Raw genomic sequence first — 57,671 nt, 5'->3', positions numbered from 1 at the left:
AATAAGACCAAAACGACGGTTTCGTGGGATTTATTTTTAACCAACGCATTTCCCGAATAGCGCGGAGAAACCCCCCATATGGTTACGAATGTGGCAACCAGATAGGCAGTCAACCCGGCCCATAACCAAGGCAATTCTGCAACAATGCCTGTACTCATCACACCACTCCCCTTTTTGTTGGTAGTGTAGCGGTTTTTACCGAACCGTTTTTTACCGAACCGTTAGCCTCGTCCGTATTTTCCGCATCTGTCACATCGGAACCCTCCGATGATTCAGCCTCCATCCAGGGTTGCAAATTGATTTTCTTCCAAAAGTATTGCCCCAAACCCAAAACACCCGCTATAGAAATAAAAAACATCCAGTGAATCGTAGGGTCATAAAAAATCCGATACCCCATCCACATACTCAAGCGCTCAAAACGTAACACCCCATCCCCGAGATCTACACTTTGGCCCAAACCCAGCTCAGTCCTTTGTCCCCTGTGTGTGACTACCAAGACGCCGGAGGAGTTCCTGTGACTGAGCACCCAGGATTTGCTAACATCCATTGCCGTGGTGAGCTGCAACCAAAATTTAATTTCCTTTTTGCTTTCCGGCGGTGTCCAGCGATTATCCTGCTTATAGTCAAACAAAGGGAAGGAAGGCATATTGATAGTTCCCAAACGGGGCGTACCGTTATCCGGCATCCAATGCAGCACAACCGTAAAACCCTTATTGTGTGTAGTGTAAAACCGGTACCCGTGCGACAACAAAGGACTGTCGTCACCAATCACTTGCTCCACCCACCGACCTGACGCTTCTCTAAGCTGTACATGACTATAAGTGCGCCCTCGCTGTATACCCGGGGAGTACTCCACCGAAAACTCACCTTGAGTAAATGCGACTTTATCAATATTTCCTTGGTGAAATATGCCAGTCCGGGTGTCCAACATCTCAGCAGCATCAAAACGGGTTCCGATAGGCAGTTCGACATGGCTATCCAAATAGGTTAACCGGCCTACTCCGGCTAGAATCACCAGGGCCAACAAACATACATGAAATACCAGTAATCCAGGCTGCTGGTTAATGCGCACATTGGTTATGATAGCTGCGGTTAAATTAAGGGCCAAAACCATTAAAGGCACGGTCAACACCCAGGCGGGAATTTGTGCCGGGTTACCGTAAATAGCCATAGCACCGGCGGCCAGCAGAGCCATGCCCAACAGTGTCACTTTCAATGAAGCCAGCCGACGTAAAAAATTCATCACCAACGCCTGTAATTAACGCTCACATTCGCCTAAAAAATCCGGCGGCTTCCGCCTCACTGCGGATTTGCTTACCATTCCTTATGCAGCACCGGTAAATCCGATTATACCCATTCGCTTCCCCTGACGCGAGCCATAGCCATGTTTTTAGTATGCGTATAAGGTATCCATGGCGCATTACCTGTGGATTTTGTGTAAGATTCCACTTTGGCTACGCTGCAAGTTATTTCGCATGGACACACACTATAACAAACGCTTCGTCTTCTTTATTCTGTTTGCCATATCCGGTTTTTCCGGCCTTATATATGAGTCCATCTGGTCGCACTATCTAAAACTTTTTCTAGGCCATGCAGCCTACGCCCAAACGCTGGTTTTGGCTATTTTTATGGGAGGTATGGCACTGGGCTCAATCATTTGCAGCCAATACTCCACGCGGTGGAAAAACCTGTTACTCGGCTACGCCATTGCCGAAGGCCTGATCGGCACCGCTGCCCTACTGTTTCATCCCTTGTTTGTTGGGATCACTGGCTGGTCTTACGACAGCATCATGCCGGCACTGGGTTCCCCTGGCATTGTCGGAATCTATAAATGGACCCTGGCTTCCCTATTAATTTTACCCCAATCCATATTACTGGGAATGACTTTCCCTTTGATGAGCACCGGATTATTGCGCCGCTTCCCCCAACAACCGGGCCGCTCCATCTCCATCTTGTATTTTTCCAATAGCATTGGTGCCGCTGTCGGCGTCTTGGCGAGCGGATTTGTACTGATCGAGTATGTGGGACTTCCGGGCACTTTATTAAGTGCAGGCCTGATCAACCTGATTCTGGCAGTACTGGTTTGGCGACTGGTCAAAGATCACCCCGCCGGCGATCCGGTAAGCCAAATAAAAACGCAGGAAACCCACACCAATAATAGTAGAGGCACTTGGTTTGTGGTGATGTTGTCCATCGCCTTTTTCACTGGTGCGGCATCCTTTATCTATGAAATCAGTTGGATTCGCATGCTTAGCTTGGTATTGGGCAGCTCCACTCACGCCTTTGAACTCATGCTCAGTGCTTTTATTTTTGGATTGGCATTCGGTGGATTATGGATTCGCAATCGCATCGGTACATTTACCAAGCCCATATTAGTTTTAGCAATTATCCAGTTAGCTATGGGGGCACTGGCACTGGGAACCATCCCCTTATATGACCAAAGTTTTGAGCTGATGCGTTGGCTGGTCGCCAACTTGGAAAAAACAGATCTGGGATATAGCCTGTTTAATCTTTCCAGTCACGGTATTGCGCTGATGATTATGCTACCCACTACTTTTTGTGCGGGCATGACCTTACCGTTAATTACTTTTCTACTTCTTGGCGGTGGCCACGGCGAAAAAAGTATCGGCGCGGTGTATGCTGCTAACACAATCGGCGCCATTGTCGGAGTAATGTTTGCCATACACTTAGGACTCCCTCTGCTGGGACTGAAGAATGCACTGTGGACTGGAGCCGCTATCGACATGGTATTGGGCTTGATACTGCTGTACTACGCCGGACTGGGAATAAGAACTTTGGCAGGCGCGAGTATCGGTACTGCCGCCGTGTTGCTGGGCGCGCTAGGTTTAACTCAGTTGGACTTATATAAAACCGGCTCCGGAGTTTACCGTACCGGCAAGCTGATTTCAGAATCCGACACCCAAATCCTGTACCACAAAGATGGCAAGGCAGCCACCGTTGACTTACATCGAGATGCCGATGGACACGTCAATATACGCACCAATGGAAAGGTGGACGCCAACATTAATATGTCCGGCACACCCCAAGTTTCTACAGACGAACCCACGATGGTGCTCGCCGCCGCTGTACCCTTAAGCTTAAACCCGACAGCTCAAACCGCCGCCGTGATCGGCTTAGGATCCGGACTCAGCACCCACACGCTGCTAACCTCAAGCGCCATAAGCACTGTGGATACTATCGAAATAGAACCCGCCATGGTAGAGGCTGCGGCCGGATTTCGGCCCCGAGTGGAATTGGCGTACAGTGACGCACGCAGCCATATTTTCATTGATGACGCCAAAACTTACTTTTCCACCCACAACAAAAAATACGACATTATCATTTCCGAACCCTCCAATCCCTGGGTTAGCGGAACAGCCGGCCTGTTTACCGAAGAATTTTATCGACTGATCCCCAATTATCTCCGTGAAAATGGCATATTGGTACAATGGATACAATTGTATGAACTGGACATGGAACTGGTTGCTACCATAGCAAAAGCGCTCACTCCCCATTTTTCCGATTACGTCATTTACACCGCCACAGACCGCGATATTTTACTGGTAGCCAGGGTGCAAGGTAGAGTCCCCCGAAGTAACCTTGCGGTATTTAACCAACCACAACTACAAGCCGAATTAAAGAAAATCCACGTCCGCACTCTCGACGATCTAAACTTACGGCGCCTGGGAAGTAAGCAAGTTTTTCAACCCCTGTTCGACAGTTATTCCTCAGCGGCCAATTCTGATTATTACCCGGTTTTGGATTTAGGAGCGGCCAAAACTCGTTTTCTCAATGCCCATGCGGGTGGCCTGGTTGCGCTGAGCTATAGCAATCCACCGGCATTAAAGTACTTGGGCGCATCGACACACGGAAACGACACAACAAACATAACCCAATTCCATACCCCCACCAAAACTCTGTTCACCCGGGTGGCCATGGCCATTCGAGACCGATATTTAAGCCATCATGACGCCATCGAGCAGGGCAGTAACACGGGTGCAGGCAAAACCCAAAGTATGCTTTTACCCTTAAAATTTCGCGACATTATCGCCCGAGTGAACCGAATTTTTTTCCAATGCGAAAGCGCCGACTCTCAAACCTGGATCACCAACCTATTGGAACTGGGCAACGCGACCATTCCATTTCTGAGCAGTCATGAACTATCCAAGTTGTGGGGATCTTTTGCAGCCAGTCCGTGTTATTCCCAGTTGCTACCGCAACAGCAGGACTGGATCAGCCTATTCCAGGCCATAAGTCAAAAACAACACCGGGAAATGGCTGAATTGAGCCAGTGGCTGTTACAACACAATATTGCCACCAGCCCCGACCACACCGAATTCCTTGCCGCAACTGCTCTATTGGGTGAAATACTCAGAAACAATCACGCCAAAGCTCGACAATTAATATTGGAGTTTGAACAAAAATATGCCTTGGACTTTCAAAACAAACTATTACTACGATTATTAGCTGCACACAGCGAGTAGCTGTAAGGATTACCCAAACCGCTCATGGATCCAAATAAGAACTCTAAATAGTAGAAAACAATAATAAATGCCGTCCGCGCGTTTTGGTACTGGCCTTGAACTTTAAACCGCCTGCTTTATCGATTTCCAACACGTCCACCGCACCTCGCTTGGAATAGCTTACATAGGCAAATTCACCCCCCGGTTCAATAACCATCGAAACCGGTGGTAAATTAGTTTTAAACTGAGAAATCTCTTTCAGTGTTCCTGTGACGTCAAACCACTTATAAACAGTAATAGTCTTACCGGCCACCACATAGAGCAAGGATTCGGTCGGATGAGACGCTATAACGTTTACCGGCAGGGGCATAGGTATTACGGAGTCGGGTAACAATTCCAAAGCTCCGGTCCGGTGCTGGACGGAATAAACGGCCAACTGCTGCGGCTGGGAATGAGAGATCAAAAGGAAGTTTCCACCACGAGACACGACCGCATCCTGTGCAGTACCCACTAAAGTATAAGGAGACCCCCATTTACGCCGCTCGTAACTTAATACTTCCGCAGGATCTCGAAATCCTTTCACTGCCACATCCCTGGGCTGACCATTCACTTCAAACAAATATCGTCCAGCCGGGTCCAGCGTTAACTTCACAGCCTCACTGCGCCTGTCCGACAACGCCTCAAGTAGTACCATTTGGGTAGAAGCCTCCACTTGGATGGAATGTAATGTTTTCCTGTCCCGATTTAACACATAAAGGTATTTTTCATTGTTATCGAGCAACAACTGCTTCTTCCCCTTCCCCAGCTGCAAAGTCTGCCTGGCCAGTCGAGTCCACTGTTTCCGCTGTAGTGATAATGTATAAGCATCTAAAGAACCCGTATCTTCATAAGCTACCACAACCCCATATTGTTTCGTTGAGACCAGATCAACGGGCCTACCCGCTAAAGTTGTATTGGCAATTTCTCTAAGTTTGCCATCATTTTGCACCTCATAAGCCGTGAGGTAACGACGAAACTTGTCTAAAGCAAACAGGAACTCACCTTTTCCCTGATCTTTCTTTACTTGCCTGGAGTTTTTCGCACTCTTCTGAATTTTTTTGTTACTGTCAATAAGCGTACTTTCCTTTAGGACCTTATTGGCGTCAGCCAAACCACCGGGGTGCAACTCCCAAGGACCGGGCCGGGTCTGTAAATGCTGTTTAATGTGCATAGCACCGGTTTTTGTGTTGACTCCAAACGCGGTAATGCTGTCTGTCTGCGTATTGACAACATAAGCGATCGCGCCTGATTCATTGAACACCAAAGTGGCCGGTGTTTTTCCGGCAGTACTAACCCGACGTTTCATAAGAGATAAGGCGCCATTCGCATCGACACGATAAGCGTAAATACGATGTTCTCCCCAACTGCTAATATAAACAAATTTGCCGTTGGGATGCGGGGTCACCGAAAAAGGATTCAATCCGGTCGGAAACGGATTTCCAGCCAGGCGTGACAAGCGTCCATCCGGATTAATTTTATAGACGGAAACCGAAGCCGTGGCCCAATGAGTGACATAAAGATAGCCCCCGGAGGGATGGATATTGACAAAATATGGGACACCACCGGCTTGGGACGGAAAATCCACCAAGGGCACAGCGGTTTTAAGCTCCATATCTTTAGCCTCAAGTACATAGGGGGACTCAGGTAAAGGAATTAAAGCTCCACTGTCTACGTCAACGCTGTAAGCTGAAATAGTATTGCTGTGCGCGTTTACCGCATAGAGATAATTTCCGCTGGGATGCAGCACAAGAGAACGCGTGCGTTGGCCGGATTTATAGGGTGACCCTTTAACAGGATTGAGACTACGGTCGGCTTCAATGCGATAAGCCAAAATGGCGCCCGCCCGGCTGGCTACATACAAAAACTGTCCGCTGTTATGAAACTGCATGGCAAATGGCGAAGGCAGACTTAAAGAGTAGGGGGAGAAATCCAACTCGTGCAAACCGTGTACTTCTTGCCTAAAAACACTTATCTGAGCCGTAGTTTTCGACAGCACATAAACCGTTTTCTTATCCGGATGCACCAACAACGCTTTGGGGTTTTTGGGAACCGATATAAAGCCGGCGTGACGCAGCACACCAGCATCACTCACATAAGAACTTAGGGTGCTATCCAGAGAATTGATGGAATAAAAATACTGAGCCCCGTGCGCAGCAACGCTGAAGCAGATACCAGCTGCAAACATCACCTGCAGCAGCAGTTGTTTCAATAAGCTTGGCATGCATCACCCTTTGCGCTACAGGAGAGTTCCTGACAGTTCCACTCTAAGCGCATTATTGTTATACACAGCGGCAAATCGCGCCGCCCGGGTTAGGGTACATTGTTACATGCTTCGCTTCCAAACGCCATCCAGTTCACTCCGGTCTGGCCGTTGCCCCCCGTGTTGGCTGACCCACAGCGCCCCGGATCCCATCCACCGCTTTGTGCAAAAGTGACGACTTTTAATACTGCTCGGTTGTAATAAGGTCCGTTGGTATACGCGGCAGTGGTATTGTTACGAACTTCTCCGCGATCTCCGTTGGTACTTTCCGGCCCCACATCATTCAGATTGACTAGAAAATTCTTGTTCTTCCAACCGTGAGGCACGGCTACATGACAGAAATTGCAACGGAAATTCTGTACTTGATTAGCATGGAAGATGTGCAAATTATTCATACCCCCCATTCCACCCATGCCACCACCACCGCACATATCAGAACACATTCCTGTCATACTAAAGCCACTGTCTTGAGGCGCGGCCGCAGGATTGGCATATTGGTCAAAATCGTGACACTTAAAACACAAGTGGTTTTGAGCACCGGGACTGCCTTGCAGTTCGCCCGTACCATTGAGTCGATCTCCGGACCAGGCCCCCTTAAGAATGAAGTCATTTTCCGATCCGTGCGGTCCCCAGGGACGACTATTTTCTGACCCATCCCCCGGCACCACCGTATCCACATTCGTATTACTACCATGACAGTCAGAACAATACATGGTTAAACTGCCAATGGCTGAATTAAATGGTGCCAACCAATTGTTGGCGTTCGCATTTCTTTTTGCCGCCGTGCGTCCGGTCGCACGCATGGTCGGGTGCCATGATCGATGGTTATTGGTGTTCCAATCCGGAGCATTGGCGCTAACAGGTGCCACCCCGGCACCTCCATCCAAGCCCAAACTGACCGGTTCATCCGCATGGCTCAATGGCGCATGAAATTCTGTCGCCTGATTAGTGTAAGCCATCATGCCGTTGGTATTGGGGGGCGTCGACACACCCAGGCTGGGAGGTGTATCGTAGCTATAGTTGGAATGACACTTCAAACATACTTGATATTCCCGCGTCACATACTCACTGGTCACCAAAGTGGAGGCATTGATGGGTGGATTACCCCGTTTTACACTGTTAACATCAAATATAGGATCGATATGAAAGCTATTACTGATATAGGTGGGTTCCACTCCCCATGTCCCTTTGAGCACTCCTGAGGCAATGTTACTGTGGGGCGCACTGTGATTATGTGTCCCAGCGGCTCTATCATCCTCGGCGCTCCCCGTAAAAGGGTCGGTATAAAACAAGCGAGTCTTGGTAACTCGATGAGGATTGTGGCAATCCGTGCATTCAGCATGGCGATTGTTTAGCGTTCCACCGGCAGATATTTTTCCCAATTTCGCTGCTGATTCCAGAAAATCTTTTCCAGCCTGCGGCAACACACTGGATCCAATATCGTGAACTTCCGTTCTGAAATTACCCTGTTCCTCGCTCGTTATTGGCATATGGCGAGGCAGAGAAAAATCGCTCTTAACATCCGGGACTTCGGTATTCAAACCTTGCGTAACCAAGGTATCCCCATCATTAGAATGACATGCATAGCAGGTCTGCTCCAAAGCCGGGGCCCCGCCCTGTTTCGGCCGCGACAGACTATCGGTTCCTTCCCGCAACAAACGCCTGGAACCTTGCACGGTATGTGTGTCATGGCAGGCCAAGCATGAGGATTGCCAGACTTGAGTTCCTAAACCGGTTGTAGGAAACTCACGCAATGCAGCTGCATTGCTGGTATAGACCTCATCGGCCACATCACTATTGGCATGCGCCGACCCGGCCCAACCTTCTTTTTGGTGACAGGACAAACATATAATATCATTGTCTTTATTGAAAACGGTGTCGGTACTGGGATGGACATTTTTCTGTAAGCGATTCAATCGCAGAAATTTGATACCGGGATCTTCATCATCCCGAATATGTGGATCATGGCAACTATTACACTGCACTAAACCGCCGGTGGTATTGGTCGCCACCGGTTGTAAATGGATGGCTTTTCTCGGCTGGTCTGCGGGCAAGGGATCTCGGGTGCGAACCACAATATCTGCTTGCTCCGATGGCACCCGCATTTCCCCATCCATCACCACCAAATTGTGATCGTACATCAGGGAAATCGGATGATCGTTAGTCAAATCCGTGCCCAAATTTCGGGTAAAACCACTATCGACACCAAACGTCCCGGGGGCCATTTCTCCACTGCCCCCCACACCCGCCATTTCAACCGTACTGGAAGCAGTGCCGTTTAGAACATCGACTGCACCGATAGCAAGCGTACCGTCATGACAGGACAAACATAATTTGGATATTCCATTGGGTTGTGAAACTGTTGCGTCCAATGAGCTGGTACCGCTGCCGTTAATCTGTGACCCGTAAACCTGGTAGGTAGCCCCGGACAGGCCGCGATTCCACAAGGGCACTTTGGCCTGCGGATTAGCAGCATGAGGCGTATGGCAAAACACACAAATCTGCGTTTCACTGACTGCCTCCACCGACCGTATAACCGGATTTCCATTTTCATCAAACAGCAAAGTGGGACTGTTAGTGGAAAAATTGTGCTTGGTGTTCTTAACGTCTGAGATTCGAGCAGCCCATCCGGGGGTAATTAACCCCACAACTGAGCCCACAAAAATTAATACTATAAAAAACTGTTTGTACAATTGATAATCCCCAAAAGCGCAATTTCCTATTGCGCAGCCTATTCGTCTTCATATCGGATAAATGGTGATTTACTTTATGGGCGAATGGCTGACAAAAACCGTCAGGTAAGAACAAATACAGACGACTGGAATGTTTTCCATAACCTGATTCCTTAAGTCGAACGGGTACAACAGAAGCAACACTTTACCTAAGTATGAGCCGGGACACTGTCGGCAATCACAGTAGCTGACCCCCTCCAATACTCTTATCTTTTTGTGGGATTGTTCAAGATGTCTATCAGTAAATTCCGCATATATGAGAACTGGTCCAACCTCACCCAGCCGAGGCAAAAGCTTCCCCTGAAAATGGAAACCCGTATAATCGGACCATGCATATTTCACCCCACATCTATTTTCTGTGCGCTCTGGCTACCACCTTAAGTATGACTTGGCTTTTTGCCAATACCTCCTGGGAACAGGCGTATTTTCTCATCCCGCTATTACTGCTCGCATTATTGAACAGCGTGGCCCTGCTATGGCAACAAAAGCTCGGCAAGAGCGTGTTCCGTTACAACCGCCAGTTTCGTTGGCGGACTGTATTGCGCCAGGCACTGGCCCGCTACCTGGTCTGGCTATCCATAATCGCATCGGCCAAATTGCTTTACACCCAACTTCCCTTTTACGGCACCTCAAGCTTCAGGGCGAACGAGATTTTCTTTGAGTATTTACTTATGGCCAGCCTGTATGGGGGCTTTCCTTACTTTGTCCTTACATTGATTTTTAAATCCTCCCGAGTAGAAGATTTCTATGATCCGGCGGTACGAATCATCCATATCGTAAAACAAATGGGATTGGCCTTGTTTGCCGATAAACCCTCTACCAGTGGCGCGCAACATACACCGGAGAATCCATTTAGAGTACTGAAAAACCCCACCAATAAAAAAGTCCTATTAAACATTCTCATGCGGGGCTATTTTATACCCATTATGATTGCTCAAGTCTTGGCCAATCTAGTCAGCTCCATCAATATCTACCAGTCTTTGCAGGCACAATGGCAGTTTCTAAGTTTTCTGGTGATGGTCAGCGCTGTACTTTGGACTACCGACATTGTCAATGCGGCGCTTAACTACGGACTGGAATCGCGCTGGCTGGAGAATCGCAGCCGCTCAGTAGATTTAACTGCCGGCGGCTGGTTAGTGTGTTTCGCCTGTTATGCGCCACTCAACGAAATCACCGGATCGTTTTTCCCCTTTGGCCCCCATGCAGCGACAGGGCTGGAGCAAGACCTGGTGTTTTCCGGAGTTGTAACGTTAACCGCGTTAAAAGTATTGGAGGTTGTGCTTTTAGGCTTTCAAATTTACTCCAATGTATCTCTGGGGCCCTCTATAGTCAATGTCACCTTTAAGAAATTGCAAAATAAAGGGCTCTATAGCCTAATCCGCCACCCGGGCACAACATTCAAACTGTTGCTGTGGTTTTCCCAGGGCGCTTTCTACAAACAATTTTGGACTTTAAAATTTGTCTATGGCTACAGTATGTGGGCAACCCTGTATATATTAAGAGCCTTTACGGAAGAGCGTCATTTACAGAAATTTCCCGAGTACCGGCAGTATATGCAACAGGTGAAGAAACGTTTTATACCGGGGCTTTTTTGAACAGGAGACTTTGGTGACACAGGAAGGATTATTGAGTTGCCGCTATCCTTTGATGCAAAACAAAATCAGCAACAATTCCAGGCAAAGTCACGTCCTTAAGCTTAAGCAGTTTACCAGTGTCATTGATTGAAAAAACACTCATAACTGCAGAGTTTTCGTAAACCACATAAGCATACCGCCCCCCATCATCCAAGCGTATTTTGATGGGCGTTTTCCCAGTCTTAACTCGCTTACGCTCGGTTATTATTCCATTGGTTGGGTCCATATCAAACACCGATACGGTGGATTCTTTGCGGTTTACCACATATAAGAAACGGTTGCCGGGATGCATAGCCAAACTAATAGGTCCTTTGCCGGCAGAATATCCTGGAAGACGAATTTGAGTCAGTTTACCGTTATGTTGATGTACCCAGTACGGCGACAGAGAATCGTCACCGTAGTTGGCCACGTAAGCGAACTTACCGCCTACATCAAACACTATATCTTTAGGTTCGGCCCCGGTCTTAAAAATAAACTCTGAGCGAATTAAATTCCGAATCAAGGGAGTGGGAGCATCTCCTTCGCCAAACATAAATGCTGAAATAGTATTGTTTTTAGTATTTACCGAATACATAATTTTCTCATCCGACCCCATACGCAGTGCGGCGGGCCCCGGATCGGATACAAAGGGTGACTCAGGCCAGGATTGCAAACGGTTTTTATCCGCATCGTACTCAAATACAGACATATGACCTTGACTGGTATTGGCCACATACACAAATCGCCCTGTGACACCCGTTGTCACGGCCTCTGCTTCCCACTGCAGAGCCAACGTGGAATTACTCAATGGGCGTAAATCATGTTTTTGCACATCATAACGAAATACAAGTAACTGATTGGGGTTTTGAGTCAACACATAGACTAGGGCATGCTCACGATCATAACTGAGTGCCACGGGCTTACCTTTGACCACTTGCTCTGACCGAGTACCGGTCTGAGGTACGCCCTGTTGCAAACGATAGGCTTGAATTTTATTAAACCGTTTATCCAACACAAACAACGCATCCGACTGAATTCGGACTGGTGTATTTCCCGTGAGAAACGCCAGTTTTCTCGGGTTGTTGCGGGTAGTGTAAGCGTCCTTAAACCGAAGACGGCCATTGGACATGTCCCTTTCAAACACTGAAATATTGTGACTCACATAATTTGTCACGTATAAAAGACGCTGCGACGGATCTATCCACAAATCTACCGGCGCTTGACCTTTTGCGGTGACTTCGGCTCCGGCAACGCGCTGTAAAGCACCGTTGGCCTCCCTTTTGTACAGTATAATCTTATCCGATGCCCAGTGTGCACTATAGACATAGCGTCCACTTTTATCGACTATCACACTGTAGGGATGAGCCTCGGTAATAAAAGGACTGCCCGGCACCACTGTCAATTTGCCGGTATGCGTATCTACTAAAAACGCAGAAATACTTGCAGATACCCAATTGGCCACATAGAGCACTTTACCTTCTGCGTCCAGCGCTAAGTTATACGGAGCAGATTTGGTGTATTCCGGCTGTTCATAGAAATCCATTTTTATACTCATAGGCGCAACACCTACGGAGCTTTTCTGAACTAGAGTCAGTTCGCCGGATTTTTCGTCAATGGAAAATACCGATACGGTGTCGTCAAAAACACCCAACGTAAAAAGAAATCGTCCGGACGGGTGAATCAACAACTGGCGTGGCCGCCCCGGCGTTTTAAAGGGACTGCCGGATATGCTGGTTAATCTCCCGGTAACCGCATCGAAGCGATAGGCCGAAATGGTGTTGGATATTCGACCCGCCACGTATAAAAACTCCCCGGCAGGGGTAAAATCCGAATCAAAAATGGATAAACTTTTATCATCAACCGGCGCTCCGTGTTTTGCGATTTCTCCGGTTTTTGAATCAATGGAATAGACCTGAATTCGATTTCGTATTTGCGAAGTGGTAACTAGAAATTTTCCTCCCGGATGTATTGCCACCGAGGAGGGAAACTTACCGCCATGCATATGACTATTATAAACAGGAATGCCGTACTCATTAATTCGGTAGGCAGTAATACTGTTATCTACAGAGTTGACACTATAGGCAAAACGGGCCTGGGGTTCAGCCAGGACCGAAGTACAAATACAACAAAGAATAAAAACCAGGCCGGGAAAACGCCGGGCCTGGTTTGCCACCAATACTGCTTTCAAACCTGCAACCTTAAAATATACAAACAAGCTCGCTTATGGTGCGTTTGCGCAGGTAGCCGCCATCCAGCCTACACCAAAGGCACCGGAAGCTGAGCCACAATCGACAGGGTTCCAGCCACCACTCACTGCAAAATTCCGTATTTTCAACACGGCTCCATTATAATAGGGACCATTCACATAACGGGCTCTACCGGCCGGCCAGGCGATTTCACCCCGGTCACCATTACTGCTTTCCGCACCTACATCATTAAGATTGACCAGGAAGTTTTTGTTTTTCCAGCCGTGTGGGATAGCCACGTGACACAGATTGCAGCGGAAATTGGTCACCACATTATTGTGAAATACATGCAGGTTATTGAACGCCATGCCACCCATACCGCCGCCACCCATCATACACATCATACCGCCACCGGCTCCACCACCCATACCACCGCCCATGCACATACCGCCCATACCGCCACCTAGACGAAAGCCACTGTTGGCTACACCACCGGTACCACCATTTCCCGTACCGTACTGATCGTAATTATGGCACTTAAAACATAAGTGGTTGGGTGTGCCGGCTCCCGTACCCCCGGTGGTCGCTCCAGACCACGGGCCTTTGAGCAGGAAGTTATCGTTGGAACCGTGTGGACCCCAGGCAAAGCCGTTTTCACCGCCGTTTGGTACCGCGGTTCCACCTGCTGTGCTGGAACCATGACAGTCAGTGCAATACATGGTTTGAGTACCGATAAACTGGAACGGTTGCAACCACAACTGTGCCGGCGTCACACCGCGAACACCGCCATCCCGGCCCGTGGGTCGCATCACCGGATGCCAGGAACGGTGGTTTGCACCTGCACCGGTCGCACCACCACCGGCAGCAGCGCCTTCACCCATATGTGAAGCCGGGGAATTGTACTCCCTCGCAATATTTGTATAAGAACCAATATTGTTGACACTGGCCGGTGTTAAATTGGGGTTATAGCCCATTGGCGGGGGTGTCGTCCCGAAAGAATAATTGGAATGACACTTAAAGCAAATTTGATATTCCCGAGTAACATAATCCACAGCATCCGGGGAGTCTGTTGCCCGCACCACTGTATTAGCCGGATTGCCCCGCTTAACATTGAAACTGGATGGATCATCATAAAACGACTGTGACGTATACACCGGTTCCACACCCCATATACCGCGTAATACACCGGAGGCCAGATTGGTATGAGGCTGCGTATGACTATGGGTTCCCGCAGCCGCTGGACCGGTGGCAACTGGATCTTCGTAAAACAATCGGTTTTTGGTGACTCGGTGCGGGTTGTGACAATCGGTACATTCCACATGACGATTACCATTGCCCATCAAGGCAGCAGATTCAATAAAATCCTTACCTAAACCATTGGGCCCGTCACCAACGCGAGCGGCATCGGCATTGGCTGAACCGATATCGTGCACCTCAAAACTGCGTTGTTGTGCCGCCGTAGTGATCGGCATGCGCCGCGCCATGGTGGTAAAATCTGTTTTTATGTCCGGCACCTCAAATGTGCTGGCGTTTAGTCCTCGATCTTGCCCTTGTAGCGTAAAACCGTCGCGCGAGTGGCAGGCATAACATGTCTCTTCAATGGCCGGTTGACCACCGCCTTGTTTAATCCGGTAATTTCCCGCTAAAGTTAACGTGTTACCGTCAACCCCTTCGCGCAACAAACGTCGTGAACCTTCCACAGTATGAGTATCGTGGCAGGCCAAGCAGGCGGATTGCCAAACTTGAGTACCGGCAGGGAATTCACGGGCCTGGGCAGCACCTGCGGTGTAAACCTCGTTGGCCACCCGTTCATCAGCATGAGCCGAACCGGCCCAGCCGGTTTTTTCGTGACAAGCGAGACAAATAATATCGTTTTGCGGAGAAAACACTTGGACCGTACTGGGACCTTGCCCTACTTGTAAACGATTCAACCGCAGGAATTTAATATTTTCCTGAGGATCGGTACTGCGAATATGAGGATCGTGACAACTGTTACATTGGACCAATCCGCCATTGACCACGCTGGGGCTACCTTCCAGATGCACTTGCTCTGTCACGGGTCGCCCGGGATCAACCGTGCGTACGAAAATATGGTTTTGGTTGGGATTGCGCATTTCCGCATCCACAGTGACCAAGGTCTGGTCGTAAGTGACGGAGATGGGATGATCGTTGGTCAGATTTGTACCAAGATAACGCGTAAAACCGGTGGTGGTACCATCACCCGGAGCCATGTTTCCACCAGGCCCCGTACCCACCATCTGGATAGGTCCGTTTCGATCGGACCCGTTTAAAACGTTAACGCCACCGATAGCCATGGTTCCATCATGACAGGACAAACACAGTTTGGAGACGCCACTGGGTTGGGTAATGTTTGCATCAAAGGAACTGGTAGAGGCACCGCCGATGGTGGAACCGTAAACTTGATAAGTCGCCGTGGTTAAATTTCGATTCCACAATGGAGCAACTTCGGTATTGGCCGCATGCGGTGTATGACAAAAGACACAGATTTGATTTTCCGCCTGCGCTTTAACCACACGTTGCTGACCGGTGGGTAAAGTATCGGGCCCACCGGTGGAAAAATTGTGTTTTGTATTGGAGATATCCGCGATGCGCCCCGCCCATGCATTGGATACACATAACATCGTGCCCAACACCAAAACCATGCACTGCCCTACCACACGCACGATATTCATAACGACCCCGTCTATTCTCATAATCCCGGCATAGATGCCCCTGATCCCGTTCCTATACTCATTATCATCCGTGGCATGAGTTTAACTGTACTGTCTACCTGCGCTCATCAGAGTGACAGTTTATTCTATCTTTACACGGTTAAGCGTTGCTTAATTCTTCATGCCGCTAAATTCCGAACTGTATTGCGAAGCTATATACTGCAAAACCACAATACGTCCATTGAACATATCAGCTATATAGATGCGATCTTTGGAATCGGTCCAGACTCCGGATGGCAGATAAAACTTCCCCGCCTCCGAACCAGTGCCCCCGATAGGTAAAAGAAAATCGCCCTTAGCATTATATACTAGCAAATAATCGGCATATGACTCAATGACATATATATTTCCTTGCGAATCAGTAGCCACACCTTTTGGGCGGATAAGATTACCGATATATAAGCCTCTTTGACCAATTTGATGACTCACATCGCCATTTCTGCTCAACACTTGAACACGAGTATTAAAAGTATCAGTGACATAGAGCTTGCCGCGAGAAAACGCCAAATGCGTTGGGGAATTGAATTCGCCTGGAGCGCTGCCTTTTTGACCAATGTTATCAACTAATTCGCCGTTGACATTAAAAACTTTGATATCGTGAGCATGAGTATCGGCAACGTAGAGCTGATGCAAAATGGTATCGTAAACAAGACCGGTAGGTCTTTGCAAAATTCCTTTGCCGAAATTGCGAATTGGATTACCCTCTTTATCCAATTCTACGATAAACCCCCAGTCCGCATCCGCCACATAAATTTTCCCTTGTGAGGATATAGCAATTCCCACTGGCGTTTTAAAATCTTCCTGGGCTCCTGCTTGCGTCCATTCGGCAAATTCACCTTTTTGGGTATCAAACATAAGCACAGAATGGCGCCCCACATCGGTAACGTACATACGGCCATCATCGTCCATCACTCCCGATTGTGGCCGACGCAACAACATTGGACTGTTTCCCCCGGTATCCAAACCAACCAACCATTGGAAGAAACTACCTAAGCGCTCTAAAAATGTCTTGGATGACTCTATGGGTTTAAAGTTTGTTTCCCCTGAAAGCTCACCGATATATTTAAATCGCTCCTGCTCAGGCGGTGAAGGCCAGACCAAAGGGGCTTGCTGGGTTATTTTTTCGTTGCCTTCAGCGTCTGTTTTAACTTCTTGCAGCTGTTTTGCTTCATGATATTGGAACCGGTATTGGATTTCCGCACAACCGCTCAGCATCACTAAAACCAAAACACCGACTAGTCCTCTGCGCCCAGCTATTGTAAAAACGTGATCTAAAGCCATTTACAACCCCAATGGAATGAAATTACCGGAATATTCCGGATTGATTTGCATCACCTGCACTCGTTTATTCATGCTGTCGGCCACATATAGAAACCGGTCCTTTAACCACATTCCCGTTATTAAGCGAAATCGGCCGGGTGCTGCACCCCCCCCCCCGACCTCAGCGATAAGCTCCTTGTTGTCATAAACGCGTATGGTATTATCCGACTTATCACTGACGTACACTCGTTTCCACTGATCCACGGCTATCGCCGTTGGGTATATTTGTTTCTTCTCTCCGAAGGAAAATAAAAAATTACCCTCAAAGCCAAACACCTGAATGGGTAACTCCAGTCTATCCACAACATAGAGTCCGTCGACTCCCGCTGTCATATCCGTAATGGCACGGAAGCGACCCGGCCCTGTTCCCCGTTGACCCACCAATTTATACGCTCGACCGAAACGATCAAACACAATAATATGGCTGTAAGAGCCATCGGCCACATAGACATCCCCATTGCGCTCATTCACCCACACATCCATTGGGCGAGATAAGTTGGCGGGATCGTTCAATGTGTTTAATAATTGGCCTTCTTTATCAAAATGTAAGACCTGTTTACCGGTAGAGTCTACTATGTAAAAGGAATAGTCCTTAAGCACATAGATGTTCCCCAGGTCACCGGCAAAACGAACCCCGACCTGGCCAATGGCGGAAATATTATGAGTATCTAAATTGTAACGGAATACTACTTTAGCACCCGCATCCACTATATAGAGAAAATTATCACGCCCACCGACGGCTACCGGTTTAACAAATTTTACTTCATCGGCAGGACCCACCAACAGACGCGCCACAGTCCCCACGGCACCTTTGAACTCGTGTTTCCCGCCCTTGATGATGGAATGAGGCACCAAAGCTCCGGCACTGGGCACAATCCCGGTGGAAGATGTAGGTAAAGGATTAACTTCTTCTTTTTCGCGAGCGAATCGCTCCAATTCCTCCATAGTGCATGCTGATAGCAGCAGCACCCATGCAGCAAAGAGAGCGAAACTTATCTTAAACCGACACTTTTCCGCGCAACGCTGTGACATCGATTACACTCCAGTGGCGGAAAAGCAACTTTCCCATGACAAACTCCACAATATTCTCCCTCTATAATGGCAGCCATGGTTACAAAATTCCCCCCGCGTTGGGGTAGAAATATACCTGGGTGGCAATTCTTACAGGTTAGCCACTTTGTGTGCGGGAGATGTGGAAAACGCACGTAGGGCATGGATGCGGTATTTTTGAAAATGACATCGAAATCCACAGAATGCATTTTTTCTTTTCCGGTCAACCCGGTTCTAGGGTTGATAAAACCTTGATTCAGGGTTTCCACCCAATTGATGACACCGCGTGCATCACGGGGAAAATCCTTCATTGCCTCATAGGGAGGCTGCAGCGTGTTCACTGCGTCATTTTCCGGATCATGAATACCATCCTTATGAATTGGCACCACGTCTCCGTGCAGCTGGAAATGCCCGCTGCCCTCCTCGGCCGTGAGTGACGGCACAAAGATCATACAGAATAATCCCATAAGTCCAAGTCGTTTCACTCTTGTGATTCCTTTTAAATACTGTTTAAGCAACAACTTCTTAGTCTCCCTGATACTTATTGCATTACGCCAACCATGCGTAATGCCCGCCGAACTTCCTTAGTGGCATCCAGCAGCATGGCGATGGCTACCGGGAAATCACCGGATGCCGCCTTTTTCACTGCAGCCTCTCTCATATCACGGCCTTTTTTCAAATACATTTGCATGAGTTTTTTCGCTCCCTCCGCCGGTTTTTTTGCTTCGATGGCAACCGGTATCAGCTCTTCGTAACCTCCAAAGCGTTTCAACTCATATTCATATTCTTCTTGTGGTGTTTCAAAATTCAAGTCATAAACAATTGTTGTGGAATGTAACATGCCTTGCAGTGCTTTAGTGATGAGGTTTTGAGCCTCATGCAGACTGTGATTGGCGGATTCGTAGTCATTTTGTTTCGCCGCGTCTTCGGCTTTTTTCTTTAAAGCGGCAACTTTGTCCTTGTCGTAATTAACAGGTTTGGATTTACCGGCTTTCTTGACTCGTTTCACATTGTCCGCATGGGATTTTTCATAATCTGCAATGGATGCTGTAAGCTCCTTATATTCGGCTTTTACCTGCGGGTTATCTTTAGCAACCGCGCTGGCAGACTTTTTATTTTTCAAAATAACCAAAGCCTTTTCTGCTGCTGCAAACGCCTGTTGGTGATTCCCGGCTTTTGAGTCCTGCTTTGCACCGGCGACCAGTTCCTCTGCAGTTTGGCGCTGGACAGCCGTCAGGGACTTAAACGACTGGGATTTCATTAACATTTGCGCAAACATTAACTTTTGATTCACCATGCCTGCGGTAACCTTAACCTCTGTTTCAGCGGCGCCAGAGGAACTCTTGCCTTTTTTTATGGCAACGGTTTCCCCCGGATTAACCACATGAATTCTTCCACCCATATAGGGGTGATTTCGACAGGAATAGTACAAGGCTTTGGGAGCCTTGTCGTCCAGTTTGACATTGATGATACCGTTGTAAATAAACGCGCCTTCCACACCATCGGCCCAAGGACTGGAACCCCAACCGATTTCTTTGGTGGAAAAATACACATCGTGCTTGGGGTCTGTGGCTACTTCAAAGCGATAAGCTTTGGATCGCTGCACTACCAGCTCTTTGCCCGGCTCACCATTAACGGAAAAGCCCAATTTATGCCCCTTACCAAAATGGGGATGCGATGAATTTTTTTCTGCAACCGTGATAACAAAATGATCCGGTCCGGTGGATTTTGGCGCGGTTACTTGTGCTTTAGATTGCGCCTCTATCATGGGTGTCTTTGCGGGCTCTTTTGCCGCTACGGGTGCTTCTTTTGCAGGCTCTTGGTTTTTCGCTGAAGGCTCTTGTTTCACCGCTGAAGGCTCTTGTTTCACCGCTGAAGGCTCTTGCTTCACCGCTGCAGGCTTTTCTACTTTTGCTGTTTCCACCGGTTTGGGAGCAGCTTTAGGTATTGGATCAACGGACACCTTGGGTTGAGCTACTTCAGCAGGTGGAACCAGTATTTCCACGGCTTGCTTTTCCGGTGGTGCCGGCACCGCTGCCGCAGCTTGAGTTTCCTCCTGCGATTTGGCCTCCTTGGCTACAGCTGGTTCTTCAACTCGTTTACTTTTCACGGAACATCCGGCAATGGCTAAACCTGCCACCATACCGCCCACGGCTACTCGCATCAGGACCAAATTTCTCATAAGTTAATACTCACTCTGTAACCTGGAACAATAAAATTCCTATTATCCTATAATTTCTACAATCCTATAGAAAGGGAATTGTGCTAAAGATTAAAATGAGACAGACAAAATAACAAGCGGCGAGTGCACTGATTGTTCACTCGCCGCTCAACTTCACAACATTAGTACATTATAATTATTCTCTTTACCCACTAGCGCCAAGGGTTTTTCAAGCTGGCTTCACTCTTGGGCGGTTTCCAATCTTTGGGTTTGTCTTTAGAGTGACATTTCCTGCAAGATTTTGTCGTAATCGGAAAAGACACTTTCCCGTGACAAACACCGCATTTTTGTCCCAGCAAAATCGCCGACATATTGATCACGTTGGCATTGCGTTGCGGAATAAAAATTTTCGGATGACAGTTGGAGCAATGCAACCAGAGCGTATGCTGTCGGTGCGGAAACACCACATCCGGCATAGATGCTTTTACTTCTCGTACAATGTCCAAATCCATAACCAAAGGCTCAACCGTTGGATCCGCCCGATCATAACGCGGATTCAATTTGCCATCATCCAGCGATTTAACCCAATCCACATAGTTACCAAAATCTGATGGAGGTAACCCATCATAGGCAATTAGGGGGGGTTGCAATACATGTGTACCATCGTTAGCAGGATCGTGGATCCCATCCTTCGGTGGTGGCGCATTGCGCATTTTTTCTTTCTTCAATAAACGGTTAAAAATGTTAGCGTCGCTAACTTTACTCTTAGATTTACTTGCCGCCAATACTGCCGTACTGGAGAAAACCAAAGAAAACAGCACCAGCGCGCCAAGCAAGATTTTTATCGTTTTCATAATACTATCCCTTATTCTGTTGGCTTACTGTGCGCGATCTTTATCACCCAAGGATTTGTACGTAGGTGCTACCAAACGTTGCACGGTACTTCCATGGATAGATGTCGGTGTACCAGGCACACCTGAATGACACATACCGCAGTTTTCAACAGACCAGGAAATTTCCCCATTGTGGCAAGCACCACAAAATTGGCCATCTATAATTTTTGCCATTGTTATTTTATTACCGCCGGCTTTGAATTTAAATCCAAGGTCTGCATGGCAAACTTTACATCGGAAACGAATACGGTGATACCAATGCGGAAATACAGCAGGTCGCATACCTGCAGCATCAGCATAGTTGTTAATCACCACATCAGCGTATTCAGCCTTGGCGGCATTGGGAAGTAAAAGCACAGCCATCATGCTTAACACCCCGATTATTGCGGACTTATACATAGAGCCCTCCTCCCTATTATCTAACAAATAACTAATTCTCCGCGACCCCATATAATACCTGTTGTATCACCTTGGGACAACGGATCTCTGGTATTTATGCTTATATTTATAAACCCATTCAACGATCTGTATTAATTTAGTATTTACTAATATTAGCGCCTCATGGACTTAGAAATTTCGAGTGGCGCGAAAACTCAAGGATCCACGCACATTATCACTACCTTGCTGCACAAAATCGATGGTTAAACTGGTGTCCAACAAGCCTATTGCGTAGGTAAAAAAGTTTTCCCAACGCAAAGTATCCCTTTGATCGCGCAAAGCATTAAAATTCCGCGAATAGGCGAAGGACGAGGTGTAATTGAGCGCATATACACCGAAAGCACGACTATGATGGTAATTAGCATTCATATTGGCGGAACGCGTGTAGGACTTTGCCGTGAGTTCAAACCCCGGGTTTGACGCATCTTCCTCCAGTTTTTTCTGGCGCCCCCATTGATAAGCGGCATTACCACTCAATGAGCTTAAGCGATTTATTCCTTGATTTCGAGCCAATTGGAATGACAAGAATTGTGACTCGGAATCCACCGTACCTTCACACTCAGTGCAAGAACGAGTATCGGTAAAACTGCCTCCCATAAAAGTGGAGCCGGTACGATCATTGGAGCTGACATTCAAACCCACACCGTGGCCAATAGTACCGCTACCCACAGCTGCATTGGTATAACCCAAACCGCCGCTTTGAGACAGGCTTAAACTCAATGAGGATGTACGCCCCAAAGCCCAGTTGCGCGATGCCGTATGACCGAGTGAAAAAGACAAAGAACTGGTGGTCTCATCCTCGGTTGCGTTCTGCTCCACTTGACTGGTAGAACTGCTGCTGGCCACGCCACCGGCCGCCCGCCAGTTGTAACGGAATCCCAAATAATCGTATTGATCGGAATTGTAGCCTGTGGACGCGCTGAAAGTGGCATTTGACGTGGTTATGCTGTCAGTCTCCGCAGCTGACATAGAACCGCTGGCACTGACATTTACTTTTCGGGTTAAGCGGTAGTTTGTACCCAAGCTCAAACTCATGGAATTGGATTCACTGTCACCCCGACCTTCCGCCCTGGCCGTTGATACTCGAGCACCACCCGAGAATGAATAGGGCTTGTGCTCAGGGCGCCATGAATACACACTGGATGCCTGCGCCACACTACTGCGGCTATTGGAAAACCGGGAACTCACCCGACTCTCGTTAAAGCTTACCGATGAGGTTACCCCCAATTGATTTCCCGGCACATAGTTGTGATGCATCCGTATAGTAAAGTTCTGGGGTTTTACATCGGAATCGGAATTTGAGTTTTCATTGTAAGACGCTCCACCTACCCATGATTGCTTGGATTTTCGATATCGAGCGTCATAATTAACCGCATTGCTGCTAGAGGTACTGGTGTCGGACTGAAAATTGGAATACGCCCAGGAAAAGTTAGTTAAAAAATTGTCGTATCCCTTATAAGTCTGCAACATCAGCACGCGGGTGGTGGTGTAATTGGCATTACCCAAAGTATTCAATGCTGAACGATTTTCCACTTCACTGTTGGAAAGACTCAATAACAAACTGAAAGGAAACCGGCTGCTGGGGAAAACATTCACGCCCAAATTACCGGCTACCGCGGTGGAACTGGCATTACTACTGGCGGATGTTTGCGCTCGCGCCACCCCAAAAGACAAGCCGCCCGTGGTAGTGATAAACCAGGGTTTCCAGATAAATCCGGTAAGATTCAGGTTGAGCGTAACAGAGGTGCTTTCTGCTTCACTACCCACTTCGGCACGCACATACCCATAGCCATAAGATAAGGCACCTGAAAATGACATGGGCACAAATCCCACGCTATGCGCCGTCCCCGGAGACACAATCACTAGCAGCATAACCGGCCACAGCAAGCGTCTGAGTATTTTACCAACTTTATTTTTCATGCACTTGTTATATCAAAACCACCACAACCGGTCTCGCCCCCAGAACCCCCACACTCCTGATGGCGCATAGTAACACCCAAAAGCGGATGTTCAAAACGGATCACGCCAAATACCATATTTTATGTATGCCTACTTTCCTTTTGACTGCCCCTGATCCAGTACGCTGTTTAATTCCAACCGTATCGCGTCACTGTATTCCACGGTTGCCGACTTGCGCAGGGAAGCGATCAGATTTTGCCAAGCCGCATCCCCCTTTTCTCTCTCAAGCAGATCCTTGGCACTTTGTTTGATTTTCTTAAATTCATTCAAACGCGCTTTTCTTACACCGTTTAAGCGAAAAATAGCCACGCCCTTCAACAACACCACCGGCTCTGACACTTGCCCCACTTCCATAATATTCAACACTTTTTGTGCAGGTTCCGACAACATGCCAATGTGTAAATACCCCATATTACCGCCGTTGGCAGCGGATTCGTCACCTGAATGAATCCTGGCCATTTCGTCAAAATTGGCGCCCTCACGGATTTTTTCCACCAGGGCCTGCCCTTCTTCAATAGCACTTTGCCAAATTTCCGAAGAAGAAGAAGGATCTACGGACAACAAAATCAAAGACACATCCCATTGCTCAGGCGCCGTAAATTTATCCTTATTACTGGAGTAATAAGCCTTTAATTCGTTTTCTGAAATGGCACTGACCTTCTTCACCTCTTCATACAACAATGCCGTCAAGGCATCCGCCTCCATACGCTGACGAATTACTGTCAATGTTTTCCCTCGATCCTTACCCCAGGCCTCACGTTCTTTTTCATCTTTGGACTTTTTGAATTTTTGATCAATCTCATCCAATCGGTGGCTGATATCTTTTTCGTCCGCCTTGAGACCGCGACGCTTCGCTTCCTTCACCAACAATATCTTGGTGACCAGTTTGTCGGCAACCTCGTTTTTAAAGTTCTCCACTTTATCCCGCGACACCTTGCCGTGATAAAACTTCTCCCGAACGCCCCGGCGAAAGGTATATAAAAATTCATCGATGGGTATTTTTTCCCCATCGATAACAGCGAAATAATCATTCTGCTTTTCCTGCTGGTCGCTTTGTGTTTTCCCGGCCTCAGCTGAACCTTCCTCTGCGGTGGCTTGAACACTAAGGGCGGACAGCAAACAAAAAACCAAGCCCGGAAATCCTAAAATTACTCTCGCCCTATGCAAAACTCGCTTACTCATTCATTCCATTCCTTACAACTTATATCGTTATCCTATGACAGAAAAATTCTGCAAGCAAAAAAAAGCTGGCAGCAAGATGAACCATCTCACTGCCAGCTTGTTTTACTGGAACTGCTCTGACTAAGCCTTTATTTGGCGTGACAAGTCAGACACAGACCACTGGCAGGGTCATTAACCGAGCCGGGGAACATAGCCGCTAAAGCCGTATTGGTGCTTGGGATACCGTTAGAGGTTCTCAAGAATGTGGGGTTATCCACATTATGCGGATCGTGACAAGAACCGCACTCGACAAAAGGCTGGAATTGTCCACCATGGTTTCTGGTGTACATAATAACGTCTTCGCGGTCACGGTCGTTGGGATTTAAGGAATCTGAACGCTCGATCCAAAACACGGTATTAATAGTGGGTGAAGGATTTGCTTTGGCATTCATCACCATGCTAACCGCAGAACCACTCTGATCATTAATGCTTCGTGCCGTACCAACCTGAGTAAAATCCGGGTCAATGGTAGTACCGGTTGCAACACCACCGGCCCCGGTAATACCGCCACCGCCGTATTGCATACTGACCGGATGGTCATTACTTAAGTCTGTACCCAGATTTTGTACGATACCGCTGGCCAGAGCTCCCGTCGCCGGATTGATGTCCGCACCGGTCATACTGGTGCTGCCACCGGCCCATGCCAAATATGCAGCACTCCCGAAAGGTGCTGTGCTCCAGTCCGTATAGTTACCGGACCCCGGCGCATTGATCAAGGCATCAATAGCTTGAGCACCATCGTGGCAAGACAAACAAGCGATGGTAGTGGAACCCACCTCGCCTTCCTCTGCATCGAATGTGGTACTGTTGTTGGCGCTATAACGAATATAGTTTGCAGGATCATTTAACTTTCTATTCCAAATCGGTACGGCGGCAGAGTTATCGCCACCGTGAGGCGTATGACAAAATACGCATATCTCACCGGTTTGGGTAGAATGGTTTGCTGGTGTACCCCCATTTGGAGTAGCGCCTTTAATATTGCCGGAGCCCAGATTATGCCATGAATCGGCAATACTGTTCATGGGCCCGGTCCCAGCCGGGGCAGCGAATGCGTTTGATGCAAATACTGCAGCACCAGCCAACGCCGCACTGACAACCGTTTTTCTGAATTTATGAGTCATTGGTGTAACCCCCTGTGCCTCTCTCGCTCTGTGAGTTTAATGTCATTCTGTGTGTGGGTACCACATCATCCCTGAACAACAAACGCTATACTTAAACAATCTTCATTCAATATCCTATAAATATCACACAAATTAAAGATTTGTCAAACCATCACCCCCCGGTTTCCAGTAAATTTAATGTAATTTAGCATTCTGGTTAGATTCTAAATTATCCTTAATTAACATAGTCTTATGTAATATAATGACTACAAAACGCTCGTATTTATTGCTTTTTTACCACTTCTTTCCAATTTTTCACTGAAGCGTCAATAATTTGAAGTCGAAATCGTCAAATAACCGTCTACTACTTAAGATAATCTTAATACTACGTAAGCTAATGCTTAACCATATTTCAGATCTTTGATTAGAAATCAAAATCTGACGACTCCGCCTCCGTACTGACGGTCGCCTCGGTGGCCTGTATTTGCGGCAGCGGTGGAATTTGCCAGACCTTATTCACTAGCACAGCGCGTTCCACTTCCGCCTCATCCAGCTTACGAAAAATATCCACTTTGGCTAAAATTTGATCCACCACGTAAACATGATTAGTCTCATCCACCGCAATACCGGCCGGGAGGGAAAAATGCCCTGGTTTATCCGCAAACTGCTCCCCGCCAATGGACATGAGCAACTGCCCTTCCGAATTGAACACCTGGAAATTGCGATAGGCCGCATCGGAGACATAAACATTGCCTTCAGCATCAATGGCAATTCCTCTGGGGCGCGCCATATTGCCAAAATTTCGCCCCACTTGACCAAAGGCGTACACATACTCGCCTTCGGCATTGAAGACTTGTACTCGGAAATTTCCTGCATCCAGCACATGTAACTGACCAGCGGGTGAAACCGCGGCTTGAATGGGCAAATTAAACTGCCCAAAACCGGAACCGCGCTCACCGATCACCCCCAGAGACTCGCCTTTATCATCGTAAATGAGAATACGATGGCGGTTTGAGCTGATGCCGCCCGCGTCCACCACATAAATGCGATTTCCCTCCTGATTTACCGCCACATCCACCGGCCGTTCAAAATCCTCTGGCGCGCCGATGCCGCGCACAAACAATCCCAGTGCATCGTAAACTTTTACTGAATTGTCGCCACTGTCCGCCACATAAACCCAACCTTTGGCATCCATCCCGACACCCAAAGGTTTTTTAACCAACCCCGGCCCCCGCTGACCGAAATGGTACATTTTACGCCGCGGGATATCCCACATCATGATGCTTTTCGCAATGGTATCTGTCACCACCAATCGGCCGCTGCGGGCAGCAAGATCATAAGGCTTGGCAAACGCCGGCGTATTACCCGGCCCCAATCCCGTCAGGGCATCTCTTACCCGGGAAATCGTGGCATAGGAGTCCAGATCCTGACCGGTGCGTAAGGTGCCCTCGAACACATAACGGGGCCGATCCGGCGGCCGGGGCCAGTACAATGCCTCATAACCCACTTGCCGCGAAGCACAGGCGTTTAAGGTTAAAATAAAAGGAAGGAAAAAAACGAAACTATTACAGCGACTCAAACTGAGGTATGACACAGACCAATCCCTATGGCTGAAAAACGAATACGCAAAGATTACGTGATCGGAGGATGCGGGTAAATATGCGGGCGGAATTTTTGTTGGCGTTATTGCACCCGGATTTCCATTAGATCATTAACGATTGTATAAAAAACGGGGCCCAAAGGCCCCGTCAGGATTAAAACCGTTATTATTATTAGACCACAGATATTATTATATCTGTTTCGTAATACAGCAGTTTACACAAAAACTTAGAAGTCTTTGCGCAGACCGATAGATACTACGCTTTCACGAGTTTCAGTATCGGCATCCGTGTTACGGTAGCCGCCGAAAACGCGTGTGGTTTTGGAGAAGGTGTGAATCGCACCAACCGCCATGTAGGAAGTACCACTGTTTGTGGCTGCATCATTGTCGTGAGCACCAATTTGAGCTACGAACAGATTTTTACCGAACTTACCTTGATAACCCACGAACAAAGTGGTGGGATCAGTGGTAGCACCACCGGTTTCAATAGAACCCATTTCGTATTGTGCGGAGATTTTGTGAGCACCACCGGCCATACGGAACTGTCCACCGATTTTAGTGGCAGAATAGGAATTACCAGCACCAGCAGAATCGCCGGAATCAGCAAGGGCTACCAAAGCTTCAAACGCAGGCGCGTTGAACACGGCAGCAGCAGTCATGGAACCGTCACCTTCTTCAGCACCGTAGGTTAAAGCTACTGCTACAGGACCGAACTTACCGCGGTAACCGATAGCGCTGGAATGGAAGGAGGCTTGACCACCCGCACTGAAGTTAGTTGCCTTGTGAACCATACCACCGTTGTTACGTGCTTCCAAAGAGCTGGCAACAAAGGGATCGTATTTCACGCCACCGGCGTATTTGTACGCTTGTTTCAGGTTACCCAATTCCACTTGACCGAAACTGCCTTTCAAGCCGACCATGGTTTCACGATCGCTCAAACTGACTGCCGCACCATCAGCAGTGTTGGTTTTGAATTCCAGCACAGCCATACCGGTGAGGCCGTCACCCAGATCTTCAGAGGCTTTGAAACCTAAACGACCGTGACCCACGTCCTGCAATTGCACTCCGTCAGTACCGGTAGCGGCGTTTTGGTAGCTAATGCTGCTCACTTCCACTTGAGCACGACCGTAAACGGTCACGTCACCGGCCATAGCAGCAGGTGCAATAACAGCTGAGCTAACAGCCAATGCGATTAAACTTCTTTTCATATTATTACTCTCCCCATTGTGTTAAATGTCAATTGACTTGGCATTTATAACAGGAATTTGTAAAAGTGCAACAGTTTTTGCGTAAGCCTGCCTAATATTTGTTGCATTTGTGGTAAAAATGAGACACAAATCACCTTATAGATTATTTTTTGACCACTAATTACGACACCACCGCATCCCTGATCGACGGCCAAGGTCGGATAGTTAAGAAGTAAGGCGAAAAACTGTGAAATGAAGAAAAGCGAGGGGAGAAACAGGTTTTATATCCCGTCAATCCCCAGCTCTCGCGCCAGGGTGCGGATATCTTTGTCCAGCATACTGCGGACACTGACTTCCCGTTCCAAGGTCATGACGCAGCTGTCAGCGCCTTTGAGCATACACTGGGTTTCTACAATGGTGATTTTTTCTTGAAAATGCTCCCCCAAACCTCGCACCACTCCCTTGGCTACGTAGCACAATTTACGTCGTGATTGGTACTGGAGCACTAACTTATCCAGTGATAGGCGTTGGGTGAGAATTCGAGGTGGTTTGCGATTGGGATTGTGGCGCTCCACAGCGCGAATACAGCCACCGGCGTTTTCCAGCAGTTCCAGACTGCGCCAGGATTTACCATCAATGTACATCTTGTAGAAATCCAGCAGGCGCGGCGCCATGTACGCACCGAAATCCTCGAGCAACTGCGATGTGGGCAAGCGGAAGGTTTTGGCAGCAGTGACCGCCAACTCCACCAATTCACGGTCCGGATAGTCCACACTGGGGAAGTAAATTTGATTGTCTCTGCCGGTTGCCTTGAGCAAGGTTCGCCACGCCGGTTTGCCTCCATGGCGCTCCTGCACATAGCCACGCATAAACTCAAAAATCATTCCGTACATAAGACCACCCCGGAACAGCGCCCTAATTGAAACCCAAAATCACGAATGGAGTATACCATATCTTTTTTTATTATAATCCCGAAATGGTTATAATTTAACCATTTTGTTTGCTTCATACAAAGTCAGAGGATTATAAGCAAAACCCCGGTGTGGCTTTAAGGGAAATATTCACCAAAATGGCTGGGGGACTAGGATTCGAACCTAGGTTGGCGGAGTCAGAGTCCGCAGTCCTGCCGCTAGACGATCCCCCAGGGGAAAACCGAGGCTTGAAAAGAAAGGCAAGAAAAGGAATTCGCCGCGAAAGCGGTGAATTCCTTTCCAGTAAATCGCAGTTATCGTTTGGAGTATTGCGGACGCTTGCGAGCTTTGTGCAAACCCACTTTTTTACGTTCCACGCATCGAGCGTCACGAGTGACCAAACCGGCCCGACGCAGCGGTGAACGCAAGGTTTCGTCATACTCGATCAACGCTCGGGCAATACCATGACGAATAGCGCCGGCTTGGCCGTTGTTACCACCGCCTTTGACACTGACCTTGATATCAAATTTTTCCAGCAAATCCACCAATTCCAAAGGTTGGCGCACCACCATGCGTGAAGTTTCGCGGCCGAAATACTGGTCCAGGGGCCGTTTGTTCACGGTGATATTGCCGTTGCCGGCGCTGATAAAGACTCGAGCCGAAGAACTTTTACGACGGCCGGTTGCATAATATTGTGTTTGTGCCATGATCTGCCAAATTCCAGTGTTACGGTTAGATTTCCAAAGTTTTTAGATTTCCAGAGTTTTAGGTTGCTGTGCCGCATGATCGTGCTGTGCACCGGCGTAGACCTTTAACTTTCTGTACATAGCCCGCCCTAAAGGATTCTTGGGCAACATGCCTTTTACGGCAATTTGAATAATGCTCTCGGGTGAGCGTTGCAGCATCTTATCAAAACTCATGGATTTGATACCGCCCGGAAAACCGGTATGACGATAGTACATTTTGTCTGTGGTTTTACGCCCGGTTACGGTCACCTTGTCGGCGTTAACAACGACGATATAGTCTCCTGTATCGACGTGCGGGGTATATTCGGGCTTGTGCTTACCGCGCAAGCGAAGGGCAATTTCCGTAGCCAGGCGGCCCAGGGTTTTGCCGGAGGCATCCACGACATACCAGTCCCGTTTGACTTCAGCAGGCTTTGCGCTGAATGTTTTCATGGCGAATCAACTCCAAAAAGAATCTTGTTGAAAAGGCGCAGAATACTAGAACCGAACCGTTCGAAAGTCAAGATGTTTTCACTTACCAGAACCCGGACTCACGCCGGAGTTTCAACTAAACCCTTGACTTACAAAAAGATTCAAGACCACTGCTGCTTTACGGCTTCACGTACCTGATTCAGACGACCGTGAAAGAAGTGATCCGCATCCGCAAACCATTGGTAGTTAGGCCGCGGCCGCTGCTGCTGCACCCAGGCAGAGACTTTTTCCGGCGCAATCACATCATCCTTACCACCCTGGATCACCAACCAGGGAATTTCCACCGGATTTTCCGGAAAATCAAACAAGGTCACGGGCGGCGCGATGAGCAACAAACGCTCGGCCCCCACATCCCGGTACCCATTAAACGCCACAAAAGCACCAAAGGAAAACCCCGCCAACCATAACTGCGCCTGCGGATAACGGCTACGCAGCCAGTCGCACACGGCCTCCAGATCTTCCACCTCTCCCTGACCCCGATCGAAGCGTCCCTGGGAATGCCCCACGCCGCGAAAATTAAAACGCAGAGTGGGCACCCCCAGATCATTCAGGGCGTTGGAGACAATGTGCACCACTTTATTGGCCATACTGCCGCCATGCAGGGGATGCGGATGGCAAATCACAGCTACAGCCTCAACCTCCCCTGGATTGGCCGGCTGGGACATCAATGCTTCCAAAACGCCGGCAGGACCTTGAATCAGAAAGTTCTCACCGGTACAGGGGGCATCTTCCAAGCCGTCGTACAAATGTAGTTGGGCACCGCGGCTTTCATTAAAATCAGACATAATTATCGGTTTACTCGTTGTGTTCAGTTTTCTAAAGGGTCAGGCGCTGAACCACACGTCCATTACACAAATGTTCTTCAATAATCTCGTCGATGTCTTCCTTGTCTACATAGGTATACCAGACATCATCAGGATACACGGCAATCACCGGCCCTTCTGCGCAACGGTTCAAGCAACCGGCACTGTTAATACGTACCTTACCCTGTTGCCCGGCAATACCCAGTTCTTTGCTGCGTTGCTTGGCGTAGTCGCGCATCGCTTGAGCGTTGAAATTTTGACAACAATCGCTGCCGTCGTCTCGTTTATTGGTACAAAAAAACACGTGATGCCGGTAATAAGCCACGATGGCGCTCCTTCCTAATAACAGCCAGGGGCGCCATTATAGCCAAGAAGTGGTTTTTTTTCTTGAAAAATTGGAGTAATGTGGCCTCCATGAGCCGGCGGCATTACAACTTTTTGGATCAATTGATCCACAATGTGGACACAGGATTACGAACTCTATCCGGTAACCCTGCCGTTACGGGCCGCGCGAATCCGTCCCAACATCAAGAGGAAACGGAGCTCAGCGAGGAGCAAAAAACCCTGGCAGGACGATTGATGCGCATCAATCACGCCGGCGAAGTGGCCGCGCAAGGCCTGTATCAAGGCCAAGCACTCACCGCAAAACTGCCCCTGGTCCGCCGGCAAATGGAACAGGCTGCAGCTGAAGAAAACGATCATTTACAGTGGTGTCGCAGCCGCGCCAATGAACTGGGTACGCATACCAGTCTACTGGATCCGTTGTGGTATGCCGGCTCTGTGGCCATCGGTGCTGCTGCCGGTCTGGCCGGCGATAAATGGAGCTTGGGATTTGTAGCCGAAACGGAACGGCAAGTGGTACGGCACTTGGACGATCACTTGCAGCAGCTTCCCCGGGAAGATGTTAGAAGCCGCGCCATATTGCAACAAATGCGCGAAGATGAGCTGCATCACGCCACGACAGCAGTTAAAGCAGGAGGCGCCGAGCTCCCTACACCGATAAAACGCTTAATGGGACTGACTTCTAAAATTATGACCAAAAGCGCGTTTTGGCTGTAACCGTGAAACTAACGCCTCATTCCGCAGACTTCACATTGCGACCGTAAAATATTTCCAACATTTCCCGGCCGACACGACCAGTGGCTTCCTCGCGCTCCGTATCACTTAAATCACCTGGATCAATACCGAACAAATAATTGTCTAAATTAAAATCATTCAGCATCATTTTGGTATGAAATATATTCTCCTGATACACATTCACATCGATCATCTGATAACGTTCTTTAGTATCTTGAGCAATGAAGTTCTGGATAGAATTGATATCGTGATCAATGTAGTGCTTATTACCGAAAATATCACGAGTAAATCCACGCACCCGATAGTCCATGGTCACCACATCAGAATCGAAACAATGGATCAGGTAATTTAACGCTTTTAATGGCGACACCCGGCCACAGGTCGATACATCAATATCCGCTCTAAAAGTACTAATACCGTTATGGGGATGACTTTCAGGGTAAGTGTGAACCGTCAAATGACTTTTGTCCAAATGCGCCACAATGGCATCACCCAGCGGCCCTGGCGCTTCCGTGTTGGAGACATTAGCACTATCGATGGCTTCTTCACTTATGAGCATGGTGACACTGGCCCCCTGAGGATCATAGTCCTGACGGGCAATATTCAAAATATTCGCACCAATGATTTGAGTGACGTCTTTGAGTATATTGGTCAAGCGTTCGGCATTGTAGGCCTCGTCAATATATTCGATATAGCTTTGTCTCTGTTCTTCGGTCCGAGTGTAGCAAATATCGTATATATTAAAACTCAACACCTTGGTCAGGTTATTGAAATCTTTGAGTTTCAGCTTGTCAGATGTATTCAACCGCGTAATCTCTTTGTCTATGTGGAATCAGCTACCCACCAAGGGTGGATGGTAAATCATTTGCACCGTTACCCCATCCGGGTCCTGGCAGTAAAAACTTCTGGCACCATCACGGTGGGTCCGGGGAGCTGCTTTAATCACGACATCATGGTGTTTTAGAAAATCGTGCCACTGATCCACCTGCTCCGCATGGTTCAGTATAAATCCAATATGGTCTAATGATTGACCACCTTCGATGGACGCCGATGCGCGATGCAGCGCCAGGTTATCATTACCCGAAGTCAAATACACATTATCCGGATCCGGCCGCCACTCTACTGTCATACCCAGCAACTCGACATAAAATTTTTCGCTCGCTTCCAGATTGACCACATTTAAGGCCACGTGCCGCAATCCGGCTGTCGCATTGGGTCGTTGCACTTACTACTCCAAAACTTCAACTATTTTAAAATCATGGCTTATTTGAGCCACCTTGCCCAGCATAATGGATGCAGAACAATACTTTTCTGCCGATAAACTGATGGCTCGGCTGACATGCTTTTCGCTTAACCCCTTTCCGGCTACGATGAAGTGCACATGAATACGGGTAAAAATTTTCGGATCGGTTTCCGCTCGCTGCGCTTCGATCTCAACCACGCAATCGTCCACCGGTTGGCGGGCTTTTTTCAATATCAGAACCACATCAAAAGCAGTGCAACCGCCCAGGCCCAGCAGCAACATTTCCATGGGGCGCACCCCTTTGTTTTGCCCGCCAAAATCCGCCGGACCATCCATAGTGATGTGGTGACCGCTCCCGGATTCCCCATCAAATTCAGCGTCTTGGACCCATTTAACCCGTGCTTTCATCACCACTGACTCTTACCCCTGTAGCGGCATTTTTAAAAGCGCCTAAGACTATCATAAAAACACAGGCAAAGATGAGTTTTATGTTAATTTTTTCAGCCCAAAATCAGTAAACCTGCTTTTTTTCAGGTTTCGGGCATTAAATTTGCTTAGCCTAAAGCAGGATTTGGGTAATTTTCCCATTCCACAAAAGGTTTGGGGTTCCAAGCCGATAGATATGGACACACAACGACATTTAAGAAGGTAAAGCCCGTGACTCAAGTTGCTCGCAACAATCGACTCGGTTCGATCAAGCCGCCAGAGGAAAACAAAACGATTACGCATTTCCTGGAACACTGCCATCGGCGGCGTTACCCGGGCAAGAGCCTGATCATCTATGCCGGCGATACCCCGGACGTTTTGTACTACATCGTTGACGGTTCCGTTACCGTGTTGATCGAAGATGAATCCGGCCATGAAATTGTTCTCGCCTACCTCAATGCCGGTGACTTTTTTGGAGAGATGGGTTTATTTGGCAAAGAATCCAACCGCAGCGCATTTGTTCGAGCTCGCACTCAATGTGAATTGGCCGAAATCAGCTATGCCCGCTTCCGTCAACTGGCCGAAAGCGATCCCAAAATTCTATTTGAACTGGCGGCACAAATGGCCTTACGACTGCGCCGTACCAGCCAAAAAGTGGGCGATCTGGCCTTTATGGATGTCACCGGGCGAGTGGCACGCACCTTGATCGAATTGTGTAAAGAGCCGGACGCAATGACCCATCCTGACGGTATGCAAATTCGCATCACCCGCCAAGAACTGGGGCGAATTGTAGGTTGTTCTCGGGAAATGGTTGGCAGAGTATTAAAAAGCCTTGAAGAACAATCCCTTATATCTGCCAGCGGTAAAACCATAGTGGTTTTCAATACCCGCTAATCATTTTGTATACTCAAACGGGGAAAATCAGGCGAACAATTGCGCCAGTTTTTCCCCCGGTTGTTCCGCCCGCATAAAGGCCTCCCCCACCAAAAAGGCATTCACTCCATGCCGGCGCATTAAAGCCACATCCTCGCGAGTGTGTATGGCACTCTCCGTGACCACAATTTTGCTGTCAGGTATGCGCTCCAGCAAATCCAGCGTGGTGTTGAGGCTCACGTCAAAAGTACGCAAATTACGGTTATTTATCCCCACCAGACGAGCATCCAGAGCCAGGGCCCGCTCCAACTCCTCGGCGTCATGAACTTCCACCAAAACATCCATACCCAATTCCGTAGCCAAGTTAAACAACTCCATGAGCTTGGTATCATCCAGTGCTGCGACAATCAATAAAATACAGTCTGCCCCCAACACGCGGGACTCGAGGATTTGGTAGGGTTCCACCATGAAGTCTTTACGTAACAGCGGCAACTGACATACTTGTCGCACCTGTTGCAAATAGGAATCCGCGCCCTGGAAAAATTCCTCGTCGGTTAGGATAGACAAACAGCTCGCCCCACCCTCGGCGTAAGAACGAGCAATTTGTTGCGGCTGAAAGTCGGCTCGAATCACGCCTTTGCTGGGTGAGGCTTTTTTGATTTCCGCAATCACAGCCGCTTCACCACGCCGCTGGACGGCCTCTATGGATGCGACAAACCCCCGGCAGGGCTCACAAGATTCCACTTGTTGTTGCAACTGTCCCATGGGGACCTGCGCTGACTTTGAGGCCACCCATTGGATTTTGCTTGCCAAAATTTTTTTTAGGATATCCGGAGTTTGTGCCATGGTTGCTCTATTTTCCAGCCGCCACTAGCCGGTAAAACTCCGGCTCATGTCAACAAAAGCATCGAATTTATCACGCGCAGCACCGCTGGCGATGGTTTCCTGTGCCAGCTTAACTCCAGCCTCAAGCGTGGTACTCAAGCCGCTCACGTAGAGCGCCGCGCCGGCGTTGATGGCAACTATATCCGAAGCCGGACCGGGTGTATTATCAAAGACTTGACGAATCATCACCAAGGATTGCGCCGCGTCCTCCACAGACAAATCCGACACGTTGGTACGAGAGATTCCGAACTGTTCCGGGGTCACCATGTAGGTGTTTACTTTCCCTTCTTTCATCTCGGCGACAAATGTGGGAGCTCCGATACTGATTTCATCCATACCATCTTCGGAATGCACCACCAAAACATGCCGACTGCCCAGGCGCGCCAGTACTTTGGCCAACGGCTCCACCCATTTATTACTGTAGACGCCAATCACCTGATTTGGCGCATCCGCCGGATTGGTAAGCGGCCCCAAAACATTGAAAATGGTCCGCACGCCCATGTCACGCCGGGGGCCGATGGCGTGCTTCATGGCACTGTGGTGCTTGGGAGCAAACATGAACCCCACTCCCAGTTTTTCGACACAAGCCGCCACCTGCTCAGGACTTAGATCCAGATTGACACCGGCGGCCTCCAGCACATCGGCACTGCCGGATTTACTGGAAATAGAACGATTACCGTGTTTAGCTACTTTACCCCCGGCTGCCGCGACCACAAAAGCACTGGCAGTGGAAATATTAAAGGTCCGCGCACCATCGCCCCCGGTACCACAGGTGTCCACCACATGCGATCCGGTGACACTGACTTTTGCTGCCAAATCGCGCATAACGGCTGCCGCTGCCGCCACTTCGTCTATAGTCTCACCTTTCATGCGCAAACCCACCAGGAATCCCCCGATTTGGGCCGGTGTTGCCTCACCCGTCATTATCTTCTGCATCACTGACTGCATCTCAGCCGAAGTGAGGTCACGATGGTCAATCACCGAAGAAATAGCGGCTTGCATTTCCATAATTTATTTCCTCATTACCTAAATCACGAGACCGCGCCAACGGCCACTGCGTAACTTTCAGCCAGTATTAAATCCCAATGGCCTTAATATTGTATTAGCGAGCCAGGAAGTTGCGCAACAAATCATGGCCACATTGGGTCAAAATGGATTCGGGATGAAACTGCACCCCCTCTACATCCAACTCTTTATGGCGAACCCCCATAATTTCGTCCAAATCACCGGTGTCTGTCTGAGTCCAAGCCGTCACCTCCAGGCAATCCGGCAATGAATCTTTTTCTATCACCAGGGAATGATAGCGAGTGGCTTCAAAAGGGTTGGGCAATCCACTGAACACACCGATCTCTTTGTGAAAAATCTGCGACGTTTTACCATGCATGATTTGACCGGCATGGACAATTTTACCACCAAAACACTGGCCAATGCTTTGATGCCCCAAGCAAACCCCCAAAATAGGTACTTTACCGCTGAACTGTCGAATGACCTCGACGGAAATACCCGCTTCGTTGGGCGTGCAAGGCCCCGGAGAAATCACAATCCGCTCCGGATGTAGTTGCGCAATTTGCTCCGGAGTAATTTGATCGTTGCGAAACACTTCCACCCGGGCGTTTAGCTCACCAAAATACTGCACTAGATTATAGGTAAAAGAATCATAATTATCGATCATCAACAACATAATCACGACTCCTTGCCCTGCATCTGAAAATCATCCAATCCGGCTTCCACCAGTTCCACGGCCTTGAACACAGCCCTTCCCTTATTCATGGTTTCTTCCCACTCTTTTTCGGGAATGGAATCATAGACGATACCGGCACCGGCCTGTATGCTCAAAACGCCATCCTTGATAACGGCGGTCCTAATGGCAATAGCGGTATCCATATTACCATTCCAGCCGATATACCCCACGGCACCGGAGTACACCCCACGCTTTACCGGCTCCAGTTCGTCAATAATTTCCATCGCCCGAATCTTGGGGGCACCGCTGAGTGTGCCAGCAGGAAATGTGGCCCGCAACACATCCATTGCGCTGACGTCATTCTTTACACGACCGATCACATTAGAGACGATATGCATGACATGAGAATAACGTTCGACAATCATTTTTTCCGTTAGACGGACCGTACCGGTCTGAGAAATACGCCCCACGTCATTGCGCCCCAAATCAATCAACATGAGATGTTCTGCACACTCTTTAGGATCCGCCAACAGATCCCGCTCTAATTCCATATCCTCTGCTTCGGTAGCTCCTCGCGGCCGTGTACCGGCAATAGGCCTGACAGTAACCTCTCCGTCTTCCAAACGGGTCAATATTTCCGGAGAAGAACCCACTACGTGAAAATCACCCACATTTAAATAATACATATAAGGTGATGGATTTGTGAATCGCAATGCCCGATATAAATGTAAAGGATGCGCGGAAAAAGGAATAGACAACCGTTGCGACAAGACAACCTGCATTACATCACCATCGATTATGTACTGCTTGGCCTTGCCTACAGCATCCTCATACCCTTGCCGGGTGAAACCGGAAACAAAATCCGTTTCGTTAACGGTTTGAGCACGCCCCGAGGGCGGCAAGCAGGTGGCCTGACTTAACCGCATGGTCAATTGATCCAAACGTTCTCCCGCCATCTCAAATGCATCAACCTGACTGGGATCACAATAGACCACCATACGAATTTTACCGCTCAAATTGTCGAACACCACAACTTCTTCCGACAACATAAGCAAAATATCCGGAGTACCCAAAGTATCTTCATTGGGACAATGTGCCAAGCGTGGTTCTATATACCGAACCGTATCATAACCAAAATACCCCACCAACCCGCCACTAAACAGCGGTAAATCGGGCATATCCGGGGCACGATAACGCTGTTGAAACTGCTCCACCCACTGCAAAGGGTCCTCTACCCGAACTTCTTCGAGCAAACGCCCCTGGTGAGTCACACTAATCTCGTGACCACGAACACTCACAATGGTGGAGCAAGGTAAGCCAATGATGGAATAGCGCCCCCACTTTTCACCACCCTGGACGGATTCAAACAAATAGGAATAGGGGCCATCAGCCAGTTTTAGATACGTACTTAGCGGTGTATCCAGATCCGCCAATACTTCCCGGGTCCGGGGAATACGGTTATAGCCCCGCTCGGCATACTCGATGAATTGTCGTTTATCCATATTTAGTCACTCGAAAATTGAAATAGAGAAATCACTGCAGCGGCTCAGGCTAAACACGCCATCGACCAATCCAGCACATTATTCGTATTTCAATGTTATCTGTGTGACTCATGCGTAAACGCTAACGTAATTAGATGCTCTTCTCTGATGAAAGAGGCGTCATTAAACTTTATTAATTATCGATTCCACATTCGCGCAGCATCCAGCACACCCATGCGGCATTGCCTTAAAACTAGCACAATATTTTTCACAAGGATAGAGTCGCGATTCACCCTGCGCTACGGACAATATCCTTTAGCTGCTCCATGGAGTCTATAACCGCGTCGGGATGATAATCCCGAATATCCTCACCGTGATTATAACCATAACTCATACATATAATAGCAAAACCGGCCGCTCGAGCGGCTTTCACATCGCTTTGGGAGTCGCCGATCATAAGCGATTGTTGCGGGGACACATTAAAGTGTTGCGCTGCATGCAACAAAGGCATGGGATCGGGTTTTTTCTTCTCCAACGTATCCCCACAGATAATAACACCGAAGTCATCATGCACACCAAGATCGCGCAACAAAGGCAGAGTGAACTGCTCCGCTTTGTTGGTGACACATCCAAGGGCCACGCCCAGCGACTTGAGATAGTCCAGCCCCTGTTTCACACCAGGATACAAAACACTGCGCTTACTGGTATTCTCTGCATACAACTCCAAAAACACGGGGTACGCTCGATGGAATACTGCATCATCAGGCTCACCATCTAACTGCCCGATCAGAGCTCTCCGAACCAACCGCTCCACGCCGTTCCCGACCCAATTACGCACGGCAGACTCCCCTCGAACCGGTAAGTCCAACTGCCGCATCATTTCATCAACACAAAATGCCAAGTCCGGCACGCTGTCCACCAACGTGCCGTCTACATCAATGAGTACCATTTCCGGACTAAACATCAGACACCCTACTCTTTTTATATTTGATCGAACGCGCGTCAGGATTATTTGGAAACCTGATCCAATTCAGCGCGCATTGCATCAATGGTGGCCTTGTAGTCTTCTGTATTGAAAATGGCAGAACCGGCAACAAAAGTGTCAGCGCCCGCTTCAGCGATCTCACGAATATTGTCCACTTTTACACCACCATCAATCTCCAGCCGAATATTGTAACCGCTTTCATCAATAATCTTGCGAGCCTCACGCAACTTGGCCAAGGTAGCCGGAATAAACGCCTGACCGCCAAAACCTGGGTTGACTGACATCAACAACACCATATCGACTTTATCGATGACATATTTCAAATGCTCCAGGGAAGTTGCCGGATTGAAAACCAAACCGGACTTGCAACCACAATCCCGAATCAATTGCAGACTTCGGTCGACGTGCTCTGAACCTTCAGGGTGAAAAGTAATATAGCTGGCTCCCGCTTTTGCAAAATCGGGAATAATGCGATCCACAGGCTTAACCATTAAATGGACATCGATAGGAGCCGTAACGCCGTGCTTGCGCAATGCTTCACACACCAGTGGACCGATGGTGAGATTCGGCACGTAATGATTATCCATTACATCGAAATGGACAATATCCGCGCCAGACTCAAGCACATGTGTGACCTCTTCCCCTAAACGAGCAAAATCCGCTGATAAAATAGAAGGCGCAATTAAATAATCCGACATGAAAAACCCCTTTATTCACATTCACTTCCTGTATGCCAGGAATCTTAACCGGTAAATAGAACAGCGCACTTTACAACATAATGGGGGATATTTCAGCCTTTATTGAATCAGGCCGACTCAGAGTGGTTTTTTGAACTATACTTTCTTTTAATTTCAATATCTTATACAGGCAATGAGAATACTCTTACCCTACTTTTTGGGCGTCAGCATGACAACTACAAGCCTGCAATGCCCTGGTGCAGACCACCTGGACGAAGCCGCTTTAAGTCGGACCCTGGAACAATCCGTCGCCACACAGGCTCTTCCAGGAAAAGCACTTTGGCTCAAAACAGCCGCATCGGAGTTTCTTAGCCTCTATATTCCCAGCTCAAAACACCCTCAACGCGGAGGCATCATACTTCTGCATGACAACCAGACGCACGCCGCATGGCCGCAAGTGATACAACCCTTGCGCACCCAACTGCCGCACCACGGCTGGAGCACCTTGTCACTACAATTACCTACAAATACCACTATTACTTCAGCAAATGTCGAACAATTGAAAAAAAACTGTGCAGAGCGCATTGACAGCGCAATCGAGTATTACAAAAGCCAAGAAATAAAAAATATCGTGTTACTGGGATACGGCACTGGAGCCACATTAGCTTTGGCCTATGAGACACAAAAACCCAGAGCAGTCATCAGCGTGAGCCTTGCCCCCTTAACGGACCAAACCCCAGTGGAAATACCGAAAAAAACTCCGGTATTGGATATCGTTGCAGCGTTGACGCCCAAAAACCAACTGATCCTGGCGCAAACCCGCAAATCCATTACCCAGAAAACCCGTCATCCGGCTTATTTCCAACGGATTATTCCCGGCTCCAAACGTTCTTACGACAACACCGAGGGAATTTTACTTAGCTATATTCGAAGCTGGCTGGCGCGCTATGCAGTAGAGTAATACTCAAAAGGAAGGAAAAATCAAAAATGGCGAACTTCACGAATGCGTTCATAGGCAGCCCGAATTTCACGGGTTTTGGCTTCTGACATCTTCAAAATCTCATCCGGCAGACCCTGGGCCACCAATTTGTCCGGGTGGTGCTTGCTGGTCATGCGACGATAAGCTGCTTTGATTTCCGCATCACTGGCACTGGGCGTGGTATTGAGAATGGCATAGGCACTTTCCAACCCTACCCCGCCGGACTCGGCATGCTTTTGTTTACGGACACGCTGATACTCTTTCTTAACCAACTGCTCAATGCGATCGTAATCCGTATGTGCGAAATCCAACTGATAGCAAATATTCAGTATGATCTGCTTGGCAAGCGGGGTCATTCGCGCCTGATAAAAAGCGGCATATAATTGTACCTCCACAAACATTTCCAACAAACTGGGTTCGTGGCGACAAGCAATATAAAACTGGCCAACAATATTTTGTAATGGAAAATCGTCTTGCTTGCCCTGATTAAACAAACGCAAGGCATCGCCTCGACGCGCTATACTCAAATTCATACGATCCATCAGATGCTTGACCATCTGAACTTCTTCGTCCTCGTCGCGAGTCATGCATCGGGAAATATAGCCCATAATGGAAAATACGGCAGTGATAAATTCCGGCTGGATTTGTTCCATTTCCTCTGTGGAAATGCGGATAAATTTTAACGGCTGCTTGCCCCGTAAGGTCTTATCCAGGATGTGCCCGATAATCAGGCCCAACACAGCCCCCAGCACAGCGCCGAACAAATAACCGCAAAACGCGCCGATTATTTTCCCCCAATAATTCACTCCGACCTCTTTATTCACTGAGACAGACAATACGGTCAGGCTTTAGCCTACCCACCTGTTTTTATTTGAGTTTCCCCGGACAATTCCGGCGCCGGCGTAATGTTAAAGCCGCTGTGGGGTGGGTCCCGATCCCTGGAGAATGTGAATGCTTTTCCTTATTTTTTCCGCCCTTTAGAACCGGAAGCAGGCCATGGCCCGCTTCCGACAACACCGATAAGTCTTAGAACTGAGCGTTCATGACCAGTAAAATAGCAATAACTACGATTACTGCGGCGTTTACCAGCAAAGTAACATTACGTTCCATAATTAATATCCCCCCAGATATTAGTTATTAGATTTGCGTTAATTTACATCTATTATGTCCCATGACAGCGTAAAGAAATGCTGACACAATACATCTTGCCAACACTAGCAGAAAATTTAATGAATTACCATGGAGCGAGCACCACTTTCGATGCGACACAGACCCGGGGAAAACTTTAAATATTTCCACCAAATCCCATATTTTTTTTACACAAACAATACGTTACGAGCTAAAATCAAGAGTACTTACTTTTCCAGTGATCCCAGATATGAGCCAAACCAGTGACCAGGAATTTATCACGCTGTTTCGAAATTCAGCACCTTACATTAATAAATTCCGAGGAAAAACCTTTGTTATTGTCTTCAACGGTGAAACCATAGCGGCAGACAATTTCCCGCATTTGATCCACGATTTCGCCCTGCTCAACAGTCTGGGCATCAAATTAGTACTGGTCCACGGCGCCCGACCCCAAATTGAACAAAAACTAAACAATATGGACGCCGAATTCCAATACGAAGGCGACGCACGAATCACCGACAGCACAGCCTTACTTTGCGTTAAAGAAGCAGTGGGCTGTATTCGCCTGGAAATAGAATCGCTGCTATCCATGGGATTGGCCAATTCCCCCATGGCCGGCGCCAAACTAAGAGTGGCTGGAGGCAATTTTATTACCGCTCAGCCCTATGGAATCCGTGATGGCATCGATTTCCAACATACCGGCGAAGTGCGAAAAATCGACATCGATGCCATACAACAACGCCTGGATGCTGGCGCCATCGTCCTTTTATCCCCGGTGGGCTACTCGCCCACCGGCGAGATATTCAACTTGCTTGCCGAAGACGTGGCCAAAGCGACCGCTGCAAGCTTAAAAGCGGACAAGCTTATTTATCTAACCGAATCGGGCTTGTATCGAGACGGACAAGCTGTAAAAGAATTGTCGGTCGCCGAAGCGCAGATGCTTCTGAACCAGCAACCCAAAGAGACCCAACACCTGTTACGGGATGCTATTTTTGTTTGTAACAACGGCGTAGCCAGAGCACATATCCTGGAGCGGCGTATTGATGGCGTCCTATTACAGGAGCTGTTCACCCGTGATGGCGTGGGCACCTTGATCAACTCCGACCTGTATCAAGGCAAACGTCAGGCAACCATAGATGATGTCAGTGGCATATTGGAGTTGATCGAACCACTGGAACAAGAAGGTATTCTGGTGAGACGATCCAGAGAGAAACTTGAAATGGAAATAAGCCGGTTTTATGTAACGGAAAAAGACGGCATGATTATCGCCTGCGGAGCAGCCTACCCATACCCGGAACAAAACACAGCGGAGCTGGCTTGTTTTGCAGTACACCCGAACTACCGCAAACAGGGTTTAGGGGATGAATTGCTGGAATACATTCAAAACCAATGCACACAACAAAACATAACCACTTTGTTTGTGCTATCCACCCATACCGCTCATTGGTTCCAGGAACGGGGATTTGTACCGATGGATCTTACGGATCTACCCGTGGAACGCAAACGCCTGTACAACTACCAAAGAAAATCCAAGATGTTTAGGAAAACTCTGGCGCCATCGCTCGTTTAACTCAGTTCCTGGTAATTTTAAATTGGTAAGAACCGTAACGGCCGGCCGCTGCCGGGCGATTGGGATTCGTACTAATTTGCACCCAATATGGCGCAGACAGCAGCGGTTGAAACGTGAGCACGGATGAGAGCATAGTCGCATCATTGTGGACCCGGCACGGACTGTCAAAGGGGTAACAATACACGGTACCGGGACGGTCATTGTTCTGCATCGGTTCCCCTGAAGCGCCAAGTACGAGGTTGCCATTTGCATCCAAAATACGGATAAAAGTATCGGCACCGTTGCTCAACCCTAATGTTTCAACGGTGTAACTGGATCCGGCTACCGCATCGAAACGAAAAAGATCCATATCTACCTCACCGTTGACTCCATACAAAGTCCGCACCGCTGTAGTACAAGGCTCCGGTTCGCACACCACCACCGTGTTTGCTGCTGGTAACGTGCTGTCATTTTCAAAGCTGTCATCTATATAGAACACTTGACGATCCTGAAAAATTCCCTGCACCAAGGCCATTTCATCACTACCGGGAAACCGGTGTTGCATCCAGCCATCCCAGAACGTCTCCAGGGTGGCCACCCGGTTATTTGCGGCCATATAGGTCACCACCGTATCCCACCAGGACCGGGAACCGAACTGAGCATCCAATTGGTTGAGAATTTTGGCAACCGAGACTTCACTGGTGGAATACACAAAACAGTCTTTTCCCATGGAACAAAACATGGTTGACGGGGCTGCCATATCCAGTGAGATCGCCGCATAGGAACCGGAGGTATCGATAAAATAAGATGTCGCCAGCGTTGGCGGAATCGATAGGCGATCGGAATCATTTTGACGCAACCAGGATTTTACAGCTCCCGGCATAAAACCTCCGAATCCCTCACTCCAGGCCAGGCGGATATCGCTGTCGTTTTCAGAAATATAGTGCCGACCGCCAGGTGAATGCAGTATGCCTAAGGCAGACTCTAAATAATGTCCAAACTCATGGTATAAAACATCATCGTCGTACTCATCCGTATCACCACCGCTTTGGTAGCCCCCCAACAAATACACACCGGCGCCCTGAGGACAGTTACTGCTTTGAACACTTGAAGAACAAAAATAAGTTCCGTATCGGTTGGATTGGGGTTGCCAAAAAGCCCGTAAAGGGGGCATGGGTTGAGTAGAAAGACCGGAAATATATCCCGTAGCATTGAGATACACATCCAGAATATTAAATGCCCCGGAGATAAGATGATCCGAAGTAATATCCATATCCAGATTGACCGGATCTCCCCCCGCACTGTCTACCGATTGACGCATGGCATATAGTTCGCCCGAGTGATTTCGAACCTCTATTGTGGAACCGGTCTGCGCTTCAGCAAAAGCCAAGACCCGAACATACATATATTCCGCTCCGCCTCGCAAGGAGTAAAAACCGTTCTCATCGGCTACCGCTCGATCCAGGACGCGGCCGTTTCCGGAAACCAGTTCCACCCGAGCGAAACGCACCGGTTTTAGAAAACGTTCTCCGGTAAAGCCGTTGGAACTGTATTCCTTATCCTCATAGCGCACCTGCCCTTCCACCGACAGCGGAGTATAAGTTTTCTCATCTTCACCACAAGCACTGAGTAGTAGAAAACCAAAAACAAACAGCAATCGCATGATCGTCATAAGCGTCAATCCAGGAAAAATTCTCGAATGACATCACCATCCGCTGCAGTTACCCTGTGGCCTCGCTGCATAAGACTGTTATCATCAGCTAGTTTTCGGATAGGTGTCGATGCCTGATATACAGCCACTGCAGTCATCTGTTGTAGGGTCACGGAATCAACAGCAGAAACCCGGACAAACACCTGCCCGTTAACCGGTAAGGCCATGGACAGGCGCAACTGTTTTTCCTGACCTTTCGACAGCCCGCCTTGCCATGTCAGCGGACCGCTGTGTGTCACAGTTCCAGGCGGAACCTGCACATCCATATTGACGGAAACGGCATCAACTTCCATTTGGGCACTAACGACCAATTGAATCGGTTCGCCCGGTGTTACGGGTTGCTCCGCCCATATGCTCACTTGCACCGGAGACATGGGCTTGGCCTGCAGTGGTGCCACCTGAGCAATTAGCCCGAAAACAAGGAATAAACCTACAAAAACATTCAATTTGATCATTTTATGAACAACCGCTCCCTGCACTGCTTCACTAAGGACACGCCCGGCGGACGTAATGAAATTTCACAGTAGGTATCGGGTCACAAAACTCACACTTGAGCCTGAGGCTAAATTTTTATGTTATGGATACAATTGGGACTCTCGATTAGCAACTCAACTTTTAGAAAAATGGTTTACAATGGTTCAAGGCCATAAATAACAGCGGGACTTTCTATCTATGCAAATACTGCCTATGCAAACAGTGCGTACCAACTTTTTTCGCTTTTCACTATTTTCTTTGATATTAGCGCTTTGTTGTAACACAGCCATCGCCGCGGTTTCCCAAGACCCCACAATTAGCTGGAAAACCATGCATACACCTCACTTTTACATCCACTACCATGATGGTGAAGAGGCTCTGGCCAAAGAAACCGCTGTCATAGCAGAAAGGGCGCACCAGCGCCTGAGCCAATTTTTAGACTGGACCCCAAGCAGCCCAACTGAGTTGATATTGACAGACCGAATGGACTTTACCAACGGTTGGGCGACCCCTTTACCTCGAAACACCATGAATATTATTGTGAGCCCTCCGGACGATGTGGGTGTACTGGACGATTACTCCAACTGGCTGGAATTGCTTATCACCCACGAATACACTCATATTTTGCACATGGATAAAGCCACCGGGGCTTCCGGAGTATTCCGTAAAATTTTCGGTCGCCTGTTTAGTCCATTTCTCGCTGCCTTTCCTAATGCCTATCAACCCAGCTGGGTATTGGAGGGTTTGGCCACCTATACTGAAACCGACACAGAGAAAGGAATTGGCCGCGGCCAAAGCAACTCATTCAAGGCGTTGATGCGCATGGAAGTGGAAACCGGGGTGAAACCCATCACTCAGGTAAACCAACCCATGGTGACATGGCCCGCCGGTACAGCACGCTATTTGTATGGCGTTTATTTTATGAACTTTATTCGCGATACCTACGGCGAGGAAAAGCTCAGGGAATGGATTCACAACTACAGCAACAATCTATTACCGTTTTTTATTAACCGAAATGCCGGACAGACCTTTGGTAAGTCTTTGGGTCGCTTATGGCCTGAATTTGAAACCTACGTGCAGAAACAATTCCGTCCCCAGCTGGAGCACATTAAATCCCAAGGCTTGGTCGCGGGCACCCAACTCAGTCAAACGGGTTACTACACGGGCGCACCCCGCAGCCTGCCCAACGGCGATATATTTTATGTTCAAGATGATTTTTTAAGCCATCAAAAATTGATGCGAATCAAACACAACTCCACCACGCCCCAGGTGGTAGCCGAAGTTGAAACCGACCGCTACGACGTGCATCCGACGGCCGGAATCATTATGGCCCGACTGGACTTGTTCAATAACGCCAGTTATTTTTCCGACCTGCATCACATCGACATTGAAACGGGGCGCCAGACCCGTCTGACTTCGGAAAAGCGTTATATTTACGCCACATGGAACCCACAGGGAGACCGCATCGTAGCAGTACATAACCATCTCAGTGAAAAAGCCCTCCATTTACTCGATGCCAATGGCAATTATCTGGACACCCTATGGAGTGGTAAAGACAAAGTCGTGGTATCCCAACCCGATTGGTCTCCTGACGGCAAAACCATCGTCGCTTCCGTTTGGCGACCCGACAGTCAATGGAATCTTGAAGCCTTCTCCTTAGCAGAAAAACGTTGGGTGAAATTAACTCAAACCGCAGACATTGAAGCTCAGCCACAATTCACGCATGACGGCAAATCAATTATATTTTGCGCCGATTATGATGGTGTTTACAATGTAAGAAAACTGGATCTGCTGAGCGGTAAAACGGAGCAGTTGAGTAATGTCCTGGGGGGCGCTTTTGCGGCCGTACAGCACGGTGAAGGCCGGGGCATTGTCTATATGGGGGTCAGCGGCAAAGGCTACGATATTTACAAAATTGATGATAGCAAGGCCATTACGCCTGTCGCTTATCAAGAACCTGCCAAAAAACACATAAAAAGTGCCTTGGCCAATACCGAACCGAATAGCGTCTACAATCCTGACACCGCCGCAGTTAGTGATTACAACGGTCTGACACGCTTAACCCCTACTTCGTGGTTTCCCATATTGTTTTATACTCCCGACAATGCGGGTGTAGGTATTACCACCTGGGGAACAGACCCATTGGAGCGCCACTATTACGAATTTAGCCATGCTTACGATTTTAAACAAAAATATTCCGAAGGCTATCTCGATTATATTTATGATCGCTGGAATCCAGCATTGAAATTATCCGTTCTGCGTACACCCAAGTATTTTCTCAACAGTAACGATGAAGCAATACGCACACGCATATCAGAAACCTTAAGCGCGGAATTGATTTACCCTATATTAAAACGCAACCAACAATTGTCCCTGCATCTCGGAGTATTGCAGGATAAGGAAAAAGATGTCTGGCGGGATCCCTTTGTTCCTCCACAAGGTGAAACTTTATCAAAACTGGCGGGTGCTGCCATTACGTATAATTCTTCTAAATTCTACCCCCGGGCCGTCAGCCCCAGCGAAGGTATGCGTTGGCGTTTGGTCGCTGAAGACTATGATACTTTTGACAGTGACCATACGGGCCAAGTCTATACCGCGGATATACGCGCCTATTTCGATTTAGGTCACCGCACCGCCATGGCCTTGCGCTTAGCCGGCGCCAGCAGCACCGATGCCCCCAAGCTCTTTTCCTTAGGCGGTGTAAATGATGGTTATACCATGGCGTCACCTGCTAACAGCGTATTTGCTTCCAGCCGCGAACTGTTTAATCGGCGCAGCTATGCCCTGCGAGGTTACAAAGAAGGTCTTACGGAGCTGTCCGGAACTCATATGAGCCTGTTTGAAATGGAGGTAAGATTTCCCATTTACACAATGGAACGGGGGAGCATGTACTCCATACTGATCTTTCCCACCGGCATACACAATATTTACGGTCGTGCTTTTTACAATGTCGGGGATGCCTGGAACGACAGCATCGAGGCGGCCGATTATAAACAAGGTACCGGTTTCGAAGTGAATACAGAAATTATATTAGGCTACATGTTCCTGCTGGACTTACGTATCGGTGTGGCGCACGGTTTGGACCCGGATTTAGGAGAAGATATGGCCTACGTTTCCGTGGGAACCACGTTCTAACCGGACCGAGCGGTGAATCCACGCACGAAACCGCTCGACACAAGGCAACAAAAGCAAGGACAGATACCGGGCCCTATCAACGGCCCGGTCTCACCAAGCCTCCCAATCCCGATGACTCCAGGATCCCGTTCAAGTGATTGCGAACCTGATAGGCATGCTCGAACTCTAACACTTCACTCAACAGGCGCCTTGCCCGACTGGTGGTAAAATTACGGATCACCCATTTGATTCTGGGTAAGTTGGCCACACTCATACTTAAGCTGTCATATCCCATACCCACGAGCAAAATCGCAGCGGCCGGGTCACCGGCCATCTCTCCGCATATGGATACGGGTTTGTGCTCTCTATGCGACCCTTTGACGATTTGCACCAAAGCCTGAAGCACGGCTGGGTGCAAGGAATCGTATAACTCCGCAACCCGGGAGTTGTTGCGGTCAACCGCCAGTAAATATTGGGTCAAGTCGTTGGTACCAACAGAAAGGAAGTCCACACGCCGAGCAATAGACTCGACTTGATATACCGCCGATGGCACCTCTATCATGACACCTACTTTGGGCATGTTAATACCGGCATTTGTCTCTCTGAGCTCCTCAAAAGCCCTTTTCAATAGCGCCAACGCATCGTCAACTTCACCGACGCTGTTCACCATCGGCAACAACAGTTGCATATTGTCCAGTGATTCATTAGCCCGTAGCATGGCACGCAGTTGCACCAGGAAAATTTCCGGATGATCCAACGAAATCCGAATCCCCCGCCAACCCAGAAAGGGATTATCTTCGGTAATTGGGAAATAGGGTAAAGCTTTATCCCCCCCCACATCCAGAGTGCGTATGGTTACCGGTCCCATCTCGAAGGACTTAAGCAGTTCGCGATAAATGAGATATTGTTCCTCCTCACCGGGAAAACGATCTCTCACCATGAATGGAAATTCTGTGCGATATAAACCGATTCCCTCAGCTCCCACAAATTCGGTGGGCACAATATCCGCCAGTAGACCGCTGTTGACATGCAAGGGCACGTGCACACCGTCCGGTGTGACCGAAGGCAATTCCTGCAACGCTGCCAGATCTGCCGACAGCTCTTTTTCTTCCTGGGCCAGGCGCTGAAATTCATCACAAATGGCTCGGGTAGGCTCTACATACACCTGCCCACTGTAACCATCTACCACCACACGTTTACCATCGATGCGACTGACCGGTAGATCCACCCCCATGACGGCCGGAATCCCCATGGCACGGGCCAGTATGGCGACATGGGAAGTGCGCGAACCCGCCACGGAAACGACACCGGTGATGTGGTCCACGGGAATTTCCGCCAACATGGAAGCGGTTATTTCCTCACCCACTAACACAGTCCGGTCCGGCAAATTTAAGGGACGGCGACTGCCGCCACTTTGCAGGCGTGTGAGGATGCGTCGTCCCAGATCGCGTATGTCGGTGCTACGCTCTCGCAGGTAGGGGTCTTCCATCTCATCGAACACCTGGATGTGCTCTTTGATAGTGTCCCTCAAGGCGCCCGAGGCCCAATTCCCCTCCCGGATCCTCTGTTCCACTCCATTGATCAAGGTATCGCTGTCCAGCATGAGCAAATAAGCGTCAAACAAAGCCCGGTCTTCAGCCGGTAGAATGCCGACCAAACTGCTGAGGAGCTCCCCTATGTCTTCGCGCACCCCCTGCAACGCGGTTTGAAATACTTGGATTTCATCCTCCACGTTGTCAATCTTACGATCAGGAACAGCACTCAACTCGGCCGAAGAATACAAGACGAAGGCATCCCCCACGCCCACCCCCTGCGCCCCAGGATGCCCCTGGTAGGGCTCTACACTACGCAGGGAGCCTTTCTGTAGTCCATCAATGCCGCCACTGGCTTCGGCATGGGCTATCGCTCCGGCAAGTTGTGCCGCAATTGTGATTAAAAAAGTGACAATGTCTTCATCAAATTTCTGTCGCTGATGGCGCTGCAACACCAGGACGCCCAGCAATTTTCTGTGATGAATGATGGGAACACCCAGGTAGGCATGGAAAACCTCCTCTCCGGATTGGGGGACGTATTTAAAATTGGGATGACCCGCTGCATCGGCAATATTCAGCACCTCTTCTTTTGCCGCAACCAGTCCTGTCAAGCCCTCCCCAAATTCCAGACGCACGTCGCCGACAGCGTCAGGGTTCAGTCCATTGGTTGCCATAAGCACATAGTGCTTGTGCACATGATCCGTAAGATAAACCGAGCATAAATCCACACCCATCGCTTTTTTTACACGATTAACAATGATATCCAGAGCCTGTTGTAAATCTCTGGCATTGTTCACGTCTTGCACGATTCGACGAAGTGTATCTAACATGGACTATAAAACCACGGTTCCCGGAAAATGTTTTTAAGGATATACGGTACTGGGCTGCTAACAGTGGTCCGCAATCAAAACTCCATATGCATTGTTGTGAGCACTCAGAATTGCTGAGGCATTTTGTTGGCATGGATTGGTGCGTTGGATTCCTGTAAGGGTTGTTTCAGCAAGGGAGCCAATTCCGATAAGGCTTTCTTATAAACGTCTCGCTTAAAGGACACCACTTCTTTTAATGGATGCCAATAATCAACCCAACGCCATCCATCAAATTCGGGGCTCTCAGCCGCATCCAGGCGCACGTGGTGCTCGCTGCCACACAAACGCAATAAATACCAAATTTGTTTTTGTCCAATGCACAAGGGCTGTTCGTCGTGGCGCATCAACCATTTGGGCAGGCGATACCGTAACCACCCCTTGGTAGACCCCAACAAATGGACATGCCGGCGCTGCAAACCCACCTCTTCCCAAAGCTCCCGATACAAAGCCTGCTGCGGCGATTCGTGGCGCTTGATACCCCCCTGGGGAAACTGCCAGGAATCCTGACCAATACGGCGTGCCCACAGCAACTTTCCTTCTTGGTTGCTGACAATTATCCCTACATTTGATCTGTATCCGTCGCAATCAATCACTGAATTATCAACCATTTGTTATATAATATGGATTTTTTCACAGCCATACGGTTTAATGCAAATCCGTATCTCTTTGATTCAAAAACATATAATTATTCTTTCAAGAAATATTAGCACTAAATCGAAAAAAATTCTGAGTTTTCACGAGGAGAAACCATAGTGAGTCTTGCCATTTTCGACCTGGACAACACTTTGATTGGGGGGGATAGCGACTATTTATGGGGCGAATTCCTAGTGGAACAAGGTTTGGTCGGCGACAGTTTTTACAGTGAAAACCAGCGTTTTTATGAGGCCTATAAAAACGGCACCTTGGATATTTATGAGTTTCTGGAATTTAGCTTAAAACCCCTGTCACAACACGACATGCCCACATTGACCAGTTTACACCGTCAATTCATGGTGAAAAAAATCCAACCTATCCTGTTGCCGGCAGCCCGGTCGTTGCTGCAAACACACCGCGAAAATGGTGATACCCTGCTGATTATCACTGCCACCAACCGTTTCGTTACAGCGCCAATAGCAGCGGCGCTGCAGGTACAACATCTGTTAGCCACCAATCCGCAAATCAAAGACGGTCGTTACACCGGCAAGGTAGAAGGAATCCCCTGTTTTAAAGAAGGAAAAGTACAACGCCTACAACAGTGGCTATTGGAAAACCAACTGTCGATGGATAACAGTTGGTTTTACAGCGACTCCCACAATGACATTCCTCTCTTGGATCATGTGACCCATGCCATTGCAGTTGACCCGGACCCTGAATTACAACGCTACGCTGAAGAAAAACACTGGAAAATCATGAGCCTGAGATAAACACCCAAGACGCAGGGATTCCATTAGATAATAACGTCCATGGTGTTTTTATACAGTGGCACAGAACTCAACTGCTGTGGCACATCGTCTAACCAGTCTAACAGGGGCTGCCATTGTTGAATGATCATTTGCACCCGGGTATCGCGTATTTCCTGCACCCCCAAACCTTCAACAAAGGAATGCACATAGTACTGACTGTCCGCCAGTGCGGTAAGAAAGGGCAAATCCAGATCGTCTAAAAAGGTACACAATCCACGATAGACACGGGTATTGTCCTGGACTTTATTGCCAACCACCGCCAGGCGGGTCAAATTGGAAGACGCGCTGGAACGACGCGTTTTTATTTTCCCTAAGGTAGTAATTTCTTTAATAAAATTAATTGCCACATGGACATCAACGGGCGACGGTAACACCGGAATAATAATAGTATCCGCTTGACGGATGTAGTCCGCTAACTGCGCACCTGCGAGGCCGCCCGGTGTATCGATGACAATGCAGTCCACGTCTTTTGGCATGCGCATTTGCCAGCTGCGGGTGACTGTGACTTTTTTGCGGTGTGCCTCCACCCCATGTATAGGTGGTACATCTTTGGGCCGGGTATGTAACCAACTTAATGCGGAACCCTGCGGATCGTAATCAAACAAAGCAGGATAGCGCCCCCGATTGGCCAAACAGGCGGCTAAATTTGTGGCCAGCGTGGTTCTACCACTGCCGCCTTTTGCGTTCAAAATTATGATTTTATGCATAAGCTATTGTATTCAAAAGAGTTGATTAAAAATCATTGAGTAAAAACCAAAGGATGATGTTGCAGCACGTAAGTGCCGGCAACAGAACTCTTTAGTAGCATCGGCATGTCTGTTCTAAAAGTTAACCCAGAAAGACACAAAAAATCCAGCTTTGGTTCACAGAACCCAAATTTTTGCTTTTCGTTTGCCTGAATCAGCTGTTTTCGACTTCATTCCTACTGCTCCTCGGAGGGCATCGTTCACGGCCTGTGTGCTATGATGCCACTGGTACCTCGCTATACTTGCGCTATGTCCTTGGCAAGAACCACAAAACCGGGTATTTTGCCCTTCAATGGAGACAAAGCATGGGCAATCGGCTCTCTAAAATAGTGACAAAAACAGGTGACCAAGGCGAGACCGGCTTGGGTGATGGTTCCCGTGTGAGCAAGAACCATGCTCGCGTGGAAGCCTTGGGCGATGTAGACGAACTTAATAGCAGCTTGGGTGTTTTACTCAACTTTGTCACCGATGCCGCCATGAGTAAACTACTGCTGCAAATCCAACATCATTGCTTTGATCTAGGCGGCGAGTTAAGCATGCCGGATACACATATAATCAGTGCCGCACATACGCACTTCCTGGAAACCTCATTGGAACATTACAATTCCACCTTACCACCACTAAAAGAGTTTATCCTACCCGGCGGTAACACAGCAGCCTCTTTCTGCCATCTGAGCCGTGCCATCAGTCGACGAACTGAACGAAGAGTGATCGCTTTATCCCAGCTCGAAACGGTTTCCCCGCATGTGAAAACGTATTTGAACCGTCTATCCGATTTACTGTTTGTGTTGGCCCGAAACTTAAACCATCAGGGTAAGAATCAGGAAACCTACTGGCATTCACAACGGGCCACAACCTAAGCCCGGTTACTAAAGTTTAAAACAAAGCTCAAATAAGTCCAGTCTCACATTGTTGTAACAAAAAACCCCTCTAGGTACCCGTCAAGTTTCCGATATGCGCTATGAAGGTAAGTTTTTTTGTGAGGAATCATGGCTATCCCCGGTATTCAAACAGGCCTTAACGGCATCCACAATGGTCTGGACAATCTAAAGCGCGATGCTCATGAAATAGCCACCGCCAGCGCTAAAGGCAATGAAGACCCCGGCGACTTAGCCCGGTCCCTGGTAGATCTAAACACCGATCGCACCCAGGTACAGGCGGCTGTAAAAGTTGTACAAGCCGTGGACGAAAGTTTGGGCACCTTGTTGGACGTATTGGCATAGGCAATTGGAAGTACTTGCCCCAATCAACCTCAAACCTAAAGGTTTGTATACTGACATTTCGCAAAGACCATGGACTCAAGTATAAACGTTAATCAATTTAATCCTTATGCCCACAAAGCGACTCAAGCAAAACCGGGGGCTGCGCCAATCCAAGGCCAGGACCCAAAGCAGAGTCAGACGCAGGCACCCGCCGCTGATGCACGGCAGGACAGCAAAACCCAACAACCAAACCCCTTATCAACGGAGAAAGACAAACCGACGGGCGACACGGTAACCCTAAGTCGCGCCGACGAACAACATCTCGAACGTCTGAAAACCCGCGATGATGAGGTGCGGCGCCATGAAGCCGCCCATCAAGCGGCCGGCGGCAATCTCACGGGCGCAGCCCAATACACGTACACCATGGGCCCCGACGGCAAACGCTATGCGTCCGGTGGCGAAGTGAGCATCGACACCGGCTCGGTAGCCAACGATCCTCAGGCCACCGTTGCCAAAGCGCAAAGAGTCCGCAGGGCGGCTTTAGCACCCGCTGCACCATCCGGTCAGGACCGGCAAGTGGCCGCGCAAGCCGCGCAAATGGAAGCCGAAGCCAGAGCACAACTCAACCAAGGAGAAACAAACACCCAGTCGGGATTCAATCCGGTCGGCTCTGAAGGCTCAGAAAATGCACCACAGCAAGGAACAATCGAAACGGGCAAAGCTAACATCATTGAGGGCAATGAGCGGACCAACAACGATCCAAAAGAAACCGAATCTCCGTCATTGGCCAATACGGCACTCAATCGCCAACGCCTGAACCACAGCTATGAAGCTATTACTGATTCACGCTCTTTAGGGCTCAATTTAGTAGCGTAGGAAAATATCAAGGCTCTGAGAGCGCGCTTGGGCTGAAAGCCCCAAGCGCTGATTCGTTTAGGAAGGCAAGAAATCCAATGGGAATGTCACCGTCAAATTCTCCGCCCCGGGCTTGGATCCGAAATTAAAACCCCTGATACGGATTTTCAGCTTTTTCTCCAACCGCGGAGAATTGAGTTCACTGGAAACAATTTCCACACTGACTACGGAACCATCTGATGCAATCACCAGTTTAAAAACAATCTTGCCGGCAATACCTGGATCTTTACGTAATTCCCGATTGTATAAGTTATAAATCTGACCTTTATTACGATCAAACACCATACTCACTTCTTCAAATGTGCGTCTGGGTTTGCCGCTGTCGCTGGTACTTGACTCCCCACCCCGCGCAGCGAGTTTTTCAATACCACTTTCCACCTTAGTCGTTTCGCGGTCTTCCAAGTCGGTGCTGCCACCCAAACCGGAGCTTATTTTCGAAGTATCAATACCGCCACTGGTGACAATCTCATCGGAAGTAATAACATTGCGGGTTACTTTCTTGGCGGATGCCCCTTTATTGGACAGCTTAGTGTTTTTCTTCAAAGCGGTCGTCAACGGCTTATCCCGAATATCGGACAATTCGTCTGCAAAGGCCATCAAACCCACAGAGGAGGCTTTTTTGCGCGCGTCGGCCCGTTTTTGCTCAGCCGTTTTTTCCGGTTTCGGCTTTGGCTTGGGTTTTGGCTCGGGCTTTTTCTTTTCCGGTTTTTTCTCTGGTTTTTTCTTCTCCGGTTTCTTTTCCGGCTTTTTCTCCACTTTGGGTGGTGGTGGTGGCGGCGGTTTCTGCCTTTCCATAA

49 protein-coding genes and 1 tRNA gene (2 of these 50 running past the window's edge) are annotated in these 57,671 nt (G+C 48.6%); 11 read left to right on the top strand and 39 right to left on the bottom strand.

Annotation, left to right across the window (positions count from 1 at the left end; translation table 11 throughout):
• Positions 1-158, bottom strand: the beginning of a protein-coding gene (gene ccsA, locus OEY58_03980) for a cytochrome c biogenesis protein CcsA (protein ID MDH5324601.1). Its footprint begins 694 nt before the window's first position; 158 of the gene's 852 nt are visible here — the first part of the coding sequence; its start codon is at positions 156-158; its stop codon lies off the left edge, out of view.
• On the bottom strand, positions 158-1,243 hold the full coding sequence (locus OEY58_03975; protein MDH5324600.1) for a hypothetical protein: 1,086 nt from the start codon (positions 1,241-1,243) through the stop codon (positions 158-160). Before OEY58_03975 ends, ccsA begins: the two co-directional genes overlap by 1 nt.
• A 232-nt stretch (positions 1,244-1,475) precedes the next feature.
• On the opposite strand from OEY58_03975, the gene OEY58_03970 reads away from it, so the two are divergent.
• A complete protein-coding gene (locus OEY58_03970) occupies positions 1,476-4,484 on the top strand; it encodes a fused MFS/spermidine synthase (GenBank protein MDH5324599.1) in 3,009 nt (1,002 codons plus the stop codon).
• Positions 4,485-4,527: 43 nt separating this feature from the next.
• Here the strand turns inward: OEY58_03970 and OEY58_03965 are convergent, their stop codons facing one another.
• Positions 4,528-6,723 carry a lactonase family protein gene (locus OEY58_03965; protein ID MDH5324598.1) on the bottom strand — a complete coding sequence of 732 codons (2,196 nt, stop codon included), beginning with the start codon at positions 6,721-6,723 and terminating at the stop codon, positions 4,528-4,530.
• An 89-nt stretch (positions 6,724-6,812) separates the two neighbouring features.
• Positions 6,813-9,410 carry a hypothetical protein gene (locus tag OEY58_03960; protein MDH5324597.1) on the bottom strand — a complete coding sequence of 866 codons (2,598 nt, stop codon included), beginning with the start codon at positions 9,408-9,410 and terminating at the stop codon, positions 6,813-6,815.
• Positions 9,411-9,823: 413 nt separating this feature from the next.
• Here OEY58_03960 and OEY58_03955 point away from each other — a divergent pair, with 413 nt between their 5' ends.
• Positions 9,824-11,089 (top strand): hypothetical protein, encoded by a 1,266-nt coding sequence (locus OEY58_03955; GenBank protein MDH5324596.1) that lies wholly within the window; start codon positions 9,824-9,826, stop codon positions 11,087-11,089.
• A gap of 28 nt (positions 11,090-11,117) precedes the next feature.
• Here OEY58_03955 and OEY58_03950 read toward each other — a convergent pair whose 3' ends face one another.
• The 19 genes from OEY58_03950 to OEY58_03860 form a co-directional block, all read right to left on the bottom strand.
• Positions 11,118-13,295 carry a lactonase family protein gene (locus OEY58_03950; GenBank protein MDH5324595.1) on the bottom strand — a complete coding sequence of 726 codons (2,178 nt, stop codon included), beginning with the start codon at positions 13,293-13,295 and terminating at the stop codon, positions 11,118-11,120.
• Between the two features lie 33 nt (positions 13,296-13,328).
• A complete protein-coding gene (locus OEY58_03945) occupies positions 13,329-15,986 on the bottom strand; it encodes a hypothetical protein (GenBank protein MDH5324594.1) in 2,658 nt (885 codons plus the stop codon).
• A gap of 150 nt (positions 15,987-16,136) precedes the next feature.
• Positions 16,137-17,306 (bottom strand): 6-bladed beta-propeller, encoded by a 1,170-nt coding sequence (locus OEY58_03940; GenBank protein ID MDH5324593.1) that lies wholly within the window; start codon positions 17,304-17,306, stop codon positions 16,137-16,139.
• Positions 17,307-18,377 carry a hypothetical protein gene (locus tag OEY58_03935; protein ID MDH5324592.1) on the bottom strand — a complete coding sequence of 357 codons (1,071 nt, stop codon included), beginning with the start codon at positions 18,375-18,377 and terminating at the stop codon, positions 17,307-17,309.
• Positions 18,338-18,847: a hypothetical protein gene (locus tag OEY58_03930; GenBank protein MDH5324591.1), complete on the bottom strand. Its 510-nt coding sequence runs from the start codon at positions 18,845-18,847 to the stop codon at positions 18,338-18,340. Before OEY58_03930 ends, OEY58_03935 begins: the two co-directional genes overlap by 40 nt.
• Positions 18,848-18,936: 89 nt before the next feature.
• Positions 18,937-20,577 (bottom strand): hypothetical protein, encoded by a 1,641-nt coding sequence (locus OEY58_03925; GenBank protein ID MDH5324590.1) that lies wholly within the window; start codon positions 20,575-20,577, stop codon positions 18,937-18,939.
• 191 nt (positions 20,578-20,768) lie between these two features.
• A complete protein-coding gene (locus OEY58_03920; protein MDH5324589.1) occupies positions 20,769-21,410 on the bottom strand; it encodes a cytochrome c, class I in 642 nt (213 codons plus the stop codon).
• Positions 21,411-21,434: 24 nt separating this feature from the next.
• On the bottom strand, positions 21,435-21,848 hold the full coding sequence (locus OEY58_03915) for a hypothetical protein (GenBank protein ID MDH5324588.1): 414 nt from the start codon (positions 21,846-21,848) through the stop codon (positions 21,435-21,437).
• Between the two features lie 168 nt (positions 21,849-22,016).
• Positions 22,017-23,807 (bottom strand): hypothetical protein, encoded by a 1,791-nt coding sequence (locus OEY58_03910; GenBank protein ID MDH5324587.1) that lies wholly within the window; start codon positions 23,805-23,807, stop codon positions 22,017-22,019.
• Positions 23,808-23,936: 129 nt separating this feature from the next.
• Positions 23,937-25,028: a peptidylprolyl isomerase gene (locus tag OEY58_03905; protein ID MDH5324586.1), complete on the bottom strand. Its 1,092-nt coding sequence runs from the start codon at positions 25,026-25,028 to the stop codon at positions 23,937-23,939.
• Positions 25,029-25,156: 128 nt separating this feature from the next.
• On the bottom strand, positions 25,157-26,188 hold the full coding sequence (locus tag OEY58_03900; protein MDH5324585.1) for a cytochrome c3 family protein: 1,032 nt from the start codon (positions 26,186-26,188) through the stop codon (positions 25,157-25,159).
• 403 nt (positions 26,189-26,591) lie between these two features.
• Positions 26,592-27,761, bottom strand: a complete 1,170-nt coding sequence (locus OEY58_03895) for a 6-bladed beta-propeller (protein MDH5324584.1) — start codon at positions 27,759-27,761, stop codon at positions 26,592-26,594.
• Positions 27,762-27,994: 233 nt separating this feature from the next.
• The gene (locus OEY58_03890) at positions 27,995-28,975 is read right to left on the bottom strand and encodes a porin (GenBank protein MDH5324583.1); all 981 of its coding nucleotides are present in this window, start codon (positions 28,973-28,975) and stop codon (positions 27,995-27,997) included.
• 260 nt (positions 28,976-29,235) lie between these two features.
• Entirely contained in the window at positions 29,236-29,847 is a 612-nt protein-coding gene (locus OEY58_03885) for a heme NO-binding domain-containing protein (GenBank protein ID MDH5324582.1), read from the bottom strand.
• Between the two features lie 177 nt (positions 29,848-30,024).
• Positions 30,025-30,098, bottom strand: a tRNA-Gln gene (locus tag OEY58_03880).
• Between the two features lie 81 nt (positions 30,099-30,179).
• A complete protein-coding gene (rpsI, locus tag OEY58_03875; GenBank protein ID MDH5324581.1) occupies positions 30,180-30,572 on the bottom strand; it encodes a 30S ribosomal protein S9 in 393 nt (130 codons plus the stop codon).
• A 42-nt stretch (positions 30,573-30,614) separates the two neighbouring features.
• Positions 30,615-31,043 (bottom strand): 50S ribosomal protein L13, encoded by a 429-nt coding sequence (gene rplM / locus OEY58_03870; protein MDH5324580.1) that lies wholly within the window; start codon positions 31,041-31,043, stop codon positions 30,615-30,617.
• A 140-nt stretch (positions 31,044-31,183) separates the two neighbouring features.
• Positions 31,184-31,867, bottom strand: coding sequence for an alpha/beta fold hydrolase (locus tag OEY58_03865; protein MDH5324579.1), 684 nt, complete (start codon positions 31,865-31,867; stop codon positions 31,184-31,186).
• A 31-nt stretch (positions 31,868-31,898) separates the two neighbouring features.
• Complete coding sequence (locus tag OEY58_03860) at positions 31,899-32,213, bottom strand: (2Fe-2S) ferredoxin domain-containing protein (GenBank protein ID MDH5324578.1); 315 nt, start codon at positions 32,211-32,213, stop codon at positions 31,899-31,901.
• Positions 32,214-32,299: 86 nt separating this feature from the next.
• On the opposite strand from OEY58_03860, the gene coq7 reads away from it, so the two are divergent.
• A complete protein-coding gene (gene coq7, locus OEY58_03855) occupies positions 32,300-32,944 on the top strand; it encodes a 2-polyprenyl-3-methyl-6-methoxy-1,4-benzoquinone monooxygenase (GenBank protein MDH5324577.1) in 645 nt (214 codons plus the stop codon).
• Positions 32,945-32,960: 16 nt separating this feature from the next.
• Here coq7 and speD read toward each other — a convergent pair whose 3' ends face one another.
• Genes speD through OEY58_03840 form a run of 3 tightly spaced genes read right to left on the bottom strand, consistent with a single transcriptional unit; the run spans position 32,961 to position 34,613 of the window.
• The gene (gene speD, locus OEY58_03850) at positions 32,961-33,767 is read right to left on the bottom strand and encodes an adenosylmethionine decarboxylase (protein MDH5324576.1); all 807 of its coding nucleotides are present in this window, start codon (positions 33,765-33,767) and stop codon (positions 32,961-32,963) included.
• 27 nt (positions 33,768-33,794) lie between these two features.
• Entirely contained in the window at positions 33,795-34,187 is a 393-nt protein-coding gene (locus OEY58_03845) for a VOC family protein (protein ID MDH5324575.1), read from the bottom strand.
• Between the two features lie 3 nt (positions 34,188-34,190).
• On the bottom strand, positions 34,191-34,613 hold the full coding sequence (locus tag OEY58_03840; protein ID MDH5324574.1) for an OsmC family protein: 423 nt from the start codon (positions 34,611-34,613) through the stop codon (positions 34,191-34,193).
• Between the two features lie 285 nt (positions 34,614-34,898).
• Here OEY58_03840 and crp point away from each other — a divergent pair, with 285 nt between their 5' ends.
• The gene (gene crp, locus OEY58_03835; protein ID MDH5324573.1) at positions 34,899-35,525 is read left to right on the top strand and encodes a cAMP-activated global transcriptional regulator CRP; all 627 of its coding nucleotides are present in this window, start codon (positions 34,899-34,901) and stop codon (positions 35,523-35,525) included.
• Between the two features lie 27 nt (positions 35,526-35,552).
• Here the strand turns inward: crp and trpC are convergent, their stop codons facing one another.
• The 6 genes from trpC to rpe form a co-directional block, all read right to left on the bottom strand.
• Positions 35,553-36,350, bottom strand: coding sequence for an indole-3-glycerol phosphate synthase TrpC (gene trpC / locus OEY58_03830; protein MDH5324572.1), 798 nt, complete (start codon positions 36,348-36,350; stop codon positions 35,553-35,555).
• Between the two features lie 24 nt (positions 36,351-36,374).
• Entirely contained in the window at positions 36,375-37,397 is a 1,023-nt protein-coding gene (gene trpD, locus OEY58_03825) for an anthranilate phosphoribosyltransferase (GenBank protein ID MDH5324571.1), read from the bottom strand.
• Positions 37,398-37,491: 94 nt separating this feature from the next.
• Positions 37,492-38,070: an aminodeoxychorismate/anthranilate synthase component II gene (locus OEY58_03820; protein MDH5324570.1), complete on the bottom strand. Its 579-nt coding sequence runs from the start codon at positions 38,068-38,070 to the stop codon at positions 37,492-37,494.
• Positions 38,071-38,072: 2 nt separating this feature from the next.
• Positions 38,073-39,572, bottom strand: a complete 1,500-nt coding sequence (trpE, locus tag OEY58_03815) for an anthranilate synthase component I (protein ID MDH5324569.1) — start codon at positions 39,570-39,572, stop codon at positions 38,073-38,075.
• 268 nt (positions 39,573-39,840) lie between these two features.
• Positions 39,841-40,515, bottom strand: coding sequence for a phosphoglycolate phosphatase (locus OEY58_03810; GenBank protein ID MDH5324568.1), 675 nt, complete (start codon positions 40,513-40,515; stop codon positions 39,841-39,843).
• A gap of 44 nt (positions 40,516-40,559) precedes the next feature.
• The gene (gene rpe, locus OEY58_03805; GenBank protein ID MDH5324567.1) at positions 40,560-41,234 is read right to left on the bottom strand and encodes a ribulose-phosphate 3-epimerase; all 675 of its coding nucleotides are present in this window, start codon (positions 41,232-41,234) and stop codon (positions 40,560-40,562) included.
• Positions 41,235-41,442: 208 nt separating this feature from the next.
• On the opposite strand from rpe, the gene OEY58_03800 reads away from it, so the two are divergent.
• Positions 41,443-42,174: an alpha/beta hydrolase family protein gene (locus OEY58_03800; GenBank protein MDH5324566.1), complete on the top strand. Its 732-nt coding sequence runs from the start codon at positions 41,443-41,445 to the stop codon at positions 42,172-42,174.
• A gap of 20 nt (positions 42,175-42,194) precedes the next feature.
• On the opposite strand, the gene djlA is transcribed toward OEY58_03800, so the two are convergent.
• Positions 42,195-42,998: a co-chaperone DjlA gene (djlA, locus tag OEY58_03795; protein ID MDH5324565.1), complete on the bottom strand. Its 804-nt coding sequence runs from the start codon at positions 42,996-42,998 to the stop codon at positions 42,195-42,197.
• 572 nt (positions 42,999-43,570) lie between these two features.
• On the opposite strand from djlA, the gene argA reads away from it, so the two are divergent.
• Positions 43,571-44,890 carry an amino-acid N-acetyltransferase gene (argA, locus tag OEY58_03790; protein ID MDH5324564.1) on the top strand — a complete coding sequence of 440 codons (1,320 nt, stop codon included), beginning with the start codon at positions 43,571-43,573 and terminating at the stop codon, positions 44,888-44,890.
• 1 nt (position 44,891) lies between these two features.
• Here the strand turns inward: argA and OEY58_03785 are convergent, their stop codons facing one another.
• Together OEY58_03785 and OEY58_03780 are read right to left on the bottom strand one after the other, a co-directional pair.
• The gene (locus OEY58_03785) at positions 44,892-46,541 is read right to left on the bottom strand and encodes a hypothetical protein (protein ID MDH5324563.1); all 1,650 of its coding nucleotides are present in this window, start codon (positions 46,539-46,541) and stop codon (positions 44,892-44,894) included.
• Between the two features lie 5 nt (positions 46,542-46,546).
• Complete coding sequence (locus OEY58_03780; protein MDH5324562.1) at positions 46,547-47,035, bottom strand: hypothetical protein; 489 nt, start codon at positions 47,033-47,035, stop codon at positions 46,547-46,549.
• Between the two features lie 217 nt (positions 47,036-47,252).
• On the opposite strand from OEY58_03780, the gene OEY58_03775 reads away from it, so the two are divergent.
• Positions 47,253-50,189 (top strand): hypothetical protein, encoded by a 2,937-nt coding sequence (locus OEY58_03775; protein ID MDH5324561.1) that lies wholly within the window; start codon positions 47,253-47,255, stop codon positions 50,187-50,189.
• 76 nt (positions 50,190-50,265) lie between these two features.
• On the opposite strand, the gene ptsP is transcribed toward OEY58_03775, so the two are convergent.
• Together ptsP and OEY58_03765 are read right to left on the bottom strand one after the other, a co-directional pair.
• Positions 50,266-52,530, bottom strand: a complete 2,265-nt coding sequence (gene ptsP, locus OEY58_03770) for a phosphoenolpyruvate--protein phosphotransferase (GenBank protein MDH5324560.1) — start codon at positions 52,528-52,530, stop codon at positions 50,266-50,268.
• A 104-nt stretch (positions 52,531-52,634) separates the two neighbouring features.
• On the bottom strand, positions 52,635-53,162 hold the full coding sequence (locus OEY58_03765; protein ID MDH5324559.1) for an RNA pyrophosphohydrolase: 528 nt from the start codon (positions 53,160-53,162) through the stop codon (positions 52,635-52,637).
• Positions 53,163-53,321: 159 nt separating this feature from the next.
• Here OEY58_03765 and OEY58_03760 point away from each other — a divergent pair, with 159 nt between their 5' ends.
• A complete protein-coding gene (locus OEY58_03760) occupies positions 53,322-53,972 on the top strand; it encodes an HAD-IB family hydrolase (GenBank protein MDH5324558.1) in 651 nt (216 codons plus the stop codon).
• A gap of 23 nt (positions 53,973-53,995) precedes the next feature.
• Here the strand turns inward: OEY58_03760 and OEY58_03755 are convergent, their stop codons facing one another.
• A complete protein-coding gene (locus tag OEY58_03755; protein MDH5324557.1) occupies positions 53,996-54,718 on the bottom strand; it encodes a ParA family protein in 723 nt (240 codons plus the stop codon).
• A 344-nt stretch (positions 54,719-55,062) separates the two neighbouring features.
• Between OEY58_03755 and OEY58_03750 the strand changes: the two genes are divergently transcribed.
• The 3 genes from OEY58_03750 (at position 55,063) to OEY58_03740 (ending at position 56,835) form a co-directional block, all read left to right on the top strand.
• Complete coding sequence (locus OEY58_03750) at positions 55,063-55,617, top strand: cob(I)yrinic acid a,c-diamide adenosyltransferase (protein ID MDH5324556.1); 555 nt, start codon at positions 55,063-55,065, stop codon at positions 55,615-55,617.
• Positions 55,618-55,746: 129 nt separating this feature from the next.
• On the top strand, positions 55,747-55,980 hold the full coding sequence (locus OEY58_03745) for a hypothetical protein (GenBank protein ID MDH5324555.1): 234 nt from the start codon (positions 55,747-55,749) through the stop codon (positions 55,978-55,980).
• 69 nt (positions 55,981-56,049) lie between these two features.
• Complete coding sequence (locus tag OEY58_03740; GenBank protein MDH5324554.1) at positions 56,050-56,835, top strand: putative metalloprotease CJM1_0395 family protein; 786 nt, start codon at positions 56,050-56,052, stop codon at positions 56,833-56,835.
• 57 nt (positions 56,836-56,892) lie between these two features.
• Here the strand turns inward: OEY58_03740 and OEY58_03735 are convergent, their stop codons facing one another.
• Positions 56,893-57,671: the 3' portion of an AgmX/PglI C-terminal domain-containing protein gene (locus tag OEY58_03735; protein ID MDH5324553.1), read on the bottom strand. The gene runs 196 nt beyond the window's last position; the window shows 779 of its 975 coding nt (coding positions 197-975); its start codon lies off the right edge, out of view; it ends in the stop codon at positions 56,893-56,895.

The organism is Gammaproteobacteria bacterium (genome assembly GCA_029882975.1).
In the GTDB taxonomy this organism is placed as follows: domain Bacteria; phylum Pseudomonadota; class Gammaproteobacteria; order SZUA-152; family SZUA-152; genus JAJDNG01.
Note: the sequence above shows the minus strand (reverse complement) of the source record. Positions and strands in the feature narration are given on the sequence as shown.

Bases quoted from the DNA above. Each gene is read 5' to 3' on its own strand.
- OEY58_03975 (MDH5324600.1), bottom strand. From the start codon at position 1,243: ATGAATTTTTTACGTCGGCTGGCTTCATTGAAAGTGACACTGTTGGGC.
- OEY58_03970 (MDH5324599.1), top strand. From the start codon at position 1,476: ATGGACACACACTATAACAAACGCTTCGTCTTCTTTATTCTGTTTGCC.
- OEY58_03965 (MDH5324598.1), bottom strand. From the start codon at position 6,723: ATGCCAAGCTTATTGAAACAACTGCTGCTGCAGGTGATGTTTGCAGCT.
- OEY58_03955 (MDH5324596.1), top strand. From the start codon at position 9,824: ATGCATATTTCACCCCACATCTATTTTCTGTGCGCTCTGGCTACCACC.
- OEY58_03945 (MDH5324594.1), bottom strand. From the start codon at position 15,986: ATGAATATCGTGCGTGTGGTAGGGCAGTGCATGGTTTTGGTGTTGGGC.
- OEY58_03940 (MDH5324593.1), bottom strand. From the start codon at position 17,306: ATGGCTTTAGATCACGTTTTTACAATAGCTGGGCGCAGAGGACTAGTC.
- OEY58_03935 (MDH5324592.1), bottom strand. From the start codon at position 18,377: ATGTCACAGCGTTGCGCGGAAAAGTGTCGGTTTAAGATAAGTTTCGCT.
- OEY58_03930 (MDH5324591.1), bottom strand. From the start codon at position 18,847: ATGATCTTTGTGCCGTCACTCACGGCCGAGGAGGGCAGCGGGCATTTC.
- OEY58_03925 (MDH5324590.1), bottom strand. From the start codon at position 20,577: ATGAGAAATTTGGTCCTGATGCGAGTAGCCGTGGGCGGTATGGTGGCA.
- OEY58_03920 (MDH5324589.1), bottom strand. From the start codon at position 21,410: ATGAAAACGATAAAAATCTTGCTTGGCGCGCTGGTGCTGTTTTCTTTG.
- OEY58_03915 (MDH5324588.1), bottom strand. From the start codon at position 21,848: ATGTATAAGTCCGCAATAATCGGGGTGTTAAGCATGATGGCTGTGCTT.
- OEY58_03910 (MDH5324587.1), bottom strand. From the start codon at position 23,807: ATGAAAAATAAAGTTGGTAAAATACTCAGACGCTTGCTGTGGCCGGTT.
- OEY58_03905 (MDH5324586.1), bottom strand. From the start codon at position 25,028: ATGAGTAAGCGAGTTTTGCATAGGGCGAGAGTAATTTTAGGATTTCCG.
- OEY58_03900 (MDH5324585.1), bottom strand. From the start codon at position 26,188: ATGACTCATAAATTCAGAAAAACGGTTGTCAGTGCGGCGTTGGCTGGT.
- OEY58_03890 (MDH5324583.1), bottom strand. From the start codon at position 28,975: ATGAAAAGAAGTTTAATCGCATTGGCTGTTAGCTCAGCTGTTATTGCA.
- OEY58_03885 (MDH5324582.1), bottom strand. From the start codon at position 29,847: ATGTACGGAATGATTTTTGAGTTTATGCGTGGCTATGTGCAGGAGCGC.
- rpsI (MDH5324581.1), bottom strand. From the start codon at position 30,572: ATGGCACAAACACAATATTATGCAACCGGCCGTCGTAAAAGTTCTTCG.
- rplM (MDH5324580.1), bottom strand. From the start codon at position 31,043: ATGAAAACATTCAGCGCAAAGCCTGCTGAAGTCAAACGGGACTGGTAT.
- OEY58_03865 (MDH5324579.1), bottom strand. From the start codon at position 31,867: ATGTCTGATTTTAATGAAAGCCGCGGTGCCCAACTACATTTGTACGAC.
- coq7 (MDH5324577.1), top strand. From the start codon at position 32,300: ATGAGCCGGCGGCATTACAACTTTTTGGATCAATTGATCCACAATGTG.
- OEY58_03840 (MDH5324574.1), bottom strand. From the start codon at position 34,613: ATGAAAGCACGGGTTAAATGGGTCCAAGACGCTGAATTTGATGGGGAA.
- trpC (MDH5324572.1), bottom strand. From the start codon at position 36,350: ATGGCACAAACTCCGGATATCCTAAAAAAAATTTTGGCAAGCAAAATC.
- trpD (MDH5324571.1), bottom strand. From the start codon at position 37,397: ATGGAAATGCAAGCCGCTATTTCTTCGGTGATTGACCATCGTGACCTC.
- OEY58_03820 (MDH5324570.1), bottom strand. From the start codon at position 38,070: ATGTTGTTGATGATCGATAATTATGATTCTTTTACCTATAATCTAGTG.
- trpE (MDH5324569.1), bottom strand. From the start codon at position 39,572: ATGGATAAACGACAATTCATCGAGTATGCCGAGCGGGGCTATAACCGT.
- OEY58_03810 (MDH5324568.1), bottom strand. From the start codon at position 40,515: ATGTTTAGTCCGGAAATGGTACTCATTGATGTAGACGGCACGTTGGTG.
- rpe (MDH5324567.1), bottom strand. From the start codon at position 41,234: ATGTCGGATTATTTAATTGCGCCTTCTATTTTATCAGCGGATTTTGCT.
- OEY58_03800 (MDH5324566.1), top strand. From the start codon at position 41,443: ATGACAACTACAAGCCTGCAATGCCCTGGTGCAGACCACCTGGACGAA.
- argA (MDH5324564.1), top strand. From the start codon at position 43,571: ATGAGCCAAACCAGTGACCAGGAATTTATCACGCTGTTTCGAAATTCA.
- OEY58_03785 (MDH5324563.1), bottom strand. From the start codon at position 46,541: ATGACGATCATGCGATTGCTGTTTGTTTTTGGTTTTCTACTACTCAGT.
- OEY58_03780 (MDH5324562.1), bottom strand. From the start codon at position 47,035: ATGATCAAATTGAATGTTTTTGTAGGTTTATTCCTTGTTTTCGGGCTA.
- OEY58_03775 (MDH5324561.1), top strand. From the start codon at position 47,253: ATGCAAATACTGCCTATGCAAACAGTGCGTACCAACTTTTTTCGCTTT.
- ptsP (MDH5324560.1), bottom strand. From the start codon at position 52,530: ATGTTAGATACACTTCGTCGAATCGTGCAAGACGTGAACAATGCCAGA.
- OEY58_03755 (MDH5324557.1), bottom strand. From the start codon at position 54,718: ATGCATAAAATCATAATTTTGAACGCAAAAGGCGGCAGTGGTAGAACC.
- OEY58_03750 (MDH5324556.1), top strand. From the start codon at position 55,063: ATGGGCAATCGGCTCTCTAAAATAGTGACAAAAACAGGTGACCAAGGC.
- OEY58_03745 (MDH5324555.1), top strand. From the start codon at position 55,747: ATGGCTATCCCCGGTATTCAAACAGGCCTTAACGGCATCCACAATGGT.
- OEY58_03740 (MDH5324554.1), top strand. From the start codon at position 56,050: ATGGACTCAAGTATAAACGTTAATCAATTTAATCCTTATGCCCACAAA.